Source organism: Microbacterium enclense (genome assembly GCF_004022425.1).
GTDB classification, from domain to species: domain Bacteria; phylum Actinomycetota; class Actinomycetes; order Actinomycetales; family Microbacteriaceae; genus Microbacterium; species Microbacterium enclense_A.
In genome coordinates, this window is record NZ_RBZY01000002.1 from 56,857 (window position 1) to 104,995 (window position 48,139).

Consider the following 48,139-nt stretch of genomic DNA (forward strand, 5'->3'; position numbering starts at 1 on the left):
ACAACCCCAACGCGCAGGGTTCCTGCGCGTGCGGCGACAGCTTCCACTGAGCCCCGCCACGACGCTCCGGCGCCGAATTCGAAGACCCCCGGGAACCGCGGATCACACCGCGAAAACCGGGGGTTTTCGATGCTTCGGTGCTGGACGATTGGCCAGAGAACCGTAAGAGGTTGCTCTAGACTGTCGAGAGCAACATCCACGACCCGGAAAGGTGCACTGTGCCCTCCAAACGTCGCCTTCGTTGGGCAGCCGTCCCCGTCGGGATCGCTTCCGTCGCACTTCTTTCGGGCTGCACCACGTCGCAGCTTCACGGATACCTCCCCGGATTCGTCGACGACGGAACCCCCGCCACGAACCACACCGACATGGTCGCCGGTCTGTGGGTCAACTCGTGGATCGTGCTGCTGGCGGTGGGCGTCATCACGTGGGGCCTCATGCTCTGGGCCGTGATCGCCTATCGGCGTCGCAAGGGCCAGTCCGGCCTGCCGGTGCAGCTGCGCTACAACATGCCGGTCGAGATCTTCTACACGGTCGTTCCGCTGATCCTCGTGGTCGGCTTCTTCGCCTTCACGGCGCGCGACCAGAACACGCTCGAGACCCAGTACGAGAACCCGGACGTCTCGATCACCGCCTACGGCAAGCAGTGGGCGTGGGATTTCCAGTACAACGGTGAGCGCGAGGACAACTCGGATGCCGTGTATTCGATGGGCGTTCAGGCGACGGCGACGAGCGACGGCTACGACCTCGACGACGTGCCGACCCTCTACCTCCCGGTCAACAAGACGGTGCAGATCGAGCTGCGCTCGCGGGATGTGATCCACTCCTTCTGGATCATCGACTTCCTGTACAAGAAGGACATGTACCTCGGCCGCGAGAACTACTGGTCGTTCACTCCCACGCGTGAGGGAACGTTCGAGGGCAAGTGCGCCGAGCTGTGTGGCGAGTACCACTCGGCCATGCTCTTCAACGTGAAGGTCGTCAGCGAAGGCGAGTACGAGGCGTATCTCAGCTCGCTGCGCGCGGCCGGCGACGTCGGCGACATCAGCGACCTGTCGCGCCTGCAGAACTACAGCACGGCCGACAGCACCGAAGGGAACGAGTGATCATGGCCACGACGCTTCCGCTCCAGGGAACGGGCCCTTCGCGCCCGACGACTCTCCCGCCGCGTCAAGCCGCGCTGCTCAGCAGCACCCGCGTCGAGCAGAAGGGCAACCTGGTCGTCAAGTGGATCACCTCCACCGACCACAAGACCATCGGGTACATGTACCTGATCGCGTCGGTGTTGTTCTTCATGCTCGGCGGCGTGATGGCGCTCATCATCCGCGCCGAGCTGTTCGAGCCCGGGATGCAGATCATCCCGACCAAAGAGCAGTACAACCAGCTCTTCACGATGCACGGCACGATCATGCTGCTGATGTTCGCGACCCCGCTCTTCGCCGGCTTCGCGAACGCGCTCCTCCCGCTGCAGATCGGCGCGCCCGACGTGGCGTTCCCGCGCCTGAACGCATTCGCGTTCTGGCTCTTCCTCTTCGGCTCGACGATCGCCGTGTCCGGGTTCCTCACGCCGCAGGGCGCCGCCGGCTTCGGTTGGTTCGCGTATCAGCCCCTGGCGAACGCGAGTTTCTCGCCGGGTGTCGGAGGAAACCTCTGGATGCTGGGTCTCGGCATCAGCGGTTTCGGCACGATTCTCGGTGCCGTCAACTTCATCACCACGGTCCTGACCATGCGTGCCCCGGGAATGACGATGTGGCGCATGCCGATCTTCTCGTGGAACACGCTGATCACGAGCATCCTGATCCTGCTCGCCTTCCCGGTTCTCGCCGCGGCGATCTTCGCCGCCGCTGCCGACCGCGTGCTGGGGGCTCAGATCTACAACCCTGAGAACGGTGGCGTGCTGCTGTGGCAGCACCTGTTCTGGTTCTTCGGTCACCCCGAGGTGTACATCATCGCGCTGCCGTTCTTCGGCATCGTCTCGGAGATCTTCCCGGTCTTCAGCCGCAAGCCGATCTTCGGATACAAGACGCTGGTGTACGCCACGATCGCGATCGCCGCCCTCTCCGTCGCCGTGTGGGCCCACCACATGTATGTGACCGGTGGCGTGCTCCTGCCGTTCTTCGCGCTCATGACGATGCTCATCGCGGTGCCCACGGGCGTGAAGATCTTCAACTGGATCGGTACGTTGTGGCGCGGGTCGGTGACCTTCGAGACCCCGATGGTGTTCGCGCTCGGCTTCCTCGTGTCCTTCGTGTTCGGTGGCCTCACCGGTGTCATCCTCGCGTCGCCGCCGCTGGACTTCCACCTGTCGGACTCCTACTTCGTCGTCGCTCACTTCCACTACGTGGTCTTCGGTACGGTCGTCTTCGCCATGTTCGCCGGCTTCTACTTCTGGTGGCCGAAGTGGACGGGCAAGATGCTGAACGAGCGTCTCGGCATGGTCCACTTCTGGATGCTGTTCGTCGGTTTCCACATGACCTTCCTGATCCAGCACTGGCTGGGCGTGGACGGCATGGTGCGGCGCTACGCCGACTACGCCGCGGCCGACGGCTTCACGTGGGGCAACCAGGTGTCGACGGTCGGATCCATGATCCTGGGCGCCTCGATGATCCCGTTCCTGCTCAACGTGTGGATCACCGCCCGCAAGGCGCCCCGTGTCACGGTCGACGACCCGTGGGGCTACGGTGCCTCACTCGAGTGGGCGACGTCGTGCCCGCCGCCGCGCCACAACTTCACGTCCATCCCGCGCATCCGCAGCGAGCGGCCGGCGTTCGACCTGAACCACCCGGAAGCCGGTATCCCGGTGGGTGTCGGCCCGGCCAAGGACGCTCCCGACGCGCCCGTGGTGGATGCGGCCGAGGGAGAGGTCAAGTAAGCCATGCGTACCAACGTCAATCTCTGGTGGCTCCTCACGGGCTTCTCGTTCTTCATCGCCGCGGTGTACGCGGTGTGGAACATCATCAGCCACGGTGGCGTCGAGTGGGTCGGAACCGTTGCGCTGGTCTTCATGGGCCTCATGAGCGCGATGATCGGGTTCTACATCGGCCGGCTGCTCAAGGCGCAGCGTGGTGCCGACCTCCCCGAGGACTCGCTGACGGCGGATATCGACGACGGTGACCCCGAGATGGGCGAGTTCAGCCCGTGGTCGTGGTGGCCGATCGTCCTGGCCGGATCCGCCGCGATCGCTGCGGTCGGACTGGCCGTCGGAAGCTGGCTCGTGCCGGTCGCCTTCGCGATCTTCGCGATCGCCATCGTCGGCTGGGTGTACGAGTACTACCGCGGGTACTTCGCGCGCTGATCTCGTGCCCCTCCGGTTGAACACGGCCGCCGTCTCCGATTCCGGCGCTCACCGTCCCACCAATCAGGACGCCGCTTTCGCGGCGTCCTGGGGTGCGGCGGTGGCCGACGGAGTCGGCGGTGGCCCTTCCGGGGACCTGGCCTCTGCGGCCCTGATCCACCGTTTGGTGGCGACCCGCCAGGCAGAGGTGGATGCCGACGGACTCCTGGTCCGCATCCGCGAGGCGAACTGGGACATTCGCGCGCACGTCGAGCGGGATCCCGCTCTCCAGGGCATGGCGACGACGTTCACGGGTGTGTTCCTCGGGGCGGAGGCCGATCTGCTCCTCGCGCACACGGGCGACTCGCGTGCCTATCTGCTGCGTGATGGCGACTTCTCTCGGCAGACCCGAGACGATTCCTACGTGCAGGCACTCGTCGACCGCGGGATCATCTCGCCCGAAGCCGCTGCGGCACACCCCCGACGTAACATCATCACCGCGTCGCTGGCCGGTTCTGAAGGCGATGTCGTGTCCGTGGCGACGCACGCGCCGAAACGGGGAGACCGCTGGGTGCTCTGCAGCGACGGACTCACGGACTACGTGCCGGAAGCCGACGTGGAACGGCTCGTGGCCGGTGCCGACGATCCACGATCGGCTGCGTCTTCTGCCGTTGCTCTCGCGCTGGAGGCGGGTACGCGCGACAACGTCACCGTGGTCGTGTGCGACGTCGTCGACGACGACGTGCCGGCGGGGGAGGCCGTGTTCTTCGGCTCCGCGGCGCGGTGGTTCACCGAGGATGTCGAGACCGCCTGAGCGCGGCATCCGTCATCGGGCGTCGTCATGGGGGCTCTACGCCCGCGCGGCTCGTGCCTGGCGGACGACCATGACCGTCGCATCGAAGACCCGCTCGAGCGGGCCTTCGTCGTTCTCGTACGGCTGCCCCTCCCGCACCCAGTATTCGTACCCTCCGATCATCTCGCGGACCTGATAGCCCAGGCGAGCGAACTCCAAGGCCCCCTTCTGCCCGGCGTTGCAGCCCGGGCTCCAGCAGTACACGACGACGGGTGTGTCGAGATCGAGCTCTGTCGGGGCGCGCTCGGCGATCTGTGCGTACGGCATGTGCACGGCCCCCGTGATCCGCCCCTGTGCCCAGGCGTCGTCGCCGCGGACGTCGACGAGGGCGAAGGCGGTCCCCGCCTTCTGTCCTGCGTACACGTCGGAGGGGTCGGTTTCGAACGCGAGTCGGTTCGAGAAGTAGCTCTGCGCGTCGGTCATCCTGTCACGCTAGAGGGCCGGCCTCGGACGGGGGAGGGGCGAGGATGCCAGACGCCGACGGCATCCTGCCAGGTTGAATGCCCCGTCGTGCAAGCTGGAAACGACGGAACCCCGGTGCCGAGGCACCGGGGTTCCGTCGAGGCGTATTACTCGCTCTTGTCGCCGCGTGGACGATCCTGCTCGCCGAGACCCTTCGGGGCCGGGAACTCGACCTCGGTGCGTTCGCCCACGGCGACGTGAGGACGACCCTCAGCGTCGGCTCGGGCATTTGCACCGGCGATCTCGTCGGCCTCTTCGTGGTCGATGTGGTCGAGCTCGTGGTGCTGGTGAGCCACTGCCGCGTCCAGCTCGGCCTGCGTCAGCGGGGTCAGACGGTCCTCGAAGAACCAGCGCGACACCGACGCGCGGAGGTTCTGGAGCGGCGAGATCTGGCCCTTGGCGTTGGGGCGGACGACGAGCGGCTCGTACGTCTCGTTATCGACCAGCTTCCAGCGCTCGTACTCGTCGACGGGCTGGTGCACCTCGATGTACTCGCCGCCGGGGAGGCGCACGATGCGACCGGACTCGTAGCCGTGCAGGGCGATCTCACGATCCTTCTTCTGCAGCGCGATGCAGATGCGCTTCGTGACGAAGTAGGCGATGATCGGGCCCACGATGAGCAGAGCCTGGAGGGTGTGGATGACGCCCTCCATGGTGAGGTGGAAGTGCGTCGCCATGATGTCGGACGAGGCGGCCGCCCACATGACCGCGTAGAACGTGACACCGGCGGCGCCGATGGCGGTACGGGTGGCGGCGTTACGCGGACGCTGTGCGATGTGGTGCTCGCGCTTGTCGCCGGTGATCCACGCCTCGATGAAGGGGTAGATCATGACGATGACGATGAACAGACCCAGGATGCCGACCGGGATGATGATGTTCCACGACCAGGTGTGGCCCCAGAGCACGAACTCGAGGTGCGGCGGGATGAGACGGAGCATGCCGTCGGCGAAGCCGATGTACCAGTCGGGCTGAGTACCCGCCGACACCGGGGAGGGGTCGTAGGGGCCGTAGTTCCAGATCGGGTTGATCGTCACCAGCGCCGCGATCAGGACGATCACACCGAACGTGATGAAGAAGAAGCCGCCCATCTTCGAGGCGTACACCGGGAGCATCGGGTAGCCCACGACGTTGTTGTTCGTTCGGGCCGGCCCGGCGAACTGCGTGTGCTTGTTGATGATCATCAGCATCAGGTGCACCGCGAGGAGCGCGACGAGGATGGCCGGCAGCAGCAGGATGTGCAGCGTGTAGAGGCGTCCGACGATGGCGGTGCCCGGGAACTCGCCGCCGAAGAGGAGGAACGAGGTCCACGTGCCGATCAGCGGGAGACCCTTGATCATGCCGTCGATGATGCGCAGACCGTTGCCCGAGAGCAGGTCGTCGGGAAGCGAGTAGCCGGTGAAGCCCTCGGCCATCGCGAGGATGAACAGGATGAAGCCGACGACCCAGTTCAGCTCGCGCGGCTTGCGGAACGCGCCGGTGAAGAAGACACGGAGCATGTGGACGCCGATGCCCGCCACGAACACCAGCGCCGCCCAGTGGTGGATCTGGCGGACCAGCAGGCCACCGCGGAGGTCGAAGGAGATGTGCAGCGCCGATTCCATCGCCGCCGACATCGCGATGCCGCGCATGGGCTCGTACGCACCGTTGTAGTGCGTTTCGACCATGGACGCCTGGAAGAAGAACGTCAGGAACGTGCCCGAGAGCAGAACGACGACGAAGCTCCAGAGCGCGATCTCGCCGAGCATGAACGACCAGTGGTCGGGGAAGATCTTGCGACCGAGCTCCTTGACGATGCCCGAGATGCTGGTGCGCTCGTCGATGTAGTTCGACGCGGCACCGACGAAGCGACCACCGAGGGGCTTGCCGTTGAGGTCGGCTTTCGGCGGACCCGAGTAGACCGCCGGTTCGGTGGTCACGTTCTCGGTGGGGTGCGTGGCGGTGCTCATGAGCGCTCCCAGAAGCTGGGGCCGACGGGCTCCTGGAAGTCACCCTGGGCGACGAGGTAGCCCTCGGCGTCGACGGTGATGGGGAGCTGCGGCAGAGGACGGGCGGCCGGGCCGAAGATGACCGCCGCGCCGTTGGCGACGTCGAACTGCGACTGGTGGCAGGGGCACAGGAGGTGGTGGGTCTGCTGCTCGTACAGTGCCACCGGGCAGCCGACGTGGGTGCAGACCTTGGAGTAGGCGACGATGCCGTCGTATGCCCAATCCATGCGGTTGGTCTCGGGGTTCAGCTGCTCGGGCTGCAGACGCATCAGCAGCACGATCGCCTTCGCCTTCTCTTCGAGGTAGCCCTCGTCGTGGCCGAGACCGGCGAGCTCCTCGGGGATCACGTGGAACGCTGAGCCGATGGTGACGTCTGCGGCGCGGATGGGACGACCGGAGGGGTCGTGAGCGAGGCGCATTCCCTCTTCCCACATCGTGTGGCTGAGCGCCTCGACCGGGTCGATGTTCTGCGGAGCGAGGCCGCGGAACAGGGTGATGCCGGGGATCACCGAGGCGAGCAGCGCCGCGAACATCGAGTTGCGGATGATCTCGCGACGCCCGAAGCCGGAGTCCTTGTTGGCCTCGACGAACACGTTGACGGCGCCCTCGCGGGTCGTGTCACGGCCGCGGGTCGCGTGACGGTCCTCGATGTGCTCCTTGTCGGCCATGACCGACTTGGACCAGTGGATCGCACCGATACCGATCGCGAGCAGAGCGAAGGCGATGCCGAGACCGATGAACAGGTTGTTGTACCGGATGTCGATCAGCGCGCCCGACTCGATCGGGAAGATCATGTAGGCGATGCTCGCCCAGATGCTCGCCGCGACCGAGAAGTAGAACAGCGTGTAGACGGTGCGGACCGCGCGCTTCATCGCCTTCGGGTCCTGATCCGTCATCCGCTGACGGTGCTCCGGAAGACCGGGGTTCTGCACGGGGTCGGGAACCGCGACGGCGAGCCCGGAGCCGGGCTTCCATGAAGCCCTCTCGTGCTCGAGTGCGTCTTCCTCGTGTGCCATGGTGCTCCTCGTACGTTACGTAATGTCGATGACGACGATCAGTTGGACTTCGCCGCGATCCACACGGTGAGCGCGATGAGGCCACCGATGCCGAAGATCCAGATGAACAGGCCCTCCGAGACCGGACCGAGCGAACCCAGTGAGAAGCCGCCGGGCGACTCCGACTTCTGGAGGAACATCAGGTACGAGATGACGTCGCGCTTGTCTTCGGGGGTGAGGTTGAGGTCGTTGAAGACCGGCATGTTCTGCGGGCCGGTGACCATTGCCGCGTACATGTTCAGCGGCGTGACGGTCTGCAGGTGCGGAGCCCACTTGCCCTCGGTGAGGGCGCCACCGGCGCCGGCGACGTTGTGGCACATCGCGCAGTTGATGCGGAACAGTTCGGCACCGTGCGAGATGTCGCCTTCGCCGTCGAGCGTTTCCGCCGCCGGGTAGGTCGGGCCGGGAGCCGAGGCCTGCACGTAGGCGGCGATCGCGTTGATCTGATCGTCGGTGAACTGCACAGGCTTCTGCGGAGCCTGCGGACCCTGCGCCTGCAGGGGCATGCGGCCGGTCGAGACCTGGAAGTGCACCGACAGCTCGCCGACGCCGAAGAGCGACGGACCCTGCTGGCTTCCCTGCAGGTCGAGACCGTGACACGTCGCGCAGTTGGCCTGGAAGAGCTTCTCGCCCTCCTCGACCGTGCCGGCGGAGTTCGAGGCGCTCGGGGGGATGTCGGTCGAGGCCATCGCAGCCGACGCGCCGGCATAGATGCCGCCGGTGAGCAGCAGACCGATGCCGATCAGTGCGGCCGCGGCCAGGGGACTGCGGCGTCCGTGATTGCGACGCGGCTTCTTCTCTCGTGCCATGTGAGGTGCAGCTCTCTTACTTCAGGAAGTAGATGACGAAGAACAGCGCGATCCAGACGACGTCGACGAAGTGCCAGTAGTACGACACGACGATCGAGGTGGTCATCTCTTTGCGCCCGAAGTTCTTCACGGCGTACGCGCGGCCGATGACGAGGAGGAAGGCGATCAGGCCACCCGTCACGTGGAGGGCGTGGAAGCCGGTGGTCAGGTAGAAGGCCGAGGCGTACGGGTTGGCGCTGATCGGCAAGCCTTCGGTGATCAGGGTCGCGTACTCCCACACCTGACCGGACACGAAGATCGCGCCGAGGATGAAGGTGAGGTAGAACCACTCCACCATGCCCCACTTGGCCAGACCGGTGCGCGTGCCGGTGCGGTACGGCTGGTACCGCTCCGCGGCGAACACGCCCATCTGGCACGTGACCGAGGACAGCACGAGGATGATCGTGTTGACGGTCGCGAAGGGGACGTTGAGCAGCTGCGTCTCTTCGGCCCACAGGGGCGCGGACGTGCTGCGCAGGGTGAAGTAGATCGCGAACAGGCCGGCGAAGAACATGACTTCGCTGCCCAGCCACACGATGGTGCCGACAGCGACCGGGTCGGGCCGCTTCACGGCACGCACGGCCTGGGAATACGTCGCTGGGGTCGTCACCATCCCATTATGCGCGATCCGACGGGGCGATATTCCCATCCCCAGCCTGAGATATTCCATCGTCGAGACTTAGGGAAGCCTAAGAATCCGCAAGGAATCCCCGGTGCGGAGAGGGTTCCCGCGCGGTGCCGGAGACGGGGTCCGACACGCCGCGTGTGGGAGGATCGTCCCATGGCGGAACGCTTCACCTGGCCCGATCTGCTCACCTCCCTGCTTCAGGGCCATGACCTCAGCGTCTCCGAGTCGACGTGGGCGATGCGCCGCGTCATGGCGGGCGAGGCCACACCGTCCCAACTCGCGGGCTTTCTCATCGCCCTCAGGGCCAAGGGAGAAACGGTCGAGGAGATCGTGGGCTTCCGTGACGCCATCCTCGAGGCGGCGGTGCCGCTCCCGGTGCGCGCCGAGGTGCTCGACATCGTCGGGACCGGCGGCGACCGCTACGGCACCGTCAATGTGTCGACGATGGCGGCGATCGTCGCGGCGGCATCGGGAGTCCCGGTGGTCAAGCACGGCAACCGCGCGGCGAGCTCGGCATCCGGTTCGTCGGACGTGCTGTCGTCGCTGGGCATCGCCCTGACGCTCGACCCGGACGCGGTCGCGGCGACCCTCGAACGCACCGGGATCACCTTCGCTTTCGCCGCCGCTTTTCACCCCGGATTCCGCCATGCGGCGGCAACCCGCTCGGAGCTGGGCGTGCCGACGGTGTTCAACTTCCTCGGTCCGCTCTGCAATCCGGCCCGAGCCGAAGCCAACGCGGTCGGGGTCGCGCACCTCGATCGCGTGCCGCTCATCACGGGCGTGTTCCGCACGCGCGGGGCGACGGCCCTCGTGTTCCGCGGCGACGACGGCCTGGACGAACTGACGACGACCGGGCACAGCCGACTGTGGGAGATCAGCCGAGGCGACGTGCACGAGCACGACCTGGATCCCCGGGATCTCGGCATCCCGCTCGCCGACATCGACGATCTGCTCGGCGGGACTCCCGACCACAACGCCGAGGTGGTGCGGCGCACGCTCGCCGGTGAGGCGGGGGCGGTGCGTGACATCGTGCTGCTGAACGCCGCGGCGGGACTGGTCTCGTTCCGGTTGTTCCAGGATGCCACCCAGGTGCAGCGCCCCATTCTGGAACGCCTCGCCGAGGCCATGGCGGACGCGGCGGCGGCGGTCGATGACGGGCGTGCCCTGGCGAAGCTGGACGGCTGGGTCGCGGCGACCCGCGAGCTGTCCGATTGAGCATGCACCCGCTCGACGCGCTCACCGAGATCGCGTATCTGCTCGAACGCGAGAGGTCGTCGCGGTACAAGTCGAAGGCGTTCCGGACGGCCGCTGCGGCGATCGAGGGGCTGAGCGACGAAGAGCTGCGCGATCCCGGGTTGCGTCGTCGTCCGGGGATCGGCGACTCGACGTACACCGTGATCCGCGAGGCGCTCGAGGGAGGCGTGCCGGAGCGGCTCGCGTCCCTTCGCGCGGCGTCCGGTGTCGTGGGTGGTGGCGAGGTGCGCGCGGCGCTCCGTGGCGACCTGCACAGCCACAGCGACTGGTCGGACGGACTGACCCCGATCGAGCCGATGGTGGAAGCGGCGCGACGCCTCGGCCACGAGTACCTGGCCCTGACGGACCACTCGCCGCGGTTGACGGTGGCCAACGGACTGTCGCCCGAGCGGCTGCGCAGGCAGATCGAGATCGTCCAGGGCTTCGCCGATGACGCGTTCACGCTTCTGACCGGCATCGAGGTCGACATCCTCGACGATGGCGACCTCGATCAGGAGGACGCGCTCCTGCGCGAGCTCGACGTGGTCGTGGCATCCGTCCACTCAAAGCTGCGCATGGAGGCGCCGGCCATGACGCGGCGGCTCGTCGCCGCGGCGAGCGACCCGCGCGTGCATGTCCTGGGGCACGTGACCGGACGCCTCGTCGAGGGAGCGCGGGGGACCCGGCCGCCTTCGGAGTTCGACGCGCGGGCGGTGTTCGCGGCATGCGCGGCGTCCGGAGTGGCGGTCGAGATCAACTCGCGGCCCGAGCGGCAGGATCCGCCGGATGACCTCCTCGCGATCGCGCTGGAGGAGGGATGCCTGTTCTCGATCGACTCGGATGCGCACGCCCCCGGGCAGCTGTCGCTGCTGGACTACGGAGCGGCTCGTGCCGAGGCGGCGGGCGTGCCGACCGAACGCATCGTCACGACCTGGCCGCTCGTGCGGCTGCGGGAGTGGCTCGCTCGGGATCGCTGACGGCGCTCAGCGGCGGAGGGCGGCGAGGGCTCGGGTCATCGAGCCGCCGAGGTTCCACCGGTCGGCGAGCGCGGTCGCGGCCTCGGCGCGTGCGTCATCCACGAGTATGCGGTCCACCGCGGGGGCGAGCTCGAGGTCGCGGGCGACACGCACGACCGTCGGGGCGACGTCGAGGTAGTCCGCGGCGGCGAGGATCTTCGCCCTCTGCGCGGGGGTGCCCGCGGTGCCGTCGGCGGCGGCGGTCCGAATGCCGTCGAGGTCGCCGCAGGCGGCCAGAAGCGCTGCGGCAGACTTCTCGCCGATGCCGGGAACGCCGGGCAGGCCGTCCGAGGGATCGCCGCGCAGCGCGGCGAAATCGGCGTACTGATCGGCACGGATGCCGTATCGCGCCTCGACGGCGGCATCGTCGATGATCTCGAGGTTGCTCATTCCGCGGGCGGTATAGACCACACGGATGCCGCGGGCGTCGTCGACGAGCTGGAAGAGGTCGCGGTCGCCGGTGACGATGTCGACGGGGACATCGGCGCGAGTCGCGAGAGTCCCGATGACGTCGTCCGCCTCGTGCGCGGCCGCGCCGACCACGGCGATGCCGAGGACGTCGAGCGTCTCGCGGATGAGGGGGATCTGCGCGGTCAGCGTCGGGGGCACTTCCTCGACGTCGGGCCCATCCTCGACGGTTTCCACGACCCGGTGAGCCTTATAGGTGGGGAGGAGGTCGACCCGCCATCCCGGCCGCCAGTCGTCGTCCCAGCAGGCGACGAGCCGCGTCGGCTCGTAGGTCGTGACGAGCTTCGCGATGATGTCGAGCAGACCCCGAGCCGCGTTGACGGACGTGCCGTCGTCGGCCGTCACCTTGTCGGGAACGCCGTAGAACGCGCGGAAGTACAGCGACGCGGTGTCGAGGAGCATGAGTCGGTCGGACATGCCGGGCCTTTCCGGCGATGAACGGTCGCCTCAGCCCCATCGTACGAAGCGCGGCCCGCGGCGAGAACCTAGAGTGACGGGGTGTCCTTCGGTGCTCGCTCCCGCCGACCGTCCGCCACGGCACCGTGCCCGTGCGGGCGCGCGGCCTTCGGCGCGTGCTGCGGTCCGCTTCTCGACGGCGCGCCGGCGCCCTCGGCCGAACGGCTGATGCGCTCGCGCTACACCGCCTTCGCCCTCGGGGACGCCGCTCACCTCGCCCGCACGTGGCATCCCCGGAGCCGTCCGGACGACGTCGATCTCGATGACGGCATCGTGTGGGAGGGACTCGTCATCGACGAAGCCGCCGAAGACGGGGATGCCGCGGTCGTGGCGTTCCGCGCGGCGTGGCGTCGGGCGGGTGACCGCGGCGTGCTGTCCGAGCACAGCCGGTTCGTCCGACGCGGCGGGCGGTGGGTCTACGTCGACGGCGTCGTCGACTGACCGTCAACCCCGGTGGGTGCGTCGGCGACGGTGCGTAGGCTCGCGATCCGGAACCACAGACACGACCCGGAGGACTGTGACATGGAACGCATCGTGATCATCGGTGGACACGGCAAGGTCGCGCTGCACCTGGCGGGTCTGCTCGCCGAACGCGGCGACGAGGCGGTCTCGGTGGTGCGCAACCCCGACCACCGTGCGGATGTGCAGGACGCGGGTGGGACGCCCGTCGTGCTCGACGTCGAGAAGGCGGACGCCGACGAGATGGCCGCGGCTTTCGATGGCGCGGATGCCGTCGTCTGGTCCGCGGGCGCCGGCGGCGGCTCCGCCGAGCGGACGTATGCGGTCGACCGCGACGCGGCGCAGCGCGCCGTCGACGCGGCCGCGAAGGCCGGGGTGCGCCGCTTCGTGATGGTGTCGTGGATCGGCTCGACGCCGGATCACGGCATCCCGGAGGACGACGCGTTCTTCGCTTACGCCGACGCGAAGCTCGCCGCCGACGATCACCTCCGTGCCAGCGACCTGGACTGGACGATCCTGGGGCCGGGCACGTTGACGCTCGACCCGCCGACGGGACGCATCACGACGGCGCCCCAGGGCAAGGGCGAGGTCGGCCGCGCCGACGTGGCCGCCGTCGTCGCGGCATCGCTCGTCCAGCCGGCCACGATCGGACGGTTCATCCGGTTCGGCGCGGGCGACACGCTCATCGCCGAGGCGCTGGTCGCCGACGCCTGAGTGCGCGTCAGTCCTCGTCGGCGTCGTCGTCGTCATCCATGACCACGATGACGCCGTCGGGGACGGGGTCGCCCAGCAGCGGTTCGGCGGCCAGCGTGAGGTCGATGGTGGCCCGCAGCAGCCCGCCCATCGTGGGGGAGCGGAGCAACTGCATCTGGTCGAGCTCACCCAGCGGGGCGATCGCGGCCACCTGCCAGGCGCGTTCCCCCGGCTCGTCGGAGAGCTCCACGTCCGGATCCCAGCGCGTCACGCCGAACTCCCGCGCCCGGCCGAGGACGCGCCGCACGATGCGCTCGGCCTCCTCCAGGAGCGGGGCGAGGGCCTCGCTCCACTCCAGGTCGGGCAGAGGACGCACCTCCGCACGCGGATAGGGGGCGTCGTCGAGCCACTCGACGATCTCGAACCGTTCGGCGCCGCGGGCCACGATCGACATCTGCCCCGCTTGCGGCACGACATGGCTGAGGCGCGCCATCGTGCCGAGGGCGAAACGCTGATCGCCGCCTCCGGTCTCGACGCCGCGCTCGATGAGGACGACCCCGAACTCCGGGTCGACTTCGTCGAGGAGCATTCCCAGCATGACGAGGTAGCGCTCCTCGAAGATCCGCAGCGCCAACGGGGTGTGCGGGAAGAGAACGGCTCCCAACGGGAACATCGCGGTACCCATGCCACCAGTCAACCAGCGCGGCGGCCATCTCGGGTCGTCCCGGCCGGGGCCGGTCAGGCGGGTTCGTCCCGCAGGCTCTCGTGGATGCGGTGCAGATCCATCAGCAGGGAGCCCACGAGCACCCAGTGCTCGGTCGAGGGCGTGCGGATCTGCAGGGGCCGCGTCAGCGCCGGTTCCTCGACCGAGGACTCCATCGCGGGAGCGTCGAGCGCGAAGTCCAGGCGTACATCGTGAGCGGCGCGGTGCAGTTGCTCCGCGATCGCGCGCACCGACGGGTCGTCGACGATCGACGAGGTGTAGCCGTCGTAGATCGCGCGCGTCATGCCGATCGTCTGCGTGACGACGGGTGTGAAGCGGTCCAGACGTGCCTGCATCTCGGCGAGGTCGGCGCGGTGGCGGGAACTGCGCGGGTTGAGCGAGAGCGAGTCGGCGCCGTCGCGGATCGCGTCGGCCGCGGCATCCCGAACCGGGCGGAGGAGGCGCGCCTCCAGGAGCAGACCTTCGAGCGACTCACGGGTCTGCGGTGTCTCGAGGGCGTCGGCGAGACGCTCGAGAGCGCCCGCGAGTTCACGCCCGAGGACGTCGAGCTTCTCGCGCGCCGGTGAGACGAGAACCGGCGGCACCAGCACCGTGTTGACGACGATGCCGATGATCGCGCCGATGACGGTCTCCAGGACCCGGTCGACGGCGTAGTTCGGCGTCGCGGTCCCGAGCGCGAGAACGAGGACAGCGCTGATCGCGACCTGGTTGGTGGCGCCGGGAGACATGCGCAGGCTCCACGCGACGAGGAGCGAGACGCCGCCGGCGAGCAGGATCACCCACGTCGGAGAACCGAGGAGGATGCCGAGCGCGGAGGCGATGACGACCCCGACGATCACACCGACGCTGCGCTCGACGGCGCGCGTGAACGACTGGTTGATGCTCGGCTGCACGACCAGCACCGCGGCGATTGCGGCGAAGATCGGGGGCGGCCCGGGCACGAGGAGGCCCGCGGCGATCCACGCCGCGATCATCGCGACCGCCGTCTTCGCGACCTGCAGGAACGGTCCGCGTCGCGGCGCGCGGAACGTCAGGCTTTCGCGCGGGAGGCGAAACGGGAGTCGCATGAATCGAGCGTAGGACGCCGAGCCGGTCACCTCGGCCGATCGAGCATGGCATCCGCGTGGTCCGCCACCCACGCCATGAGCGGCAGCAGCCGTTCCATCAGATCGAGTCCGAGGTCGGTGAGGGCGTACTCGACGCGCGGCGGGACCTCGGGGTAGGCGGTGCGCCGGACCAGGCCGTCCGCCTCGAGGGTCTTGAGGGTGCTGGCCAGCATCTTCTCGCTGATACCGGTGATGGTGCGGCGGAGTTCCCCCCATCGCTGCGTGCCGTCGGACAGTGCGACGAGGACCAGCACGCCCCACTTGCCCATCACATGGTCGAGGACCGTCCGCGTAGGGCACCCGTCCGAAAAAGCTTCGGGCCGCTCGGCCCGGATTTCTGCAAGACTCACCATCACGTCAGTACCTAACGTAGAAGTGGGTACCGACATTCCGGAATGTGTCTCCGATGGGCGCGTTGGTCTGGGCGTACCGACCGAAAGGACACACCCATGACCCTCTTCGTCTCCGCCGCCAACGGCCACCTCGGACGCCTCGTGCTCGACGCTCTGCTCGAGCGCGGGATCTCGGCATCCGACATCGTCGCCGGCGTCCGCACGCCCGCCGCGGCCGACGACCTCGCCGCCCGCGGCATCCGCGTCGTCGAGTTCGACTACGCCCGGCCCGAGACCCTCACCGCCGGGCTCGAGGGTGTCACCCGCGTCCTGCTCATCTCGGGCACCGACCCCGACCGGGCCACCGGCCACCGCAACGTCGTCGAGGCCGCGCGGGCCGCGGGCGTCGAGCGTCTCGTCTACACCAGCGCACCGCGCGTGGACGAGATCGAGTACGCCCTGGGCGCGGACCACCTCGCCACGGAGCGCGTGATCGCCGCATCGGGACTGGATGCCACGATCCTGCGCAACAACTGGTACACCGAGAACTACGTCGACGCCGTCTCCCGCGCCGCGGAGTCCGGAGTGATCGTCGCCGCCGCCGGAGACGCGCGGGTGGCCAGCGCGAGCCGGCGCGACTACGCCGACGCCGCGGCCGTGGCCCTGACCACCGACGACCTCGCGGGCCGGACGCTCGAGCTCGCGGGCGATGTCGCCTGGACGTACGACGAGCTCGCCGCGGCCGCTTCCGAGGTCCTCGGCCGCGAGGTCGTCTATCAGCCGGTGACGGTCGAACAGCTCACCGCCGGTCTCGAGCAGGCAGGCCTGGATGCCGGAACCGCGGCGTTCGTCGCCGGCATCGACGAGGCGATCTCCCGGGGTGTCCTATCGCAGACCGACGGCACCCTCGCCCGCGTCATCGGTCGCCCGACGACGCCGTTCGTCGAGGGCCTGCGCGCCGCCCTCGGCCGCTGACTCTGGTCCGGCCCGGGCTCACGCACTGGCGCGGGCCCGGGCGGTCAGCTTCCTTTCGCGCATCGCGAGGAACAGCGGGAACGTGAAGGCAAAGGCGGTGATGGCGGACAGCGCGACGTACAGCCAGGGGCGCCGCATCCCCTGGCGTCGCCCCTCGACGAGGATGAAGACGCTGCCGGCCACCGCGACGACGAGCAGGTCGACGGTGATCGACGACACCGCCGGCCCGCTGGAGACCAGGTCGCCCAGGAAGTCCACCATCTGCACCACGGCGACGACGTTGAAGGTCCACGTTCCGACGAGCCCGAGGATCGACAGCACGAGGAGCGCCACCGACAGCGGCGTCCAGTGTTCGGTGAGGTCAGACATGCGCCGATCCTGACGGCTCGGAGCTTCACGATCCAGTCCCGCCGCGATGTCGTGCCCCCGCAGTACCGTCGAGGGATGGATGCCACTCGCGCCACGGCTCTGCTCGACGAGCTCGACCGCGCCGTGGAGCGACGGCTGCGACATCTGACCGAGAACACCGAGAGCCTGCGCCACGATCGGGCGGATGCCACGGCCGACGACGAGCACGACCCCGAAGGCTCCACGCTGTCGGGGGAGTGGGCGCACGCCGATTCTCTGGCGCGCGAGGCGCGCGCGGAGCGCGACGAGGTCCGTGCGGCGCGGGAGCGCGTGGCATCCGGAACCTTCGGCGTGTGCGAGGTGTGCGGTCGCCCGATCACCGACGCGCGCCTGGAGGCGCGGCCGACGGCGCGACGCTGCATCGCCTGCGCGATCTGAAGCCCCGCGTAGGCTCGCAGGGTGGAACCCCTGCTGATCGTCCTGCTGTTCGCCAACGCCGTCTTCAACGCCGTCGTGTGGCCCCGGTTCTATCCGCGGATCGCGAAGGACCCCCGGGCGCGGGATGCCGCGGGCAAGCCGACGCCGTTCCTCATCGTGCATACCGTGCTGATCGCGATCGCCCTGGTGCTGGCGCTCGCGTCGGTGATCGCCGCGATCGCGGCCCTCGTCTCCTAGGAGCACGGCTCTGTAGAATGGGCCTGCGGGTTCGCCCGCCGCACCTCGTGCATCTACCTACCGGACCGGCAAGGCGGCACCGCCCCACGCCCCGGAGATCCGCATGCACCACCCCGTCCCGACCACCTCGTCACGCCCCCTGATCCACCACACGGGGTTCTGGTACTTCCCGGTCGCCTTCGTCGCGCGCCTGCCGTTCGCGATGATGACGGTCGGCGTCCTGGCCCTCGTGGTGTCGGTGCGCGGCTCGGTCGCCCTCGGCGGGCTCACGTCGGCCGCGGTCGGCATCGGCGTCGTCATCGCGGGTCCCGTGCTCGGCGATCTCGCCGACCGGTTCGGGCAGTCGCGCGTGCTCGTGCCGACGGGTCTGGCCAATGGCATCCTGCTCGCGCTCTTCCCCCTCGTCGTGGATTCTCCCGCCGCCGACGGCCTGGTGCTCGCGAGCGCCGTCGCGATCGGCCTGACCGGTCCGCAGACCGCGGCGATGTCGCGCAGCCGCGTCATGGCGTTGATCGGCGACCGGATCGCGCCCGACCGGCGCGAGCGCACGTTCTCGCGCGCCATGGCGTACGAGTCCGCGGCGGACGAGACGGCGTTCGTCATCGGCCCGTTCGTGGTCGGCGTGCTCGCGGCCATCGTCGCACCGTGGGCGCCCATCGCCGCGGCCGCCGCGCTGAGCTTCGTCTTCGTCACCGCGTTCGCGCTGCATCCGACGGGTCGTGTCGTTCCGGTCGCGTCGGAGCGCGGAGCCATGGCCCCGGCCCGCGAACTGCTGCGGCCGCGGATGCTCATGCTCGTCGTGGCGGTGTTCGGCGTCGGCGCCTTCTTCGGCTCGACCCTCACCTCGCTCACCGCGTTCATGGAGGAGCGCGGAGCGCCCGAGGCCGGGGCTCTGCTGTACGGCGTCATGGGGGTCGGCTCCGCGGTGCTCGCGCTGGCGGTGGCGGTGCTGCCCGCTCGCTTCTCGCTGCGCTGGCGTCTGGCGATCTTCGCCATCCTCCTCTTCGCGTCGGCGGGGGCGTACTCGGTCGGCGGGTCGGTGGTGACGGTCACCGTGGTGCTGTGCCTCATGGGCATCGGCGTCGGACCCTCGCTCGTCACGCTGTTCAGCCTCGCCGGGTACCGCGCGCCGGCCGGTCGCACCGCGACGACGATGACCGTGCTCGCCTCCGCCCTGACACTCGCGCAGGCGCTGTCATCGGCGGTCACCGGTGCCGTCGCCGAACGCGCGTCGGTCGAGACGGCGATGCTGTTCCCGGCGGGTGCGGCGCTGATCGTCCTCGCCATGGGGGCGGCGAACCTCGTTCACGCCCGCCGGTGGGATGCCGCCGGCCCGTCGTCGATCGGGTAGAACCGGCGCAGGATCCACCGCTGCCCGAAGGTCCAGACCGTCGTGACGGCGAGGTACAGTGCCGCGGCGAGCGGGACGAACAGCGCCACGATCGCGGTCGTGAACGGGAGGACGGACGTCATCACGACCACCGACCTCGGGGTGGCCGGGTCGAACGGCGGGCGGAGGAAGCGTCGCGTGAGTTCCCCCGCGCCGACGATGACGGCGACGACGATCGCGACGAGCGCGAAGGTCATGACATCCGCCGATCCGCTGACGAGCGCCGTGAGCAGACTCGTGCCGAGCGGTACCCCCACGAGCTGCTCAGCGAGCAGGGCATTGGCGTGCCCGCCGACGGACGGGTGCAGGAACACGGCGTAGAGCAGCCCCACGACGGGTGCCTGTGCGAGGAGCGGAAGGCATCCCGCGAACGGCGAGACGCCGGCGTCACGGTAGAGCTGCATCGTCTCGCGCTGCAGGCGTTCGGGGTTCTTGCCCCACCGTTCGCGAAGCGCACGCAGGCGCGGGGCGAGCCGCGCGCGGTCCCGTTCGGCGCGGGCTTGCGAGACCCCGAGCGGGACGAGCGCGATGCGCACCGCGAGGGTGACGAGGACGACCGCCAGCGCGGCGGCGGCGCCGCCGGCGACGGAGGAGAGGAGGGCGGTGAGGACGAGCAGGCCCTGGGTGGTCAGATCGAGCAGGGCCGCGAGCGGCGGCAGGGTGAAGGGGTCCAAGGAAGTGTCCGTTCGTGGGAAGCGATCAGGGCGGATCGGCCACGAAGGGATGCCACAGACGCCGAGGAGGGCGTCGGGCGGTCTACGCGGCCAGGGCCGCGTGTCCGGGAGCTCGCGGGCGCGGGTGGCCGGCGGCGTCGGGATCGCTCTGCGCGAGCGGGGCGGAGGGGTCGATGGGTCTCGTCGGACGCGCGGGCGCTGCACCGGACACCAGGCGGAACATCACGACCGCGAGCACGACGGTCATCACGACCGCGGCCGCCAGCGCCAGCGCGATCAGCGGCGCCGGGGAGGCGCCGCCGTCGGGGACGAGCGCGATCTCCGCGGTGACGAGGAGGAGGTTGAGGGCGGTGAGGAACGAAGCGATCATCCCGTTCTCCCCTCTCCTCGGTCCGGCCCTCACGCTACCAGCGGCCCGGTGGCTACGCTTTCGCACATGACGACTCTCGTGATCACCGTGGTGGGCGACGACCGGGCCGGGCTCGTGGCCTCCCTCGCCGACATCGTCGACGCGCACGGCGGCAACTGGGAGACGAGCGAGATGGCCGAACTCGCCGGGGCGTTCGCCGGGATCGTCGAGGTGTCGGTGTCGGCGGATCGCGCGGATGACCTGCGCGCGGCGCTCGAGGCGGCGGCCGGCACGCTGCGGGTCACGGTGCACGGTCCGGCTCCGGTCCCGGCGACGGCGGCCCGCACGGTGGCGCTCACGGTCATGGGCAATGACCGGCCCGGCATCGTGCGCGAGATCACCGGCGCGCTGAGCGCCCGCGGTGCGAGCATCGAGCGCATGTCGACCCGGACGACGGATGCCGCGATGGCCGGCGGTCGCCTGTTCGAGGCCGCGCTCACCGCCATGCTCGTCAGCGGTGCCGAGGTCGACGACCTGGTGGAGGACCTGCAGAATCTCGCGGCCGAGATCCAGGTCGACGTCACACTGATCGACTGACGCGCGGGCGGGCGACGAGCGCCGCGATCGCGCGCCAGCCGACGAGGAAGAGCAGCAGGGTGATCCCCGCGACGATGATGAACGCCACGGCGATGCCCTGACCGCTCAGTGCCCGGAGGAGCATCCCGACCACGAGGGTCACGGCCCAGACGGGCAGGCCGGTGCGCAGGGGTGCGAGCGGGCGTCGCCAGCCTATGCTCACGGCCCACCCGAGCAGCAGGCCCACGAGGAACGGCCACGCGGTGGTGGCGAGCCCCGAGCCCGCGGGACCCAGCACGTCGCCGTCGTGGGTGGCCCGCCCGATCGCGGCGAACACGACCACCAGAGCGGCATCGACGAGCAGAGCGAGGAGAACCGAGCGGCGGGACGTCACCACCCCATTCTCCCCCGCGGGCAGCGTGGCCCGATGACCACGCGACTGCTGCTGATCGCCGACACGCACGTCCCGAAGCGGGCTCGACACCTTCCGGAGGCCGTGCGCCGGGCGGCATCCGAGGTCGATCTCGTCGTTCACGCCGGTGACTGGGTGACCGTCGCGGTCCTCGACGAGCTGTCCGGCCTCGCGCCGGTCCTCGGGGTGTGGGGCAACAACGACGGCGCCGACCTCCGGGCCCGGTTGCCCGAGGTGGCACGCGCGGAGGTCGAGGGGCTCCGACTCGCGGTGGTGCACGAAACGGGGGCCGCGGCGGGTCGAGAGGGCCGGATGGATGCCGCCTTCCCCGACGTCGACCTGTTGATCTTCGGCCACAGCCACATTCCGTGGGACACGACGACCGCGGCCGGGATGCGGCTGCTGAATCCCGGCTCGCCGACGGACCGACGCCGTCAGCCGGTGTGCACCATGATGATGCTCACGCTGGCTGACGGCGCCGTTCCCGAGGCGACCCTCGTCGAGGTCGCGCGCGGCTGATGCTCAGACGCGACGAGCGGCCGACGTCATCGGGCACTCGAACGGGTCGCGCGCGGCGAGTCCGACGCGGTTGAGGTAGGCGATGACGATGCCGTACGACTGCAGAAGCGTCGTCTCGACGTAGGGAACGTTGAGCGTCTCGCAGTGCTCGCGGACGATCTCGCGAGCCTTGCTGAGGTACGGCCGCGGCATGTTCGGGAACAGGTGGTGCTCGATCTGGTAGTTCAGGCCCCCCATGAGCCAGGTGGCCCACCAGCCGCCCGAGATGTTGCGGGAGGTGCGGACCTGCTTGCTGAAGAAGTCCAGCTTCGCGCCCGGGGCGATGACGGCCATGCCCTTGTGGTTCGGGGCGAACGACGCGCCCATGTAGACGCCGAACACGGCCAGCTGCACGCCGAGGAAGGCGAACGCCATCCCGATCGGGAGGAACACGAACACGGGGGCGACGAAGATCGCGAAGCGGAGGGCGAGGAGCCCCAGCTCGGTCCAGCGTCCCTTGACCTCGCCGCGCGAGAGCAGGTGACGGAACGCGAGCGCGTGGAGGTTCAAGCCCTCGAGCGTCAGCAGCGGGAAGAACAACCAGCCCTGGCGAAGAGTGATCCAGCGACGCAGGCCCCGCGCGGTGGCGGCATCCTCGTCGAGGAACGAGATCGTGTCGATCTCGATGTCAGGGTCTTTGCCCACGCGGTTCGGGTTGGCGTGGTGACGCGTGTGCTTCGTCGCCCACCAGGACTGGCTCATGCCGACGATGCCGTTGCCGATCCACAGCGCCAGGCGGTCGTTGGCCCGCCCGGAGGCGAAGATCTGCCGGTGGTTGGCCTCGTGGGCGAGGAAGGCGACCTGGGTGAACAGGATGCCGAACGCGGCGGCGATCAAGAGCTGGAACCAGCTGTCGCCGAGCAGGACGAACCCGGTGATCGCACCGCCGAAGCCGAGGACGATGGCGGTGCCGACGAGGGCGTAGAAGACTCGAGTGCGAACGAGGAGTCCGCTCTCGCGAACGACCTGGGACAGCTCTGTGTAGGCCTTCGCGATCGGGGGGAATTCGGTGGTGCCGGCGTACGTCTGACGAACGGGGCCGAGACGGGACTCGACGATGGTGGAGGCGATGAAGATGCTCCTCGAAGTGATGACCGTAGTCGGGAGCCAGAGCAGTCGCCCGGGCTGAGGCTCACACTACGGGGGTGTCCATAAGGCCGTCGGTATACGACCCCATGCACGGCACACTCACCGGAAGTCGACACCTTTCGGACATGCCTTCATCGTTCGGCGGATACCGCATTGCGCGAACGACGAAGGCCGGGGCGTCGCCGTAGCGACACTCCCGGCCTCCGTTGAGGAGCGTGAGCTCAGAGGGGACGAATGTTCGCCGCCTGCATGCCCTTGGGGCCCTGCTCGGCGTCGAATTCGACCTTCTGTGCTTCCTGCAGCTCCTTGAAGCCATTGCCCTGGATCGCGCTGAAGTGCGCGAACAGGTCGGCCGAGCCGTCGTCGGGTGCGATGAACCCGTAGCCCTTCTCGGAGTTGAACCATTTCACGGTGCCAGTGGCCATCGTGTTCTTCCTTTTTCTTTTCGGGCCGCAGTTGCGACCGTGGGTGCCGCTCCGACGCATGCGGAGCGGACGGGGACGCCGCGCGACCGGGAGGGTCGTGCGAACGCGGTGGGCATCGACGGCGGCGCGGGCCGCGTCGACGGAGTCGTGGATGCCGAGGTCTTCGCCGCGCGCACCCTGGGCCTCGAAGCCCAGGGGAACGGCGCCGACGAAACCGGCGTACGCGAAGTCGGCCGTCGCGACGAAGACGTCGAGATCGGCCTGGCGCCACGACAGGGGCAGGGGGAGAAGAGCAGACACGCGAACTTTCCGCGGCCGCCGGGCGACCAGATGGTCGCTCCCGCGCAGACCGCGCGGAGATGAGGAGGGAAGTGCATCGATGACGGCTCGGTGCCGTGCGCCCGGCATCTCAGCGATGAGGCGGACGTCGATGAAGCAGGTCCCAGAACGAATACTCCACGGTAGCACGGATGGACCTGTATGCACACGGGGCACATCGAAAGCGCCGCGTGAGAGCAGACACCCGGCGAGACGTCAACGCCTGGTCCGTGTCCGCTCGAGCGGATGGGCTGGGTGTCCACCGAAAGAGGAGGACCCATGTCAGATACCGTGTCCGAGCTCGACAAGCTCAACGAACTGCTCCCGAAGTTCCGCTTCGCCATGGTGACCACGCGGGCGGCGGAGGGCGATCTGCACGCGCACCCGCTCACCGTGCAGGAGACCGAATCCGACGGCGACCTGTGGTTCATCGTCGGGACGCACGCCTCGGCCGTCGAACACGTCCGGCGCGACCCGAAGGTCGGCCTGTCCTTCAGCTCCGACGGCCTGTGGCTGTCGCTCGCGGGCGAGGCGGAGGTCGTCGACGACCTGGCGAAGCTGAAGGAGCTGTGGTCCACGAGCGTCGAGGCGTGGTTCCCCGACGGCCCGGAGTCGCCCGGCGTCACGCTTCTGAAGGTGTCCGCGCTGAGCGGGGAGTACTGGGGGAGCGCCGGCGGTCGCATCGCCACGGCGGTGGCCCTGGTGGCATCCAAGGTCACCGGCGAGCGACCGCGCGGCGAGAACGAGAAGTTCGACCTCCCCGACTGATCGGGCGGGGACGCGCGGCGTCAGCCCCCGGACGGGTTGTCGACGGGGGCGTCGTCGTCGTCCGTGCCGTCGGGGATCTCGGGCAGGTCGGCGGTCTCGAGTTCGTCGGGCTGGTCGGCGGTGTCGGGCGTGCTCTGCGGTGTCGTGTCCATGGCATCCACTCGATCAGCGTGCGCCGCGGAGCGCACGGCCCTTGCCACGGACGGTTCGCTGTGCTGGGCGCAAGCCCCCGTTCCCGAAGTACGCCCGCTGGCACCATGACGCCATGTCACGACCCCCGCTTCGCACCAAGCCGTGCGCCTACTGCGGCAGACCCTTCTCGGACCGCAAGCGCTGGAGCGGGCGCGGCCAGTGGGATGAGGTCCTCTATTGTTCGCGCGGATGCCGAGCGAACGCGGCGAAGCAGCGGAGACGCGCGTGAAAGCGGCGCTGATCCTCGCGACGCAACAGTTCGCCGCGCATCCGGCGTTGGACGACGACGAGGTGGAGGAGTTCTTCTTCATCGAGTCCGCACCGCGCTTCGCGAAGCTGCCGTACCACCGGCACAAGATCGTGTTGCTCGTCTCGGCCATGCGGCACACCGCGGCGCGGCTCGAGGCGGAGGGGCGAACCGTGCGGCGCATCGCGCTGTCCGACGACCTCGCATTCCGGGCGGGGCTCGAGCGCCTGCTCACCGAACGTCGCGTCACCGAGCTGACGTGGATGAGCGACCCCAATCGTCCCGTCGACGAGCGCATCGCAGCGATCTGCGCCGCGCACGACGTCGAGACCGACGTGCTGCCGGACGGGCTCTTCCTCACCCCGGAGGACGAGGTCGACACCTGGTTCGCTGAGCACCCCACGCCGCTCATGGAGGACTTCTACCGCTGGCAGCGTCGGCGCACCGGCATCCTGATGGACGGGGGAAAGCCCGCGGGGCGCCGCTGGAACTTCGACGCGGACAACCGCAAGCCCCTTCCGAAGAAGGGCGTCGACATTCCCGCACTCCCGTCGGCCGAGCACGACGACATCACCGCCGCGGTCATCGCCGAGGTCGACGAGCGCTACCCCGACCACCCGGGCGCGGCGTCCGAGTTCTGGCTTCCCGTCACACCCGAGGATGCCCGCGCCTGGCTCGAGGTCTTCGTGGCCGAGCGGCTGGCCGACTTCGGCCGGTACGAAGACGCCATGAAGGCCGGCGAACCGTTCCTCTTCCACGCCGTGATCTCGCCGATGCTCAACATCGGGCTGCTCACCGTCGACGAGGTGATCGCCGCCGTCACGCGGACCGACGCGCCGCTGGCATCCGTCGAGGGGTTCGTCCGTCAGGTGATCGGCTGGCGCGAGTACATGCGCGGGATGTACCGCGCGCACCCCAAGCTCGAGCGCGTCAACGCGCTGCACCTCGAGAAACGCATCGAGAAGTACTGGTACAGCGGGAAACGGATGCCGTCCGACCTGCCGGTGCCGGTGCGGACGGTGCTCGACCGGGTGCACCGGTGGGGATACGCGCACCACATCGAGCGACTCATGGTGCTCGGCAACTGGTTCCTGCTGCAGGGGTACGCCCCGCGCGAGGTCAACGCGTGGTTCCTCGCCCTGTTCGTCGACGCCTACGACTGGGTGATGGTGCCCAACGTCATGGGCATGAGCCAATACGCCGACGGTGGCTTCGTCGCGACCAAGCCGTACGTCTCGGGCGGGGCGTATCTGCAGAAGATGGGGTCGTGGTGGCCGTCGGCGCAGGACGCCAAGGACTCGGTGTTCACCGACGCCTACTGGGCGTTCCTCGAGCGGCACGAGGACGTCTTCGCCGGCAACCACCGGCTGACCCTCGCACTCGCGCAGATGCGCAAGCGGAGGGACGCCGCCGGTTCTTAGCTCTTGAGCTTGTTCAGCGCCGAACCCTTGTGGGCCGCGCTGGAACCGGACTTCTCGGACTTGACGATGTAGGCCGGGTCGTCGTCGGACGCGGTGAACTTCTGGCCGTCATGCTGGAAGTCCTTGGTCTTCTTCTCCACGATCTCGCCCTGCGTGCGGCCCTGCGGCGTGTCCCAGCTGACGCGGTCGCCCTTCGACAGATCCTTCGACATGTGGTGTCCCTTCCGTTCGGTCCCGCCATGCTCGCGAGCAGTGAGCGGACGGGACGGGGGATTGACAGCCGCTCGGACCGTACGCGTTCGAGACGGGAAGCGCAACGGCTCCTCCGTCCGCGACACGGTGCGTAGCGTCGAAAGCGTCCCCGGATCCCCACGTTTGGAGCGCTATGTCCGAGCCCACCACCGCCAATAACGGATCTCCCGTCGCCAGCGACGAGCACTCTCAGAGCGTCGGAGCAGACGGCTCCATCGCTCTGACCGACCACTACCTGATCGAGAAGCTGGCGCAGTTCAACCGCGAGCGCGTCCCCGAGCGTGTCGTGCACGCCAAGGGTGGCGGCGCGTTCGGGACGTTCCGCACCACGGGGGACGTCTCGGCCTACACCCGCGCCGCGCTGTTCCAGCCCGGGGTCGAGACCGAGATGCTGGCACGTTTCTCCTCGGTCGCCGGCGAGCAGGGCAGCCCCGACACGTGGCGCGACCCGCGGGGCTTCTCGCTGAAGTTCTACACGAGCGAGGGCAACTACGACCTCGTCGGCAACAACACCCCGGTCTTCTTCGTGAAGGACGGCATCAAGTTCCCCGACTTCATCCGTTCGCAGAAGCGTCTGCCCGGCAGCCACCTGCGTGACAACACGATGCAGTGGGACTTCTGGACGCTGTCGCCCGAGAGCGCGCACCAGGTCACGTGGCTCATGGGCGACCGTGGCATCCCGGCCTCGTGGCGGCACATGAACGGGTACGGCTCGCACACGTACCAGTGGATCAACGCCGAGGGGGAGCGGTTCTGGGTGAAGTACCACTTCCACACCGACCAGGGGCACAAGACCCTCACGCAGGACGAAGCCGACCAGATCGCCGGGCAGGACGCCGACTTCCACATCCGCGACCTGTACGCCGCGATCGAGAGGCGCGAGTTCCCGACCTGGACCCTGAAGGTTCAGATCATGTCGTACGAGGATGCCAAGACCTATCGCTTCAACCCGTTCGACCTGACGAAGGTGTGGCCGCACAGCGACTACCCCGAGATCGAGGTCGGCACGATGAAACTCAACCGGAACCCGGGCAACTACTTTGCCGAGATCGAGCAGGCCGCGTTCGAGCCGTCGAACTTCGTCCCGGGTATCGACGGCAGCCCCGACAAGATGCTGCAGGCGCGCATCTTCAGCTACGCCGATGCCCACCGCTACCGCGTGGGCACGAACTACCAGCAGCTGCCGGTCAACAGCCCGCACACCGAGGTGCACTCGTACTCGAAGGAAGGCGCCATGCGCTACGAGTACAACCCGCCAGAGGTGCCGGTGTACGCGCCCAACTCGGCCGGAGGGCCCGCGGCCGACCCGCGACGCGCCGGTGACGGCGGGTGGCAGAGCGACGGCGAGCTCGTCCGCTCAGCGGCGACGCTGCACCCGGAGGACGACGACTGGGGTCAGGCCGGAACGCTCGTGCGCGAGGTCATGACGGCCGAGGAGCGCGACCGGCTCGTCGAGACGATCACCGGACACGTCGGGGGCGTCACCCGCGCCGAGGTGCGTGACCGTGCCGTGCAGTACTGGAAGAACGTGGATGCCGGGATCGGGGCGCGCGTCGAGGCCGGGCTGCCGCCGCTTGCGGGATCGACCGCCCCCGGCGAGCAGCTCAGCGAGCCCAACCCCGACGGCGACCTGGTCGGTCGGGACGTGGCCGGGCGCATCTGAACCGACGTCAGCGGGACCGTGTCACACCGCGGCACGGTCCCGCCGGGTCAGACGGAAGCGGGATGCCAGCACTCCGGCGATGAGCGCTCCGAGCCCGCCGGCGACCATGTCGCCGATGGTGTCGTCGTACGTGACGAAGATGCTGTCGGTGATGAAGCGGTAGCCGAACCACTCCACCATCTCCCAGACCGCGCTGAGAGCAAGACCCGCGGTCGTGGCGACGACGATCGGCGTCCGCCGACGACCGGTGGGCGCGATCACGCGCGAGTCGTCGAGCACCACGAGCGCGACGGCGGCGAGCACCCCCGTGCATACCGCGTGAACCAGAAGATCCCAGCCCGTCCATGTGCGGTACAGGTCGATCACGTTGCTGCCCGCCGCAACGATGACGGTCAGGCAGACGGCGAGATCGAGACCGGAACGCAGGCCCAGCATCCGCGAGAGCATCACCGCCGGCAACGTCATCGACAGGACGGCGGTGTCGGTCGCGGGGAGCGTGAAGACGGAGACGAGGACGCCGACGATCGCGACCGCGCGGACGGCATCCGAGATCCACTCGAGCGCCGTGCGCGGCGGACGCTTCAGGTTCGCGTAGAGCGACGCGATCATCGCGCCGCCGGGATGCGCACGACGGCCTGTACCGGGAGGTGGTCGGACGGCCAGCTCGTGCCCGTCGGGCGCGGGTCGATCCCCACACCCCGCACGCCGACGTCGGGCGTGGCGAGGATCGTGTCGATGCGGCGAGCGCCGATCCGCGGCTTCCGGTAGTTGTTGAACGTTCCCCACTCAGCCGTTCTCCGGACGGGCGCGTACGACCAGGTGTCGACGAGGCCGCCGTCCGCGAACATGGCGGCGAGCTCCTCGGACCGGACGGGTGCGTTGACGTCGGCCGTGAAGAGGAGCGGCAGATCCTGCGCAGCGACGAGGTCGGCGAGCCACTGCGCGGAGCGGCGGCGGGCCTTGCGGGAGAACGCGTCGAAGTGGCTGTTGACGAAGACGAACGGCGCCGACGTCGCCGTGTCGAGGAATCGGGCGATGACCGCGATACGGGGGATCGTGTTCCCCCAGCCGGTCGACCCATCGACGTCGGGCGTGTCCGAGAGAGCGACCTGGGTCCAATCGAGCAGCTCGAGTCGGTCGCGGTCATAGAAGATCGGCGTTCCTTCGCCGTCGCGGTCCCGCCCGCGGCCGTGGCCGATGCGGCCGTAGGAGGTGCCGAGCGACTGCTGCACCCACCGGGCCTGATCCGGCCGGGCCTCCTGCGACCCGAGGAGGTGCGGTGTGTTGGCGCCGAGGAAGACGCGGAGGCGCTCCTTCCGCAGTCCCCACCGGTCCTCCGGCGGCCATGTGAGTCGCTCGAATCGGCGCCGGACGTTGAAGCTCATGACGTGGAGGTCGGGTGCCTCGACGTTCGGGAACAGAACCGCACCCATCAGCGCCGGTGCCCCAGTCGTCGAGCCCAGCGCAACGGCGGGATGTCGCGGGGCCAGTGCGCGAATACGGTGCCCATCCCGCGGGAGAAGCTTCTCGCGAAGCGCCGGGGCCGCACCGTGCGAGAGGACACCCGCATGTGCTGGTGCGCCGCCACGATGCGGATCCGGTGGCGCTCGCCGAGATGGTAGGCGAGGTCGAGGTCGTCATGCACCTCGGGGTCGAGATGCACACGGTCCCGCACGGCCTCCCACGCGCGTCGGCGGAAGGCCATGTTCGAGCCCCACAGCGGAGCGTGCCCGAGGGCGGGGAAGGCGAACGCCGTATAAGTCCCGAGAAAGGCCCAGGCCAACGGCCGCCGTCCTCGTGCAGGGCCGTCGTGGAAGACGGCACCGGCGGTGACGGCATCCACGTCCTCGTCGGCGAGCGCGTCGAGCATCCTCCCGATCCACCCCGGCGCGGGCAGGCTGTCGGCGTCGAGCCGCAGGATCAGATCGCCGATGGCCGCGTCGTACCCGGCGGCCACGGCGGCGGGGATCCCGCGCTCGCCGCAGAACACAACGCGTGCGCCCGCGGCGCGCGCGACGTCGGCGCTGTCGTCGCTCGAGGCGTTGTCGACGACGACGATCTCGTCCGCGGGGCGACGTTGCGCGGCGAGCGCCTGGAGGCACGCGGCGAGCGGGACGGCGTCGTCGCGGACGGGGATGACGACCGAGACGGTGGAGCCTTCGGGCACGGAACCTCCAGGGGGACGAGTCCTGCCACGTTAGCCGGGACCATCGCTGCCCCGTGCCGCCTTGCGCTCTGCGTACCCTGGATGCCATGGCATCCGTCCTCAACGTCTCGGCGTATCTGTTCACGCGGATCGACGACCCCGCGGCGCTCCGGCCCGTGCTGCGCGAGCGCGCCGCAGGCGCCGGGCTGCGCGGCACGATCCTGCTGGCCGAGGAGGGCATCAACCTGTTCCTCGCGGGTGACGCCGACGCCGTGCGGGGTTTCGTCGGCGGCCTGCGTGCCGACTTCCCGGCTCTCCGGGCGAAGGAGAGCTGGTCGGATGCCGTGCCCTTCGGCCGTCTGCTCGTGAAGGTGAAGCGCGAGATCATCCGTATGGACCGGCCCGACGTCCGCCCGCAGGACGGTCGCGCCCCCGCGGTGTCGCCCGCGACCCTGCGCCGCTGGCTCGACCGCGGGGTCGACGACGACGGCCGCGAGGTCGTACTCGTGGACACGCGCAACGCGTTCGAGGTCGACTACGGCACGTTCTCCGGCGCCCGTGACTGGCGCATCGAGCGATTCACTCAGTTCCCGGATGCCGCGAGCGCTCACCGCGACGAGCTCGCGGGCAAGACCGTCGTGAGCTTCTGCACCGGTGGCATCCGGTGCGAGAAGGCGGCGCTGTACCTGCGCGACCAGGGCCTCGACGCGTACCAGCTGGACGGTGGCATCCTCGGCTGGTTCGCCGCGGAAGGAGACGCGCACTGGGACGGCGACTGCTTCGTCTTCGACGAGCGCGAAGCCCTCGACCCGGCGCTCGCCGCGCGGGCGGGCGTCTGAGGCGATGCTGTGGGATCAGCACGCGTGCGCCGAACTCGTCGAGACCGCTGACCTGACGGAGCTGCACCGGTACCGTCCCGCCGGCGGCGGACTCGTCTCGCTCAACGTCGGGTACGCCCCGCACGGCCCCGAGGTCGCGGCATCCGTCCTCCGCGCGTTCCGCGCGCAGGTGACCGCGATCGACGGGCTGGAGCTCGCCGCCACGGTCGCCGACGTCGATCGGATCGCCGCCGCCGGCGACACGGCGATCGTGTTCGACCTCGAGGATGCAGCGCCGCTCGGGGGCGACCTCGACGCCGTCGCGACGCTCGTCGCTCAGGGGGTCCGCACGCTCGGCCCGGTGTACAACTACACCAACGCCGCCGGGGGCGGATGTCTGGATGCCATCGACCCGGGGCTCTCGCGTTGGGGCCGGAACCTCGTCGCCGAGCTGAATCGGCGCGGCGTGGTTCCGGACGGTTCGCACGTCGGCGCCCGCACGTCGCTCGACATGTGCGCCGTATCGACGCGGCCCGTCGTCTTCAGCCACTCGTGCATGCGGTCCGTGTGGGACCACCCCCGCAACATCACCGACGACCAGGCCCGCGCGGCCGCCGACACCGGGGGAGTCGTCGGCATCACTGGCGTCGGCATCTTCCTCGGCCCCAATACCCCGACGCTCGAGGCCATGGTGCGCCACATCGACTACGCCGTGGAGGTCGTCGGCATCCGGCACGTCGGGGTGAGCACGGACTTCTCGTTCGACTGGGAGACGTTCCAGACCATCCTGGCCGAGAGCCCTGCGCTGTACGACGCGAGCTACACCGCGTGGGGCCCGGTCGAATGGATGCCACCCGAAACCTTCGTCGGCCTGGGCGCGGCGCTCCGCGACCGCGGGTGGCGCGTCGACGACATCGCGGCGGTCCTCGGCGGGAACTTCCGCCGCGTCGCCCTCGAGAGCTGGGAGGCTCAGCCATGACCGAACTGACCGACGGCGCCGTTCTGCGCCGCGCCCGCCCCGGTGACGAAGCCGGAATCCTGGCGTGCATCCAGGCGCTCGCCGACTACGAACGAGAACCGGATGCCGTCGACAACACCGTCGACATGCTCACGACCACGTTGTTCTGCGACGACCCGCGCGCATTCGCCTTCGTCGTCGACGGGGGAGACGGCGAGATCCGCGCGATCGCGATCTGGTTCCTCACCTATTCGACGTGGACCGGGAAGCACGGGATCTGGCTCGAGGACCTCTATGTGCACGAGCAGTACCGCTCGCAGGGGTACGGCGTGGCGCTGCTGTCCGCGCTCGCCGCGGAGTGCGTTGCCCAGGGCTACCCGCGGCTCGAGTGGACGGTGCTCGACTGGAACGAGCCCGCGATCGGCTTCTACCGCGCCCTCGGCGCCGAGGCGATGGAGGAGTGGACGACGCGGCGCGTGACCGGTGCGGCGCTGGAGGCGCTGGCTCAGCGCTGATCGAGGTCGTGCAGCACCGCTTCGGCCGCGCGTTGTCCGGAGACGAGCGCGCCCTGGATCGACGCGGTGTCGCGGTGGTCCCCCGCGACGTAGCGCCCATCGCCCAGGCGCACCGGACGCCGTAGGTGCAGCGGCGGGTCCTGCGCGGGGAGCGCCGCCGCGATGTCATCGCGTCGCAGCAGTCGCCAGGGTCGGGTGTCGGTGCCCCACAGCTCCTCGAGCTGGTGGCGGACGTCCGCCACCGTCGCAGTGGTGGGCAGTACGACCGTCGCCTCGACCAGGTGCTGACCGCGCGGCGCGTAGGTGGGGGCCGTGTTCGACACGATCGCGGTGTGGACGATCGGCCCGCGCCGTAGGCCGTCCACGCGCAGCGCGCCGTCGTCGTGGTGTCGCTCGTCGGTCGCGAACCACCACGTCTGCAGGCCGCGCGGAAGGGGGAGGGGAACGTCCAGGCCGGGGGTCAGACCGGTCGCCAGCACCACGGCGCGGGCGTCGATGGCATCCGCTCCGTCGATGTCGAGACGCCAGCCGCGCCCGTGCGGCCGGGTGGCGGTCACGCGATGGGAGAGCCGGATGCCGGCTCCCGCCCGCCGCGCGGTGTCGGCCAGCTGCGCGGGGAGAGCGCCGATCCCCGCGGCGGGAACTCCGGGCGCCCCGAGCGCGAAGCTGCGGATGAGGAGGCGCACGAAGACGTCGGACGTCTCCTGACGGTCGTCGGCGAGAACGCCCGCGAGGAACGGTTCGAGCACGCTTTCGCGCAGGGGGCCGCGGAGGCCCGCGCGATCCCAGGCCTCGGCGAGACGGCGATCGGGTCCGCGCTTCACCGCGCGGGGATCGGCCAGCACGGGGAGCGCCCACCGAGCGAGGGGGAGGAGATCGGCGGGGCGTACGAGCCCGCTCCCGAGCGACGCCGGAATCATCGAGGGATGCCGTAGGGGATGGGCGATGCGGGCCACGCCGTCGTCGAGCCGCACGGACAGGGCCACGGGGAACCGCCGCAACGCCAACGCGCCCACGTCGACCCACCGCCGCACCGCCGGATAAGCCGGGTTCAGCACATGGAAGCCGCGGTCGAGACGGAAGCCGTCCACGACGTCGGTGCGCTCGCGTCCGCCGACGGCGTCCTCCGCCTCGAGGACGACGACGTCCCGCCCCGCCTCCGCGAGGCGCGTCGCACACCGCAGTCCCGCCAGCCCCGCCCCGATGACCACGACGTCGTATCCACTCACCGTACGAGCCTAGGCAGCCGGAGAAGAGAGGCAGTGGGGCTTGCGTGCCTCAGCTCTCGTTGCCCAGCGCCGCGCGAGCGAGATCGAGCGCGTCCGACGGCGCGACACCGAGGTCGCGCATCGCGCGGGCGAACGTGGCCGCGGCGTCGGCGGCGCGGGCGCGCGTGGCATCCGCTCCCGCCGAGACGAACGTTCCGGCGCGGCCGCGGGTCTCGACGAAGCGCGCCTCTTCGAGCTCCTTGTAGACGCGCGCCACGGTGTTCGCGGCGAGACCGAGGTCGGTCGCGAGGGTGCGCACCGGAGGCAGCCGCGTTCCGGTCGGCAGGTCGCCGCTGTCGATGAGCGCGATGATCCGCGCGCGCACCTGCGCGAACGGCGGTGTGGCGGAGGCGGCGTCGACGCGGATGTCCATGGTGCCGCCACCGTATCAACCGCCTGGTCGGCGCGGTCGGAACGGCGAAGGGCCCGGATGCCATGGCATCCGGGCCCTCATTCCGAGACTTACGCGGTGGCGTCCTCGCGCTTGGGCAGCACCCAACCGGGGCGCACGAAGTGGCACGTGTAGCCGTTGGGGATGCGGATCAGGTAGTCCTGGTGCTCGGGCTCGGCCTCCCAGAAGGGAGCCTCGGGCTCGATGGTCGTGACGACCTTCGCGGGCCAGATGCCGGACGCGTCGACGTCGGCGATGGTGTCGCGCGCGACCCGCTCCTGCTCGGGGGAGAGCGGGAAGATCGCGGAGCGGTAGCTCGTACCGATGTCGTTGCCCTGACGGTTCAGGGTCGACGGGTCGTGGATCTGGAAGAAGAACGCCAGGATGTCGCGGTACGACGTCTTCGTCGGGTCGAAGACGATCTCGACCGCCTCGGCGTGGCCGGGGTGGTTGCGGTAGGTCGCGTGTTCGTTCTGCCCGCCGGTGTAGCCGACGCGCGTGTCGAGCACGCCGGGCTGGCGACGGATGAGGTCTTCGACGCCCCAGAAGCAGCCGCCGGCGAGGACGGCGGTCTCGGTGCCGGGGCGACGGGTGATCTCGCCGGAATCGGTGGGTCCGCTGGTCATGGTGTTGCTCCTTTTGCGGTTGCGGAAGGGGAAGAGGTTCATGAGGCTCGGGTCTCGCGGAACAGGGACAGGAAGTCCCCGTAGCCCTGCTTCTCGAGCTCCGCCACGGGCACGAACCGCAGCGCCGCCGAGTTCATGCAGTATCTCAGCCCCCCGGCCTGGCGCGGGCCGTCGTCGAAGACGTGGCCGAGGTGGCTGTCGGCGCCGCTCGAACGCACCTCGGTGCGCTTCATCCACAGCGTCCGGTCGGTCTTCTCCACGACCGCGGTCGCGTCGATGGGCTTGGTGAAGCTCGGCCAGCCCGACCCGCTGTCGAACTTGTCCGTCGAGGAGAACAGCGGCTGCCCCGACACGACGTCGACGTAGATCCCCTGCTCGTGGTTGTCCCAGTACTCGTTGCGGAACGGCGGCTCCGTCGCGTCGTCCTGCGTGACGGCGAACTGGCGGTCGGTGAGACGGCCCAGCGCCTCCAACGTCTTGCGGTACTCCGTGGTCACGGTGTGGTCCTTTCGCCTGCGATGCCGGTTCGGGCATCACTGAGGAGAACGCACGGCACTGCGGTTTTGGTCCCGCGGGGCTGGGAGCGCGCTGTGAGTTGCCGGGGGTCTCGGATGCCGAGGGCAAGCCCCGAGGTTCTCATCGGCGGGGCCGCTAGCGTGGCGGCTCGACACCCAGGAGGATCCATGCCCCGCACGATCGTGATCACCGGAGCCAGCGACGGTATCGGCGCCGCCGCGGCCCGCCAGCTGCACGAGATCGGCGAGGAGGTCGTCGTGGTGGGCCGCAACCCCGACAAGACCCGTCGCGTCGCCGATGCGCTCGGTGTCGCCTCCTTCACCGCAGACTTCTCCGACCTCGCGCAAGTGCGTGAGCTCGCCGAGACGCTCCGCTCCGAATATCCCCGCATCGACGTCCTCGCCAACAACGCCGGCGGGATCTTCGGCGACCGGAAGCTCACGGGCGACGGGTACGAGGTCACGTTCCAGGTGAACCATCTCGCGCCGTTCCTGCTGACGAACCTCCTGCGCGAGGTGCTGGTCGAGTCGCGGGCGTCGGTGATTCAGACCTCCAGCGCTGCCGCGCGTCTGTTCTCCCGCTTCGACATCGACGACCTGCAGGGCGCACACCGCTACTCCGCGTCGCGTGCCTACGGCAACGCCAAGCTCGCGAACGTGCTGTTCACGAAGGAGCTCAACCGGCGGTTCGGCGACGCGGGACTCTCCGCCGTGGCGTACCACCCGGGCGTCATCGCCTCGAGCTTCGGATCGACCGGCAGCGGGTCGTGGAAGTTCCTGTACGGCGGCCCGCTCGCCGAGCGCTTCATGACCTCGACCGAGGTCGGCGGCGCGCGCCTGACCTGGCTCGCCCTGGGCAAGCCCGGCGTCGACTGGGAGCCCGGCGGGTTCTACGCCAACAACAAGGCGGCCAAGACCCACCGTCGCGCTGACGACCCGGCGCTGGCGCGTCTGCTGTGGGACCGCAGTGCGGGTCTCGTGGGGCTGGGGTCCTAGGGCCCGGGATGCCACGCCCCCGGGGTCACTGCGCGCCCGCGCGCGGCGGCTCGACCGTCCACCCGAGCCGCTCCAGCGCGGTGTGCAGACGCCGGGCCTGCGCCCAGGCGATCTCGCCCGACGCGTCGGAGTAGACATCGATGGCGAAAGGCGGCGGATCGGCGAACTTCGGAATCTCCACTTCGGCCCAGGCGTGAGGGGCCAACCACACGCGCGGGTGCGACGTGCGGGCGTCGTCCACCCCGCCGTCCGCGGCGAATGCGATCACGTCGAGAGCGTCGATCTTGGTGATGGGCATGTCGACGACGAGGGTCACGGCGTGGAGTCTTTCGGTCATCGGGCACCTCCCGCGTTCATCCTCACATGCTCGGCGTCCCGCGGGGCAGTGCGCGCGAATGCCGTGCCCGCGCGACCGCACGTCTCGGTCTAGCCTCGATCCATGGTCTCGGCGCGCGACGAACTCCAGGCCCTGGTCGACAGAGCCACGGGCGGGATGTTCGCCGACCTGCGCGCGTTGCCGGTCGAGGGCCAGGCGCGCGCCGCCGCCGTGCTCATCCTCTTCGGAACCCTGGATGCCGTGCCGAGCGCCCACATCGCGGCATCCGTGCCGTCCGATCTCGACGTCCTCCTGCTGTCGCGCGCCGACACGCTGCGATCGCACCCGGGGCAGGTCGCCTTCCCCGGGGGACGGGTCGACCCGGGCGACGCGGGTCCGGTGGAGGCCGCGCTGCGAGAGGCGCGCGAGGAGACCGGCCTGGATCCCGCGGGCGTCGGTGTCATCGGAACCCTGCCCCGCGTACCACTGGCCCATTCGCGACACGTCGTCACCCCCGTGCTCGGATGGTGGGAGCGGCCCACTCCGGTGCGCGCCGTCGACGCGGCCGAATCGACCGCCGTCTTCCGCGTGCCCGTGGCAGACCTGCTCGATCCGGCGCGGCGCGGAGTAACGGCCCTTCACCGTGACGGCCGGACGTGGCGGGGGCCGGCGTTCCTCGTGCCGCATACGTCGGGAACGCACGTCGTGTGGGGTTTCACCGCCATGCTGCTGGACGGGCTGTTCGATCGCCTCGGCTGGACGGAGCCCTGGGATCGGAGCCGCGAAATCGCGCTTTCCTTGCCCGGCTCGCACGATGACACGGTTCCTCCCCAGGCTCCTCTTCCCTAGCGTTTTCCCTCACGTTCGTCATCCCGTACTCTGTCCTCCCGCGAGATCGCTAGCGTGGGTCTCGTGACTGCGCCCGTTGATCCCACCACCACCGCCGCCTGGACCCGCCTCACCGCTCTCCGAGAGGGCTTCACCCCCGATCTGCGCGGGTGGTTCGCCGCCGATCCCGGACGCGTCGACAGCTTCACCCGCACCGTGGGCGATCTGCACGTCGACCTCTCCAAGAACCTCGTGACGCCGGAGATTCTCGAGGCTCTCGTCGCGCTCGCCGACGAGACCGGCATCCGCGAACGGTTCGCCGACATGCTGAACGGCGTCCACCTCAACACGTCCGAAGACCGCGCGGTCCTGCACACGGCGCTTCGCCGCCCCGCGGGCGCCACGCCCGCGCTGCACGTCGACGGGCAGGACGTCGACCACGACGTCCAGGCCGTTCTCGCCGCGATGTCGGAGTTCGCCGACCGCGTGCGCAGCGGCGAGTGGCAGGGGGTGACCGGCAAGAAGGTGACGCACGTCGTCAACATCGGCATCGGCGGCTCCGACCTCGGTCCCGTGATGGTCTACGAGGCGCTCAAGCCGCTGGCGGATGCCGGGATCCGGGCGCGGTTCGTCAGCAACATCGACCCGACCGACATCGCCGAGAAGACCGCCGACCTCGACCCCGAGACGACCCTCTTCATCGTCGCGTCGAAGACCTTCACGACGCTCGAGACCCTGACCAATGCGCGCCTCGCACGCGACTGGCTGTGGGCGGGCCTCGCCGCCGCCGGCGCGATCGACGACACCGATGCCGACCGCGTCGACGCGGTCGCCCACCACTTCGTCGCGGTCTCGACCGCGCTCGACAAGGTGGAGGCCTTCGGTATCGATCCCGCCAACGCCTTCGGCTTCTGGGACTGGGTGGGCGGTCGCTATTCGGTCGACTCCGCGATCGGGCTCTCGCTCATGATCGCCTTCGGCCCGGCCGTGTTCCGTGAGCTGCTGGGCGGTTTCCACACCGTCGACGTCCACGTGGCGACCACGCCGGTCGAGCAGAACGTGCCGGTCCTCATGGGCCTCCTCAACGTCTGGTACACCAACTTCCTCGGCGCGCAGTCTCACGCCGTCCTGCCGTACGCCCAGCAGCTGAGCCGCTTCGCGGCGTACCTGCAGCAACTCACCATGGAGTCGAACGGAAAGTCGGTGCGCTGGGACGGGTCGCCCGTCACGACCGACACGGGCGAGATCTTCTGGGGCGAGCCCGGGACGAACGGCCAGCACGCCTTCTACCAGCTCATCCATCAGGGCACGCGTCTGATCCCGGCCGACTTCATCGCCTTCGCGAATCCCGCCTACCCCCTGGCCGACGACGGCCGCGACGTGCACGGTCTGTTCCTGGCGAACTTCCTTGCACAGACCAAAGCCCTCGCCTTCGGCAAGACGGCGGAAGAGGTCGAGGCCGAGGGCACCACTGGTGCCCTGGTGGCGGCTCGGACCTTCCCCGGCAACCGCCCGACGACGTCGATCTTCGCCCCGGAGTTGACTCCCGCGGTGCTCGGTCAGCTCATCGCGCTGTACGAGCACATCACGTTCACCCAGGGCACCGTGTGGGGCATCAACTCGTTCGACCAGTGGGGCGTCGAGCTCGGAAAGCAGTTGGCACTGCAGATCGCGCCCGCGATCGAGGGCGACGACGACGCACTCGCGTCGCAGGATGCCTCGACGGCAGCGCTGCTGACCTATTACCGCGCCCACCGCTCCTGACGCGCGGTGCGGGGAGGTGGCCGTGAGGCGGCGTGCGCGCTGTTCTCACGGCCCTCTCAGGTAACGAAGAGATAACGCTCAGACCGACCACTCACACTCGGGGACTTGTGCCGACCCGACGGCACGCCTCACGCTCTCGCACCCGATGAGACGCGCCCCCGACGAAAGACTGTTCCCGTTTTGCTGCGTTCCGACCTCAGACTCGCCCATGTTCATCGCGCCCGTCGCTCCCTCGCCACCGCCGCCACCTGCGCCGGCGCCGCTCTCGGGATCGTGGTCACGACGGGCGTGGCAGCGGCCTCTCCGCTCTCGCTCCCGGACGCTGCGGCATCCGCGATCTCCACTCCCGCCTTCCCCGCGGTGCAGGCGGTCGGCAACGCGCCCACGCTCGAGGGTGTCGTCGGAGCTGCCGACGCCGCGCTCACCCGCGCTCAGACGACCCTCACGGATGCGTCGACGGTCGAGTCCGACATCGCGGCGGCGGGTCTCCCGTTGAGCGTCGGCGAAACCTCCGTCGACACGGCTGCACTGGAGGACGCGGCGGATCGCCTGTCGTCGACCGAGCTCCTGCCGGTCGTGCTCGTTCCGGCTCTCAGCCAGAACGCGGCATCCGAGGCCGAGCGTGTCGCTGAGCGGGTGGCCGTGCTCCGCGGCAGCCTGAACGAAGCCGTCGCGGCCAAGGCGGCAGCGGATGCGGCCGCGGAGGCGCAGCGGCAGGCAGAGGCGGCCGCCGCGGCCGAGGCTGAGCGCCAGCGGGAAGCCGCGGAGGCCCTCGCGCGAGTGAACACCCCGGCGGGCGCGAAGGAGTTCGCCGCCTCGCTCGCGGCTCAGAAGTACGGGTGGGGATCCGACCAGTTCTCGTGCCTCGAATCTCTGTGGACCAAGGAGTCCGGCTGGAACTACCAGGCTTACAACCCGAGCGGCGCGACGGGCATCCCGCAGTCCCTCCCCGGCAGCAAGATGGCGACGTTCGGTGACGACTGGCAGACCAACGCCGCCACCCAGATCGCGTGGGGCCTCGACTACATCTCGCGCGGCTACAGCACCCCCTGCAGCGCCTGGGGGCACTCCCAAGCGACCAACTGGTACTGAGCGGGAATTCCCAGGCCCGAACCGCTCTCAGCGATATATCGTTGTATATCGCTGGACTCATCCGGAGTCCGCTTTTCGGGAGGTCATCATGAGTGGTTCGTTCTTGGGAGACGCCTTCGGCGCTCGCGGCGCCGCCGGCCAGGGCTGGCCGATGTCGAACATCCTCGACGCAATGGAGCAGCTCCGTGCGCAGTTCGAGCAGAAGACGTCCGGCGCCCCGCGCATGAACAAGGGCGACGTGCGCTCCGCCGTCTTGTCCTTGCTCCTCGAGCAGCCGATGCACGGATACCAGATCATCCGCGAGATCGAGGAGCGCAGCGGCGGCTCGTGGAAGCCGAGCCCCGGTTCTGTGTACCCCACGCTGCAGTTGCTCACCGACGAGGGCCTCGTGCGCGCCGAAGAGTCGGGCGGTCGCAAGACGTACTCGCTCACCGAAGAGGGTCGGGCTGCTGCGGGTGACGAGACGACCGAGCGCACGGCGCCGTGGGAGTCCGCGACCTCGCGCGACGGCGGTCGTATGACGGCGCTGCCGAAGGCCGGCGTCGAGCTGGCGCAGGCGGCCGCCCAGGTCGCGCGCACGGGCGACAAAGAGCAGGTGGCGCAGGCCGTTGAGATCCTCGAAGACGCGCGCCGTAAGCTCTACTCCATCCTCGCCCAGAGCTGAGGGTGCCAGAGCCCGACGGCAGTCGTCGGGTCATCGGCATCCCGGAGATCCGATGACCGACGACGCCCTCATGCGCGCCCGCTACCGGCGCATCACGCGGTTCGCCGCACGTTACCTCGTCCAGGCGTGGTGGTACGAGCTGTTCCTGCCGCGGTTCGGCCTCGAGCGCGTCTCCGCGCGGGGCCGGACCCGGCGGTTGCAGGTCATTGCGCGCCGGTTCCACGCTCTCGCCGTCGATCTCGGCGGACTCATGATCAAGGTCGGGCAATTCATGTCCTCCCGCCTCGACGTGCTTCCGCCCGTGATCACGAAAGAGCTCGAAGGCCTGCAGGACGAGGTGCCCTCGGTCCCCTTCGCGCAGATGCGCGTGCGCGCCGAGGAAGAGCTCGGGATGCCGCTGGAGCGGGCCTTCGCCTCAATCGATGAGCGGCCGCTCGCGGCCGCCTCGTTGGGGCAAGCGCATCGCGCCGTTCTCACCGACGCCCTCGCGCAGGACACTGGGCTGCGCGAGGTGGTGGTCAAGATCCAGCGCCCGGGGATCGATCGGATCGTCGACGTCGATCTGAGGGCGTTGCGCAAGGTCGGCGTGTGGCTCAGCCGCGTCGCCCTCGTGCGCGATCGCGTCGACATGCCGGCGCTCGTGGAGGAGTTCGCGGCCACGAGTCTGGAAGAGATCGATTACCTCCACGAGGCGGCGAACTCCGAGCGTTTCGCGCAGGAATTCGGCGGCGAGAGGGGAGTGGCGGTTCCCGAGGTCGCGTGGGAGCGCACGACGCGACGCCTGCTGACCCTGCAGGACGTCACGGCGATCAAGATCAACGACGTGGACGCTCTCCGCGCGGCGGGCATCGATCCGTCCGAGGTCGCGGCGCGCTTCGCGCAGGTGATGTTCGACCAGCTGTTCGACGACGGGTTCTTCCACGCCGACCCGCACCCGGGCAACGTCTTCGTCACCCCGCTTCCCGGAACCACGGATGCCGGCTCCCCGCCCTGGCGGTTCACGTTCATCGACTTCGGGATGATGGGCGACGTGCCGCCGAACCTGCGGAGGGGGCTGCGCCGCGTGCTCATCGCGGCCGCCTCCCGAGACGGGAAAGGGTTGGTGGATGGCATCCGCGATGTCGGCGTGCTTCTCCCGTCCGCCGACACCGTCCAGCTCGAGCGGGCGATGACCCAGTTGTTCTCCCGTTTCGGCGGGATGGGCTTCGCCGAGTTGCAGGCGGTCGATCCGCGGGAGTTCCGCGCCTTCGCAGTCGAGTTCGGCGACGTCGTTCGGGCGTTGCCGTTCCAACTGCCCGAGAACTTCCTGCTGATCGTCCGCGCGATGTCCCTGACGAGCGGCATGTGCAGTGCACTGGACCCGGCCTTCAACATCTGGGATGCCGTCGAACCCTACGCGCAGCGGCTGATCCGCGAGGAGAGCGGCAACACTGTTCAGGCACTCGCCCGGGAGGCGACGTCGGTAGCTGCCCTGACCGCGCGCCTCCCGCGGCGGCTCGACGCGCTCATCGATCGGGTCGAGGAGGGCGGTGTGTCCGCCCAGGTGCCGCGCGTCGAGCGGAGACTGCGCGATCTCGAACGCATGGGTCGGCGGGTGGTCTCGGCGGTGCTGTTCACGGGCCTCCTCATCGGCGGCATCCTGCTGCAGACGGAGCAGGCCTTCTTCGGCACGGTCCTGATGATCCTGTCGGTCGGTCCGTTGGCCCACGCGCTCCTCGCCGGGGTGATCGCCCGCCGCAGCGGTGTGTGAACCACGATGAAGCGCCGCGCCGGGATTCCCGGCGCGGCGCTTCATCGTTCAGTGGCTCAGTACCAGCCGACGGACTGCGAGTGCCCCCATGCGCCGCACGGGCTGCCGTACCGGCCCGAAATGTAGCCGAGGCCCCACGAGATCTGCGTTCCGGCGTTGGACTGCCAGTCGGCACCCGCCGACGACATCTTGCTGCCGGGGAGGGCCTGCGGGATTCCGAAGGCCCCGCTGCTGGAGTTGTAGGCCTGATAGTTCCAGCCCGACTCCTTGTTCCACAGCGACACGAGGCACGAGAACTGGTCGTCGCCCCAGCCGAAGCCGGCGAGCATTCCGCGGGCCGTCGCCTGAGCTCCTCCGGGGCTGTTGTCGCCGGAGCCGCCGCCACCCGACGGAGCGACCGGACGCGCGGCCGACGACGATCCGCCGCCGGAGGAGGACGACGAGGACGAGGATGAGGCCGAGCGAGCGGCGGCCGCTTCTTCCTCCGCCTTCGCCTTGGCTGCGGCCTCGGCCTCGACGCGCGCCTTCTCGGCGGCTTCCTCCGCCTGCTTCTTGGCTACGGCAGCATCGAGGCTCCCGCGCAGTTCGGCAACGCGGAGATCGACCGCGGAGGTGGCGGCGGCCACCTGCTCGGTGAGCTCGGGCAGGAACGTAGCGGGCAGCACCTGAGCTTCGGTGAGACGCTGCGTCGCCGCCGCGAGAACACTGGTGTCCACCGCGGCGGGCTGACCGATGTCGAGTCCCGAGGAGGCGATGTCGTTCTGCACCGCGGCGGCGGCGTCCGCGCTGGAACCGGCGGACGTCACGGCGGCACGGGCCGCGAGGGCCTCCGGAGCAGCGGTCGTCGCGGGGGCGCTGTAAGCGGCGAGGCGGAACGAGGCCGACGAGAGATCGGCAGCGGGGGAGGCGGATGCGGTGGGTGCCGTGCCCGTGAGGGCGGCGGTTGCAAGCACGCCGACGGCGAGGACGCCGGCGGTCAGTGCGGGCCGGCGACGTGCGCGGCGGGAGGCCAGGCGACGGTCGCGGCGGTTGGACGAGGGCGTCGAATCAGAGCGCATAGAACCGGTTTCGTGTCGGGGGGACGGCGCGGGTTTCGCACGTCCGACCCGCGTAGAGCGGGCACGAAACGGGGAGCCTGGCACGCCAGTCTGGACGGAACCTGGGTGGACTGCGCTTTTGGTCGAGGAGAAACTGGCTGGTCGGCGGCTCTTCCGGGCGGGGGTCGGGATGCCGGGGGCGCGCATCCCGACCCCCGCGTGTCAACCGACGACGAGGGGTTCGGAGGCGCCGTCGGCGACCTGCGGAGGTGTCGCCGACACGCGCGTACGGCGCCGGAACAGAAGGGCGGCCACGACCGCGCCGCCGGCGAAGAACGCGGCGCCCCACGTGAACGCCGTGGTGTAGCCGGCGACGGCCGCGGGACCGATCGCCGACGGTCCGTCCGAAAGATGGTCGGTGAGGTACGCGGTCGTGGCCGTGGCCGCGATCGTGTTGAGGAGTGCCGTCCCGATGGATCCGCCGACCTGCTGGCTCGTGTTCACCATCGCCGAGGCGACCCCGGCGAAGTGCCGGTCCACCCCGAGTGTCGCGGTCTGCATGGAAGCGGGCATGATCGACCCCATCGCCAGTCCGAGCAGGACGAGGCCGGGCAGGACATCCGATGCGTAGACGCTGTCGACGGTGAGGCGCGTCAACAGCAGCATGCCGCCGGCCCCGAGGACCATCCCGATGGGAACCATCACCTTCGCCCCGAGCCGGGGGAACAGCAGGTTCGTCGACAGCTGGGCGGCGAGCACGAGCATCGCGACCATGGGGAGGAACGCGAGGCCGGTCTGGATGGGACTGAAACGGAGCGTCGCCTGCAGGAAGTAGGTGACGAACAGGAAGATCCCGAACATGCTCGCCCCGGCGATGAGGATCGAGAGGTATGCGGCGGAGCGGTTGCGGTCGGTCAGGATGGCGAGGGGCAGGAGCGGGTGTCCGGCACGACGCTGCCAGAGGACGAACGCGGTGAGAAGAACGACCGCTGCGGTGAGGGGGATCCAGCTGAGGGGGGACCCCCAGCCGGCCGTCTCGGCCTGCGCGAACCCGTAGACGACGCCGAACAGCCCCGCCGAGACCAGGACGGTGCCGGGGAGGTCGAGGCGAGGGCGCGGACCGTCGCTCTCGACGCGGCCGACGAAGATGAGCGTGCCGACGATCGCCGCGATCGCGAAAGCGACGTTGATGTAGAGGTTCCAGCGCCAGTCGAGGGCCTCGGTGAGGAACCCGCCGAGCAGCAATCCCACGGCTCCGCCTGCGCCGGCGATCGCGCCGAAGACGCCGAAGGCGCGGGCGCGCTCTTTCGGGATGGTGAAGGTGGTGGTGAGAACCGCGAGCGCCGTCGGGGCCAGCAGCGCGCCGAACACGCCTTGAAGCGCTCGGGCGGCGACGAGGACACCGAAGTCCGGGGCCGCTCCGCCGAGCGCGGAGGCGGCGGCGAAGCCGATGAGGCCGACGATGAACGTGCGCTTGCGTCCGAACAGGTCGGAGAGTCGCCCACCCAGGAGGAGGAGCGAACCGAAGGCGAGAGAGTAGGCGGTCACGACCCACTGACGGTCGCCGTCGGAGAAGCCGAGGTCGGCCTGGGCGGACGGGAGGGCGATGTTCACGACGGTGGCGTCGAGCACGACCATCAACTGGGCGATGCCGACGATGGCGAGCGTCAGCCAACGGCGGCGGGACGGCGCGGCCGAGGCGGAGACGGGGGAGGAGGTCATGCGCGACAACATATACGGAACGCACGAGTTTCGGAAATGAAATGTTCCTGAAACACGGGGTTCCGTATTGACGTAGACTCGGCTCGACCCCGACGGAAGGACCCTCGATGGCGACGGCCCCTGAGATCACCGGCACCCCAGCACCCCGGCTCGGGCGCAAGCGCGACCTCAGCCGCGACCCCGAGATCCTCGAGGCGGCCCTGGACGTCCTCGCCGAAACCGGGTTCGAACGCATGACGATCGACGAGGTGGCTGCTCGCGCTCGCGCCGGCAAGGCGACGCTGTACCGGCGTTGGCCGTCCAAGGCCGAACTCGTGATCGACGCGATCGCATGTCTGAAGAAGGGCGCGTACGACCTCGCCGCCCTGCCCGACACGGGCACTCTGCGCGGCGACCTGGTCGCGATGATCAAAGAGCCCTCGATCGCCGACGCTCAGCGCAAGATGCAGGTGATGGCGGGCATCGTCTCGATGCTGTCGACGTCGCCCGAGCTCGCGGACGTCGCCGAGGAGGCCTTGGTGGCCCCGCGTCGCGCGGCCAATCGAGTCCTGATCGAGCGTGCGATAGCTCGCGGCGAGGTGACGGATGCCATCGACGTCGACCTCATCTCCTCGGTCGGCTCGGCGATGGTCGCGCAGCGGCTCCTGGTCGAGCGCAAGCCCGTCACGCGGGCTTTCTTGCTGTCGATCATCGACCTGATCGTCCTTCCTGCAGTCGGCCTGCGCGCGCGGGACTGACGCGCACCCCCGGCGCGGGCCGCCCCGCGAATCGAGGTCGGATTCTGATAGCCTTGAGTGTCACGCGTATGGCTCGTTCCCCACGCCCGGGCTCCGGCCCTGTGGCATCGCATGAAAACAATCCGCTTCGCTTCGGCTCGTGGCATCCGTTCGCTTTCCGGCGGAAGGCGCCGCAGCCGGCGTGATCCGCCCGGGTCGCGTCGAAGAGTCGAAGCCCGACACCCACCCAACTAGGACAACCCACTACATGACTACCGCAACGACCGCCCCGGCCATCAAGCAGGTCGCGATCAACGACATCGGCTCTGCTGAAGACTTCCTGGCCGCGGTCGAGAAGACCCTGAAGTTCTTCAACGACGGCGACCTCATCGAGGGCACCGTGGTGAAGATCGACCGCGACGAGGTCCTCCTCGACGTCGGTTACAAGACCGAGGGTGTCATCCCCTCGCGCGAGCTTTCGATCAAGCACGACGTCGACCCCAACGAGGTCGTCAACGTCGGCGATCACGTCGAGGCCCTCGTTCTCCAGAAGGAGGACAAGGAAGGCCGTCTCATCCTGTCCAAGAAGCGCGCGCAGTACGAGCGCGCGTGGGGCGACGTCGAGAAGATCAAGGAGAACGACGGTGTCGTCACCGGCTCCGTGATCGAGGTCGTCAAGGGTGGTCTCATCGTCGACATCGGCCTCCGCGGCTTCCTGCCGGCGTCGCTCATCGAGCTGCGCCGCGTTCGCGACCTGACGCCGTACCTCGGCCAGGAGATCGAGGCGAAGATCCTCGAGCTCGACAAGAACCGCAACAACGTCGTGCTCTCTCGCCGCGCTCTGCTCGAGCAGACGCAGTCCGAGTCGCGCACCACGTTCCTCAACAATCTCCACAAGGGCCAGGTCCGCAAGGGCACGGTCTCCTCGATCGTCAACTTCGGTGCGTTCGTCGACCTGGGCGGCGTCGACGGTCTCGTCCACGTCTCCGAGCTCTCGTGGAAGCACATCGAGCACGCTTCCGAGGTCGTCGAGGTGGGCCAGGAGGTCACCGTCGAGATCCTCGAGGTCGACCTCGACCGCGAGCGCGTGTCGCTCTCGCTCAAGGCCACCCAGGAAGACCCGTGGCAGGTGTTCGCCCGCACCCACGCGATCGGTCAGATCGCTCCGGGCAAGGTCACCAAGCTCGTTCCCTTCGGTGCGTTCGTCCGTGTCGCCGACGGCATCGAGGGTCTCGTGCACATCTCCGAGCTGTCGGGGAAGCACGTGGAGCTGGCGGAGCAGGTCGTGTCGGTCGGCGAAGAGGTCTTCGTCAAGATCATCGACATCGACCTGGAGCGCCGTCGCATCTCGCTGTCGCTGAAGCAGGCCAACGAGTCGGTCGACCCCAGCGGCACCGAGTTCGACCCGGCCCTGTACGGCATGGTCACCGAGTACGACGAGCGCGGCGAGTACAAGTACCCCGAGGGCTTCGACCCCGAGTCGGGTGCGTGGCTCGAGGGCTTCGACACTCAGCGCGAGCAGTGGGAGCAGGAGTACGCCGCCGCCCAGGGTCGCTGGGAGGCGCACAAGGCCGCGGTCGCCAAGGCGCTCGAGGCCGAAGCCGCGAACCCGACGGACGCAGGTTCGTTCGGTGGTTCGTTCTCGTCCGAGTCGCCCGCGCAGGGCACCCTGGCCGACGACGAGTCCCTCGCCGCTCTGCGGGAGAAGCTCAGCGGTCGCTGATCCTCTCGTCCTCACCGAAGGCCGGTACCTCCTCGGGGGTACCGGCCTTCGGTCGTTCATGGCAAGCCCCGGCCGGGATGCCACCGATCCGCGACAATGTCGTCATGGCATCTCGACTTCCCTTGCTTCTGACCATCGCCGGCGTCGCCGTGCTCTTCCTGTCGATCGCATTCGTCTTCGTGCTCGTCATCGGCGCGATGTTCTTCGGCGGGATCGAGTTCACCGGCGGACACACCGCCGCTGCTGTCGCAGCCGGATGGATCCCTCCGCTGATCTAGCCTCGGCAGGCGCCAGGCGGCCCGCCACGCCCCGAACGCTCCACTTCCGCGTTTTTCCGCGGTTCTGAGGTCGCGACACGCCCGGGGGGCGGTGT

58 protein-coding genes (1 of these 58 cut by a window edge) are annotated in these 48,139 nt (G+C 69.4%); 31 read left to right on the plus strand and 27 right to left on the minus strand.

Annotated elements, in window-relative coordinates; genetic code table 11:
* The 5 genes from erpA to D8Y23_RS00825 form a co-directional block, all read left to right on the plus strand.
* Nucleotides 1-50, plus strand: the 3' portion of a protein-coding gene (gene erpA / locus D8Y23_RS00805) for an iron-sulfur cluster insertion protein ErpA (RefSeq protein ID WP_076490686.1). 316 nt of this gene lie to the left of the window's left edge; only the last 50 of its 366 coding nucleotides appear in the window; its start codon lies off the left edge, out of view; the stop codon is at nt 48-50.
* A gap of 168 nt (nt 51-218) precedes the next feature.
* Nucleotides 219-1,103, plus strand: coding sequence for an aa3-type cytochrome oxidase subunit II (ctaC, locus tag D8Y23_RS00810; RefSeq protein ID WP_128216277.1), 885 nt, complete (start codon nt 219-221; stop codon nt 1,101-1,103).
* A 2-nt stretch (nt 1,104-1,105) separates the two neighbouring features.
* A complete protein-coding gene (gene ctaD / locus D8Y23_RS00815) occupies nt 1,106-2,869 on the plus strand; it encodes an aa3-type cytochrome oxidase subunit I (protein ID WP_128216278.1) in 1,764 nt (587 codons plus the stop codon).
* 3 nt (nt 2,870-2,872) lie between these two features.
* A complete protein-coding gene (locus D8Y23_RS00820; RefSeq protein WP_128216279.1) occupies nt 2,873-3,292 on the plus strand; it encodes a cytochrome c oxidase subunit 4 in 420 nt (139 codons plus the stop codon).
* Nucleotides 3,293-3,296: 4 nt separating this feature from the next.
* Entirely contained in the window at nt 3,297-4,085 is a 789-nt protein-coding gene (locus D8Y23_RS00825; RefSeq protein WP_128216280.1) for a PP2C family protein-serine/threonine phosphatase, read from the plus strand.
* A gap of 36 nt (nt 4,086-4,121) precedes the next feature.
* On the opposite strand, the gene D8Y23_RS00830 is transcribed toward D8Y23_RS00825, so the two are convergent.
* From D8Y23_RS00830 to ctaE, 5 genes are all read right to left on the minus strand, one after another.
* Complete coding sequence (locus D8Y23_RS00830; protein ID WP_128216281.1) at nt 4,122-4,547, minus strand: rhodanese-like domain-containing protein; 426 nt, start codon at nt 4,545-4,547, stop codon at nt 4,122-4,124.
* Between the two features lie 146 nt (nt 4,548-4,693).
* On the minus strand, nt 4,694-6,532 hold the full coding sequence (gene qcrB, locus D8Y23_RS00835; RefSeq protein WP_128216282.1) for a cytochrome bc1 complex cytochrome b subunit: 1,839 nt from the start codon (nt 6,530-6,532) through the stop codon (nt 4,694-4,696).
* A complete protein-coding gene (gene qcrA, locus D8Y23_RS00840; protein WP_128216283.1) occupies nt 6,529-7,587 on the minus strand; it encodes a cytochrome bc1 complex Rieske iron-sulfur subunit in 1,059 nt (352 codons plus the stop codon). The genes qcrB and qcrA overlap by 4 nt, the downstream gene beginning before the upstream one ends.
* Nucleotides 7,588-7,625: 38 nt before the next feature.
* The gene (gene qcrC, locus D8Y23_RS00845) at nt 7,626-8,435 is read right to left on the minus strand and encodes a cytochrome bc1 complex diheme cytochrome c subunit (RefSeq protein ID WP_128216284.1); all 810 of its coding nucleotides are present in this window, start codon (nt 8,433-8,435) and stop codon (nt 7,626-7,628) included.
* 16 nt (nt 8,436-8,451) lie between these two features.
* On the minus strand, nt 8,452-9,087 hold the full coding sequence (ctaE, locus tag D8Y23_RS00850; RefSeq protein WP_128216285.1) for an aa3-type cytochrome oxidase subunit III: 636 nt from the start codon (nt 9,085-9,087) through the stop codon (nt 8,452-8,454).
* 168 nt (nt 9,088-9,255) lie between these two features.
* Here ctaE and trpD point away from each other — a divergent pair, with 168 nt between their 5' ends.
* Complete coding sequence (trpD, locus tag D8Y23_RS00855) at nt 9,256-10,317, plus strand: anthranilate phosphoribosyltransferase (RefSeq protein ID WP_128216286.1); 1,062 nt, start codon at nt 9,256-9,258, stop codon at nt 10,315-10,317.
* A 2-nt stretch (nt 10,318-10,319) separates the two neighbouring features.
* Entirely contained in the window at nt 10,320-11,312 is a 993-nt protein-coding gene (locus tag D8Y23_RS00860; protein WP_128216333.1) for a PHP domain-containing protein, read from the plus strand.
* Between the two features lie 6 nt (nt 11,313-11,318).
* Here D8Y23_RS00860 and D8Y23_RS00865 read toward each other — a convergent pair whose 3' ends face one another.
* Nucleotides 11,319-12,236, minus strand: coding sequence for a 5'-3' exonuclease (locus tag D8Y23_RS00865; protein WP_128216287.1), 918 nt, complete (start codon nt 12,234-12,236; stop codon nt 11,319-11,321).
* A gap of 81 nt (nt 12,237-12,317) precedes the next feature.
* Between D8Y23_RS00865 and D8Y23_RS00870 the strand changes: the two genes are divergently transcribed.
* Both D8Y23_RS00870 and D8Y23_RS00875 read left to right on the plus strand, forming a co-directional pair.
* Nucleotides 12,318-12,716: a YchJ family protein gene (locus D8Y23_RS00870; protein WP_128216288.1), complete on the plus strand. Its 399-nt coding sequence runs from the start codon at nt 12,318-12,320 to the stop codon at nt 12,714-12,716.
* Nucleotides 12,717-12,797: 81 nt separating this feature from the next.
* Entirely contained in the window at nt 12,798-13,448 is a 651-nt protein-coding gene (locus tag D8Y23_RS00875; protein ID WP_128216289.1) for an SDR family oxidoreductase, read from the plus strand.
* Nucleotides 13,449-13,455: 7 nt separating this feature from the next.
* On the opposite strand, the gene D8Y23_RS00880 is transcribed toward D8Y23_RS00875, so the two are convergent.
* The 3 genes from D8Y23_RS00880 to D8Y23_RS00890 are packed head-to-tail and all read right to left on the minus strand — an operon-like array spanning nt 13,456 to nt 15,613.
* Nucleotides 13,456-14,112, minus strand: a complete 657-nt coding sequence (locus D8Y23_RS00880) for an LON peptidase substrate-binding domain-containing protein (RefSeq protein ID WP_128216290.1) — start codon at nt 14,110-14,112, stop codon at nt 13,456-13,458.
* A gap of 53 nt (nt 14,113-14,165) precedes the next feature.
* Nucleotides 14,166-15,218 (minus strand): FUSC family protein, encoded by a 1,053-nt coding sequence (locus tag D8Y23_RS00885; RefSeq protein WP_128216291.1) that lies wholly within the window; start codon nt 15,216-15,218, stop codon nt 14,166-14,168.
* A 26-nt stretch (nt 15,219-15,244) separates the two neighbouring features.
* Nucleotides 15,245-15,613, minus strand: a complete 369-nt coding sequence (locus tag D8Y23_RS00890) for a winged helix-turn-helix transcriptional regulator (RefSeq protein ID WP_128216292.1) — start codon at nt 15,611-15,613, stop codon at nt 15,245-15,247.
* 93 nt (nt 15,614-15,706) lie between these two features.
* Here D8Y23_RS00890 and D8Y23_RS00895 point away from each other — a divergent pair, with 93 nt between their 5' ends.
* Nucleotides 15,707-16,564, plus strand: a complete 858-nt coding sequence (locus tag D8Y23_RS00895) for an SDR family oxidoreductase (protein WP_128216293.1) — start codon at nt 15,707-15,709, stop codon at nt 16,562-16,564.
* Between the two features lie 18 nt (nt 16,565-16,582).
* On the opposite strand, the gene D8Y23_RS00900 is transcribed toward D8Y23_RS00895, so the two are convergent.
* The gene (locus tag D8Y23_RS00900) at nt 16,583-16,933 is read right to left on the minus strand and encodes a DUF2834 domain-containing protein (protein ID WP_128216294.1); all 351 of its coding nucleotides are present in this window, start codon (nt 16,931-16,933) and stop codon (nt 16,583-16,585) included.
* A 75-nt stretch (nt 16,934-17,008) separates the two neighbouring features.
* Here D8Y23_RS00900 and D8Y23_RS00905 point away from each other — a divergent pair, with 75 nt between their 5' ends.
* The 3 genes from D8Y23_RS00905 to D8Y23_RS00915 all read left to right on the plus strand — a co-directional run bounded on the left by D8Y23_RS00905 (nt 17,009) and on the right by D8Y23_RS00915 (nt 18,938).
* A complete protein-coding gene (locus tag D8Y23_RS00905; protein WP_128216295.1) occupies nt 17,009-17,350 on the plus strand; it encodes a TraR/DksA family transcriptional regulator in 342 nt (113 codons plus the stop codon).
* A 21-nt stretch (nt 17,351-17,371) separates the two neighbouring features.
* Nucleotides 17,372-17,587, plus strand: coding sequence for an SCO4848 family membrane protein (locus D8Y23_RS00910; RefSeq protein WP_128216296.1), 216 nt, complete (start codon nt 17,372-17,374; stop codon nt 17,585-17,587).
* Nucleotides 17,588-17,690: 103 nt separating this feature from the next.
* Nucleotides 17,691-18,938 carry an MFS transporter gene (locus D8Y23_RS00915; RefSeq protein ID WP_128216297.1) on the plus strand — a complete coding sequence of 416 codons (1,248 nt, stop codon included), beginning with the start codon at nt 17,691-17,693 and terminating at the stop codon, nt 18,936-18,938.
* Here D8Y23_RS00915 and D8Y23_RS00920 read toward each other — a convergent pair.
* Both D8Y23_RS00920 and D8Y23_RS00925 read right to left on the minus strand, forming a co-directional pair.
* The gene (locus D8Y23_RS00920; protein WP_128216298.1) at nt 18,893-19,651 is read right to left on the minus strand and encodes a YidC/Oxa1 family membrane protein insertase; all 759 of its coding nucleotides are present in this window, start codon (nt 19,649-19,651) and stop codon (nt 18,893-18,895) included. The two genes, D8Y23_RS00915 and D8Y23_RS00920, sit on opposite strands and share 46 nt — an antisense overlap.
* An 82-nt stretch (nt 19,652-19,733) precedes the next feature.
* On the minus strand, nt 19,734-20,021 hold the full coding sequence (locus tag D8Y23_RS00925) for a DUF6412 domain-containing protein (protein WP_128216299.1): 288 nt from the start codon (nt 20,019-20,021) through the stop codon (nt 19,734-19,736).
* Nucleotides 20,022-20,087: 66 nt separating this feature from the next.
* Between D8Y23_RS00925 and D8Y23_RS00930 the strand changes: the two genes are divergently transcribed.
* A complete protein-coding gene (locus D8Y23_RS00930) occupies nt 20,088-20,597 on the plus strand; it encodes a glycine cleavage system protein R (RefSeq protein ID WP_128216300.1) in 510 nt (169 codons plus the stop codon).
* Here D8Y23_RS00930 and D8Y23_RS00935 read toward each other — a convergent pair.
* The gene (locus D8Y23_RS00935) at nt 20,581-20,970 is read right to left on the minus strand and encodes a DUF3054 domain-containing protein (protein WP_128216301.1); all 390 of its coding nucleotides are present in this window, start codon (nt 20,968-20,970) and stop codon (nt 20,581-20,583) included. The two genes, D8Y23_RS00930 and D8Y23_RS00935, sit on opposite strands and share 17 nt — an antisense overlap.
* A 33-nt stretch (nt 20,971-21,003) precedes the next feature.
* Between D8Y23_RS00935 and D8Y23_RS00940 the strand changes: the two genes are divergently transcribed.
* Nucleotides 21,004-21,507, plus strand: a complete 504-nt coding sequence (locus tag D8Y23_RS00940; protein ID WP_128216302.1) for a metallophosphoesterase family protein — start codon at nt 21,004-21,006, stop codon at nt 21,505-21,507.
* Nucleotides 21,508-21,510: 3 nt separating this feature from the next.
* Here the strand turns inward: D8Y23_RS00940 and D8Y23_RS00945 are convergent, their stop codons facing one another.
* Both D8Y23_RS00945 and D8Y23_RS00950 read right to left on the minus strand, forming a co-directional pair.
* Nucleotides 21,511-22,617 carry a fatty acid desaturase family protein gene (locus D8Y23_RS00945; protein ID WP_128216303.1) on the minus strand — a complete coding sequence of 369 codons (1,107 nt, stop codon included), beginning with the start codon at nt 22,615-22,617 and terminating at the stop codon, nt 21,511-21,513.
* Nucleotides 22,618-22,856: 239 nt separating this feature from the next.
* Entirely contained in the window at nt 22,857-23,060 is a 204-nt protein-coding gene (locus D8Y23_RS00950) for a cold-shock protein (protein ID WP_026095524.1), read from the minus strand.
* A 597-nt stretch (nt 23,061-23,657) separates the two neighbouring features.
* On the opposite strand from D8Y23_RS00950, the gene D8Y23_RS00955 reads away from it, so the two are divergent.
* On the plus strand, nt 23,658-24,146 hold the full coding sequence (locus tag D8Y23_RS00955; protein ID WP_128216304.1) for a pyridoxamine 5'-phosphate oxidase family protein: 489 nt from the start codon (nt 23,658-23,660) through the stop codon (nt 24,144-24,146).
* A 20-nt stretch (nt 24,147-24,166) separates the two neighbouring features.
* Here D8Y23_RS00955 and D8Y23_RS17185 read toward each other — a convergent pair whose 3' ends face one another.
* Nucleotides 24,167-24,298 (minus strand): hypothetical protein, encoded by a 132-nt coding sequence (locus D8Y23_RS17185; protein ID WP_260025260.1) that lies wholly within the window; start codon nt 24,296-24,298, stop codon nt 24,167-24,169.
* Nucleotides 24,299-24,411: 113 nt separating this feature from the next.
* On the opposite strand from D8Y23_RS17185, the gene D8Y23_RS17265 reads away from it, so the two are divergent.
* Both D8Y23_RS17265 and D8Y23_RS00965 read left to right on the plus strand, forming a co-directional pair.
* Nucleotides 24,412-24,567, plus strand: coding sequence for a DUF2256 domain-containing protein (locus D8Y23_RS17265; protein ID WP_128216305.1), 156 nt, complete (start codon nt 24,412-24,414; stop codon nt 24,565-24,567).
* The gene (locus tag D8Y23_RS00965) at nt 24,528-26,006 is read left to right on the plus strand and encodes a cryptochrome/photolyase family protein (protein WP_128216306.1); all 1,479 of its coding nucleotides are present in this window, start codon (nt 24,528-24,530) and stop codon (nt 26,004-26,006) included. Before D8Y23_RS17265 ends, D8Y23_RS00965 begins: the two co-directional genes overlap by 40 nt.
* Here the strand turns inward: D8Y23_RS00965 and D8Y23_RS00970 are convergent.
* Nucleotides 26,003-26,218: a DUF2945 domain-containing protein gene (locus D8Y23_RS00970; protein WP_128216307.1), complete on the minus strand. Its 216-nt coding sequence runs from the start codon at nt 26,216-26,218 to the stop codon at nt 26,003-26,005. The genes D8Y23_RS00965 and D8Y23_RS00970 overlap by 4 nt on opposite strands.
* 173 nt (nt 26,219-26,391) lie before the next feature.
* On the opposite strand from D8Y23_RS00970, the gene D8Y23_RS00975 reads away from it, so the two are divergent.
* On the plus strand, nt 26,392-27,921 hold the full coding sequence (locus D8Y23_RS00975; protein ID WP_128216308.1) for a catalase: 1,530 nt from the start codon (nt 26,392-26,394) through the stop codon (nt 27,919-27,921).
* Nucleotides 27,922-27,942: 21 nt separating this feature from the next.
* On the opposite strand, the gene D8Y23_RS00980 is transcribed toward D8Y23_RS00975, so the two are convergent.
* Genes D8Y23_RS00980 through D8Y23_RS00990 form a run of 3 tightly spaced genes read right to left on the minus strand, consistent with a single transcriptional unit; the run spans nt 27,943 to nt 30,088 of the window.
* Entirely contained in the window at nt 27,943-28,530 is a 588-nt protein-coding gene (locus D8Y23_RS00980; RefSeq protein WP_128216309.1) for a hypothetical protein, read from the minus strand.
* Complete coding sequence (locus D8Y23_RS00985; RefSeq protein ID WP_128216310.1) at nt 28,527-29,354, minus strand: endonuclease/exonuclease/phosphatase family protein; 828 nt, start codon at nt 29,352-29,354, stop codon at nt 28,527-28,529. Before D8Y23_RS00985 ends, D8Y23_RS00980 begins: the two co-directional genes overlap by 4 nt.
* Nucleotides 29,354-30,088, minus strand: coding sequence for a glycosyltransferase family 2 protein (locus D8Y23_RS00990; protein ID WP_128216311.1), 735 nt, complete (start codon nt 30,086-30,088; stop codon nt 29,354-29,356). Before D8Y23_RS00990 ends, D8Y23_RS00985 begins: the two co-directional genes overlap by 1 nt.
* Nucleotides 30,089-30,174: 86 nt before the next feature.
* On the opposite strand from D8Y23_RS00990, the gene D8Y23_RS00995 reads away from it, so the two are divergent.
* The 3 genes from D8Y23_RS00995 to D8Y23_RS01005 are packed head-to-tail and all read left to right on the plus strand — an operon-like array spanning nt 30,175 to nt 32,358.
* Complete coding sequence (locus tag D8Y23_RS00995; RefSeq protein ID WP_128216312.1) at nt 30,175-30,906, plus strand: sulfurtransferase; 732 nt, start codon at nt 30,175-30,177, stop codon at nt 30,904-30,906.
* A 4-nt stretch (nt 30,907-30,910) separates the two neighbouring features.
* Nucleotides 30,911-31,864 (plus strand): dipeptidase, encoded by a 954-nt coding sequence (locus tag D8Y23_RS01000; protein WP_128216313.1) that lies wholly within the window; start codon nt 30,911-30,913, stop codon nt 31,862-31,864.
* Nucleotides 31,861-32,358 carry a GNAT family N-acetyltransferase gene (locus D8Y23_RS01005; protein WP_128216314.1) on the plus strand — a complete coding sequence of 166 codons (498 nt, stop codon included), beginning with the start codon at nt 31,861-31,863 and terminating at the stop codon, nt 32,356-32,358. Before D8Y23_RS01000 ends, D8Y23_RS01005 begins: the two co-directional genes overlap by 4 nt.
* Here D8Y23_RS01005 and D8Y23_RS01010 read toward each other — a convergent pair.
* From D8Y23_RS01010 to msrB, 4 genes are all read right to left on the minus strand, one after another.
* Nucleotides 32,349-33,587 carry an NAD(P)/FAD-dependent oxidoreductase gene (locus tag D8Y23_RS01010; RefSeq protein ID WP_128216315.1) on the minus strand — a complete coding sequence of 413 codons (1,239 nt, stop codon included), beginning with the start codon at nt 33,585-33,587 and terminating at the stop codon, nt 32,349-32,351. The two genes, D8Y23_RS01005 and D8Y23_RS01010, sit on opposite strands and share 10 nt — an antisense overlap.
* Before the next feature lie 49 nt (nt 33,588-33,636).
* The gene (locus D8Y23_RS01015; RefSeq protein WP_128216316.1) at nt 33,637-33,999 is read right to left on the minus strand and encodes a GntR family transcriptional regulator; all 363 of its coding nucleotides are present in this window, start codon (nt 33,997-33,999) and stop codon (nt 33,637-33,639) included.
* 89 nt (nt 34,000-34,088) lie between these two features.
* Entirely contained in the window at nt 34,089-34,643 is a 555-nt protein-coding gene (gene msrA / locus D8Y23_RS01020; protein WP_128216317.1) for a peptide-methionine (S)-S-oxide reductase MsrA, read from the minus strand.
* A 38-nt stretch (nt 34,644-34,681) separates the two neighbouring features.
* On the minus strand, nt 34,682-35,140 hold the full coding sequence (gene msrB, locus D8Y23_RS01025; protein ID WP_128216318.1) for a peptide-methionine (R)-S-oxide reductase MsrB: 459 nt from the start codon (nt 35,138-35,140) through the stop codon (nt 34,682-34,684).
* A gap of 186 nt (nt 35,141-35,326) precedes the next feature.
* On the opposite strand from msrB, the gene D8Y23_RS01030 reads away from it, so the two are divergent.
* Nucleotides 35,327-36,154: an SDR family NAD(P)-dependent oxidoreductase gene (locus tag D8Y23_RS01030; RefSeq protein ID WP_128216319.1), complete on the plus strand. Its 828-nt coding sequence runs from the start codon at nt 35,327-35,329 to the stop codon at nt 36,152-36,154.
* 25 nt (nt 36,155-36,179) lie between these two features.
* On the opposite strand, the gene D8Y23_RS01035 is transcribed toward D8Y23_RS01030, so the two are convergent.
* The gene (locus D8Y23_RS01035; RefSeq protein ID WP_128216320.1) at nt 36,180-36,491 is read right to left on the minus strand and encodes a hypothetical protein; all 312 of its coding nucleotides are present in this window, start codon (nt 36,489-36,491) and stop codon (nt 36,180-36,182) included.
* A gap of 102 nt (nt 36,492-36,593) precedes the next feature.
* Between D8Y23_RS01035 and D8Y23_RS01040 the strand changes: the two genes are divergently transcribed.
* From D8Y23_RS01040 to D8Y23_RS01060, 5 genes are all read left to right on the plus strand, one after another.
* Nucleotides 36,594-37,319, plus strand: coding sequence for an NUDIX hydrolase (locus D8Y23_RS01040; protein ID WP_128216321.1), 726 nt, complete (start codon nt 36,594-36,596; stop codon nt 37,317-37,319).
* A gap of 63 nt (nt 37,320-37,382) precedes the next feature.
* Nucleotides 37,383-39,062: a glucose-6-phosphate isomerase gene (pgi, locus tag D8Y23_RS01045; protein WP_128216322.1), complete on the plus strand. Its 1,680-nt coding sequence runs from the start codon at nt 37,383-37,385 to the stop codon at nt 39,060-39,062.
* A 180-nt stretch (nt 39,063-39,242) separates the two neighbouring features.
* On the plus strand, nt 39,243-40,154 hold the full coding sequence (locus tag D8Y23_RS01050; protein WP_128216323.1) for a phospholipase: 912 nt from the start codon (nt 39,243-39,245) through the stop codon (nt 40,152-40,154).
* 88 nt (nt 40,155-40,242) lie between these two features.
* Nucleotides 40,243-40,818 carry a PadR family transcriptional regulator gene (locus D8Y23_RS01055; protein ID WP_128216324.1) on the plus strand — a complete coding sequence of 192 codons (576 nt, stop codon included), beginning with the start codon at nt 40,243-40,245 and terminating at the stop codon, nt 40,816-40,818.
* Nucleotides 40,819-40,870: 52 nt separating this feature from the next.
* Complete coding sequence (locus D8Y23_RS01060; protein WP_128216325.1) at nt 40,871-42,568, plus strand: ABC1 kinase family protein; 1,698 nt, start codon at nt 40,871-40,873, stop codon at nt 42,566-42,568.
* A 56-nt stretch (nt 42,569-42,624) separates the two neighbouring features.
* Here the strand turns inward: D8Y23_RS01060 and D8Y23_RS01065 are convergent, their stop codons facing one another.
* Together D8Y23_RS01065 and D8Y23_RS01070 are read right to left on the minus strand one after the other, a co-directional pair.
* Entirely contained in the window at nt 42,625-43,626 is a 1,002-nt protein-coding gene (locus tag D8Y23_RS01065; RefSeq protein WP_128216326.1) for a lytic transglycosylase domain-containing protein, read from the minus strand.
* A 201-nt stretch (nt 43,627-43,827) separates the two neighbouring features.
* Nucleotides 43,828-45,327, minus strand: a complete 1,500-nt coding sequence (locus D8Y23_RS01070) for an MFS transporter (RefSeq protein ID WP_128216327.1) — start codon at nt 45,325-45,327, stop codon at nt 43,828-43,830.
* 107 nt (nt 45,328-45,434) lie between these two features.
* Between D8Y23_RS01070 and D8Y23_RS01075 the strand changes: the two genes are divergently transcribed.
* The 3 genes from D8Y23_RS01075 to D8Y23_RS16650 all read left to right on the plus strand — a co-directional run bounded on the left by D8Y23_RS01075 (nt 45,435) and on the right by D8Y23_RS16650 (nt 48,044).
* Complete coding sequence (locus tag D8Y23_RS01075; RefSeq protein WP_128216328.1) at nt 45,435-46,064, plus strand: TetR/AcrR family transcriptional regulator; 630 nt, start codon at nt 45,435-45,437, stop codon at nt 46,062-46,064.
* 247 nt (nt 46,065-46,311) lie between these two features.
* Nucleotides 46,312-47,766, plus strand: a complete 1,455-nt coding sequence (rpsA, locus tag D8Y23_RS01080) for a 30S ribosomal protein S1 (RefSeq protein ID WP_128216329.1) — start codon at nt 46,312-46,314, stop codon at nt 47,764-47,766.
* 104 nt (nt 47,767-47,870) lie between these two features.
* Nucleotides 47,871-48,044, plus strand: coding sequence for a hypothetical protein (locus tag D8Y23_RS16650; protein WP_164878090.1), 174 nt, complete (start codon nt 47,871-47,873; stop codon nt 48,042-48,044).
* The last annotated feature ends 95 nt before the right edge of the window (nt 48,045-48,139 follow it).

What these genes read in the sequence shown, in the direction of transcription:
- ctaD (WP_128216278.1), top strand. Translation starts at nt 1,106, where the DNA reads ATGGCCACGACGCTTCCGCTCCAGGGAACGGGCCCTTCGCGCCCGACG.
- D8Y23_RS00820 (WP_128216279.1), top strand. Translation starts at nt 2,873, where the DNA reads ATGCGTACCAACGTCAATCTCTGGTGGCTCCTCACGGGCTTCTCGTTC.
- D8Y23_RS00830 (WP_128216281.1), bottom strand. Translation starts at nt 4,547, where the DNA reads ATGACCGACGCGCAGAGCTACTTCTCGAACCGACTCGCGTTCGAAACC.
- qcrB (WP_128216282.1), bottom strand. Translation starts at nt 6,532, where the DNA reads ATGAGCACCGCCACGCACCCCACCGAGAACGTGACCACCGAACCGGCG.
- qcrA (WP_128216283.1), bottom strand. Translation starts at nt 7,587, where the DNA reads ATGGCACACGAGGAAGACGCACTCGAGCACGAGAGGGCTTCATGGAAG.
- qcrC (WP_128216284.1), bottom strand. Translation starts at nt 8,435, where the DNA reads ATGGCACGAGAGAAGAAGCCGCGTCGCAATCACGGACGCCGCAGTCCC.
- ctaE (WP_128216285.1), bottom strand. Translation starts at nt 9,087, where the DNA reads ATGGTGACGACCCCAGCGACGTATTCCCAGGCCGTGCGTGCCGTGAAG.
- trpD (WP_128216286.1), top strand. Translation starts at nt 9,256, where the DNA reads ATGGCGGAACGCTTCACCTGGCCCGATCTGCTCACCTCCCTGCTTCAG.
- D8Y23_RS00860 (WP_128216333.1), top strand. Translation starts at nt 10,320, where the DNA reads ATGCACCCGCTCGACGCGCTCACCGAGATCGCGTATCTGCTCGAACGC.
- D8Y23_RS00865 (WP_128216287.1), bottom strand. Translation starts at nt 12,236, where the DNA reads ATGTCCGACCGACTCATGCTCCTCGACACCGCGTCGCTGTACTTCCGC.
- D8Y23_RS00875 (WP_128216289.1), top strand. Translation starts at nt 12,798, where the DNA reads ATGGAACGCATCGTGATCATCGGTGGACACGGCAAGGTCGCGCTGCAC.
- D8Y23_RS00880 (WP_128216290.1), bottom strand. Translation starts at nt 14,112, where the DNA reads ATGGGTACCGCGATGTTCCCGTTGGGAGCCGTTCTCTTCCCGCACACC.
- D8Y23_RS00885 (WP_128216291.1), bottom strand. Translation starts at nt 15,218, where the DNA reads ATGCGACTCCCGTTTCGCCTCCCGCGCGAAAGCCTGACGTTCCGCGCG.
- D8Y23_RS00895 (WP_128216293.1), top strand. Translation starts at nt 15,707, where the DNA reads ATGACCCTCTTCGTCTCCGCCGCCAACGGCCACCTCGGACGCCTCGTG.
- D8Y23_RS00900 (WP_128216294.1), bottom strand. Translation starts at nt 16,933, where the DNA reads ATGTCTGACCTCACCGAACACTGGACGCCGCTGTCGGTGGCGCTCCTC.
- D8Y23_RS00905 (WP_128216295.1), top strand. Translation starts at nt 17,009, where the DNA reads ATGGATGCCACTCGCGCCACGGCTCTGCTCGACGAGCTCGACCGCGCC.
- D8Y23_RS00915 (WP_128216297.1), top strand. Translation starts at nt 17,691, where the DNA reads ATGCACCACCCCGTCCCGACCACCTCGTCACGCCCCCTGATCCACCAC.
- D8Y23_RS00925 (WP_128216299.1), bottom strand. Translation starts at nt 20,021, where the DNA reads ATGATCGCTTCGTTCCTCACCGCCCTCAACCTCCTCCTCGTCACCGCG.
- D8Y23_RS00930 (WP_128216300.1), top strand. Translation starts at nt 20,088, where the DNA reads ATGACGACTCTCGTGATCACCGTGGTGGGCGACGACCGGGCCGGGCTC.
- D8Y23_RS00940 (WP_128216302.1), top strand. Translation starts at nt 21,004, where the DNA reads ATGACCACGCGACTGCTGCTGATCGCCGACACGCACGTCCCGAAGCGG.
- D8Y23_RS00950 (WP_026095524.1), bottom strand. Translation starts at nt 23,060, where the DNA reads ATGGCCACTGGCACCGTGAAATGGTTCAACTCCGAGAAGGGCTACGGG.
- D8Y23_RS00955 (WP_128216304.1), top strand. Translation starts at nt 23,658, where the DNA reads ATGTCAGATACCGTGTCCGAGCTCGACAAGCTCAACGAACTGCTCCCG.
- D8Y23_RS17185 (WP_260025260.1), bottom strand. Translation starts at nt 24,298, where the DNA reads ATGGACACGACACCGCAGAGCACGCCCGACACCGCCGACCAGCCCGAC.
- D8Y23_RS17265 (WP_128216305.1), top strand. Translation starts at nt 24,412, where the DNA reads ATGTCACGACCCCCGCTTCGCACCAAGCCGTGCGCCTACTGCGGCAGA.
- D8Y23_RS00965 (WP_128216306.1), top strand. Translation starts at nt 24,528, where the DNA reads ATGCCGAGCGAACGCGGCGAAGCAGCGGAGACGCGCGTGAAAGCGGCG.
- D8Y23_RS00970 (WP_128216307.1), bottom strand. Translation starts at nt 26,218, where the DNA reads ATGTCGAAGGATCTGTCGAAGGGCGACCGCGTCAGCTGGGACACGCCG.
- D8Y23_RS00975 (WP_128216308.1), top strand. Translation starts at nt 26,392, where the DNA reads ATGTCCGAGCCCACCACCGCCAATAACGGATCTCCCGTCGCCAGCGAC.
- D8Y23_RS00980 (WP_128216309.1), bottom strand. Translation starts at nt 28,530, where the DNA reads ATGATCGCGTCGCTCTACGCGAACCTGAAGCGTCCGCCGCGCACGGCG.
- D8Y23_RS00985 (WP_128216310.1), bottom strand. Translation starts at nt 29,354, where the DNA reads ATGGGTGCGGTTCTGTTCCCGAACGTCGAGGCACCCGACCTCCACGTC.
- D8Y23_RS00995 (WP_128216312.1), top strand. Translation starts at nt 30,175, where the DNA reads ATGGCATCCGTCCTCAACGTCTCGGCGTATCTGTTCACGCGGATCGAC.
- D8Y23_RS01000 (WP_128216313.1), top strand. Translation starts at nt 30,911, where the DNA reads ATGCTGTGGGATCAGCACGCGTGCGCCGAACTCGTCGAGACCGCTGAC.
- D8Y23_RS01005 (WP_128216314.1), top strand. Translation starts at nt 31,861, where the DNA reads ATGACCGAACTGACCGACGGCGCCGTTCTGCGCCGCGCCCGCCCCGGT.
- D8Y23_RS01015 (WP_128216316.1), bottom strand. Translation starts at nt 33,999, where the DNA reads ATGGACATCCGCGTCGACGCCGCCTCCGCCACACCGCCGTTCGCGCAG.
- msrA (WP_128216317.1), bottom strand. Translation starts at nt 34,643, where the DNA reads ATGACCAGCGGACCCACCGATTCCGGCGAGATCACCCGTCGCCCCGGC.
- D8Y23_RS01030 (WP_128216319.1), top strand. Translation starts at nt 35,327, where the DNA reads ATGCCCCGCACGATCGTGATCACCGGAGCCAGCGACGGTATCGGCGCC.
- D8Y23_RS01035 (WP_128216320.1), bottom strand. Translation starts at nt 36,491, where the DNA reads ATGACCGAAAGACTCCACGCCGTGACCCTCGTCGTCGACATGCCCATC.
- D8Y23_RS01040 (WP_128216321.1), top strand. Translation starts at nt 36,594, where the DNA reads ATGGTCTCGGCGCGCGACGAACTCCAGGCCCTGGTCGACAGAGCCACG.
- D8Y23_RS01055 (WP_128216324.1), top strand. Translation starts at nt 40,243, where the DNA reads ATGAGTGGTTCGTTCTTGGGAGACGCCTTCGGCGCTCGCGGCGCCGCC.
- D8Y23_RS01060 (WP_128216325.1), top strand. Translation starts at nt 40,871, where the DNA reads ATGACCGACGACGCCCTCATGCGCGCCCGCTACCGGCGCATCACGCGG.
- D8Y23_RS01065 (WP_128216326.1), bottom strand. Translation starts at nt 43,626, where the DNA reads ATGCGCTCTGATTCGACGCCCTCGTCCAACCGCCGCGACCGTCGCCTG.
- D8Y23_RS01070 (WP_128216327.1), bottom strand. Translation starts at nt 45,327, where the DNA reads ATGACCTCCTCCCCCGTCTCCGCCTCGGCCGCGCCGTCCCGCCGCCGT.
- D8Y23_RS01075 (WP_128216328.1), top strand. Translation starts at nt 45,435, where the DNA reads ATGGCGACGGCCCCTGAGATCACCGGCACCCCAGCACCCCGGCTCGGG.
- rpsA (WP_128216329.1), top strand. Translation starts at nt 46,312, where the DNA reads ATGACTACCGCAACGACCGCCCCGGCCATCAAGCAGGTCGCGATCAAC.
- D8Y23_RS16650 (WP_164878090.1), top strand. Translation starts at nt 47,871, where the DNA reads ATGGCATCTCGACTTCCCTTGCTTCTGACCATCGCCGGCGTCGCCGTG.